Origin of the sequence: Streptomyces sp. NPDC093546, assembly GCF_044765045.1 — a bacterium.
Lineage (GTDB): Bacteria > Actinomycetota > Actinomycetes > Streptomycetales > Streptomycetaceae > Streptomyces.
Genome location: NZ_JBIWJG010000004.1, coordinates 109,506 through 166,306, shown reverse-complemented (window position 1 = coordinate 166,306; position 56,801 = coordinate 109,506). Strand labels below are relative to the sequence as shown.

General features: G+C 71.8%; 46 protein-coding genes and 2 pseudogenes (2 of these 48 cut by a window edge). 25 read left to right on the top strand and 23 right to left on the bottom strand.

Going from position 1 to position 56,801, the window contains the following annotated elements; translation table 11 throughout:
• From lipA to ACIRNI_RS10420, 3 genes are all read left to right on the top strand, one after another.
• Positions 1-563 carry the 3' portion of a lipoyl synthase gene (gene lipA / locus ACIRNI_RS10430; protein ID WP_355366605.1) on the top strand. 391 nt of this gene lie to the left of the window's left edge, so only the last 563 of its 954 coding nucleotides appear in the window; the start codon falls outside the window, past its left edge; the stop codon is at positions 561-563.
• 328 nt (positions 564-891) lie between these two features.
• Positions 892-1,143: a hypothetical protein gene (locus ACIRNI_RS10425; RefSeq protein WP_403550160.1), complete on the top strand. Its 252-nt coding sequence runs from the start codon at positions 892-894 to the stop codon at positions 1,141-1,143.
• A gap of 10 nt (positions 1,144-1,153) precedes the next feature.
• Positions 1,154-1,858 carry a DUF4191 domain-containing protein gene (locus ACIRNI_RS10420; protein WP_355366611.1) on the top strand — a complete coding sequence of 235 codons (705 nt, stop codon included), beginning with the start codon at positions 1,154-1,156 and terminating at the stop codon, positions 1,856-1,858.
• A 79-nt stretch (positions 1,859-1,937) separates the two neighbouring features.
• Here the strand turns inward: ACIRNI_RS10420 and ACIRNI_RS10415 are convergent, their stop codons facing one another.
• On the bottom strand, positions 1,938-2,405 hold the full coding sequence (locus ACIRNI_RS10415; RefSeq protein ID WP_403550159.1) for an RDD family protein: 468 nt from the start codon (positions 2,403-2,405) through the stop codon (positions 1,938-1,940).
• A gap of 209 nt (positions 2,406-2,614) precedes the next feature.
• Here ACIRNI_RS10415 and glnA (ACIRNI_RS10410) point away from each other — a divergent pair, with 209 nt between their 5' ends.
• The gene (gene glnA / locus ACIRNI_RS10410) at positions 2,615-4,024 is read left to right on the top strand and encodes a type I glutamate--ammonia ligase (RefSeq protein WP_403550157.1); all 1,410 of its coding nucleotides are present in this window, start codon (positions 2,615-2,617) and stop codon (positions 4,022-4,024) included.
• Between the two features lie 119 nt (positions 4,025-4,143).
• Here the strand turns inward: glnA (ACIRNI_RS10410) and ACIRNI_RS10405 are convergent, their stop codons facing one another.
• Both ACIRNI_RS10405 and ACIRNI_RS10400 read right to left on the bottom strand, forming a co-directional pair.
• Positions 4,144-5,322: a winged helix DNA-binding domain-containing protein gene (locus tag ACIRNI_RS10405; RefSeq protein WP_403550155.1), complete on the bottom strand. Its 1,179-nt coding sequence runs from the start codon at positions 5,320-5,322 to the stop codon at positions 4,144-4,146.
• A gap of 81 nt (positions 5,323-5,403) precedes the next feature.
• On the bottom strand, positions 5,404-5,679 hold the full coding sequence (locus ACIRNI_RS10400; protein ID WP_403550153.1) for a hypothetical protein: 276 nt from the start codon (positions 5,677-5,679) through the stop codon (positions 5,404-5,406).
• Positions 5,680-5,847: 168 nt separating this feature from the next.
• Here ACIRNI_RS10400 and ACIRNI_RS10395 point away from each other — a divergent pair, with 168 nt between their 5' ends.
• The 6 genes from ACIRNI_RS10395 (at position 5,848) to ACIRNI_RS10370 (ending at position 11,814) form a co-directional block, all read left to right on the top strand.
• Positions 5,848-6,210, top strand: coding sequence for an arsenate reductase family protein (locus ACIRNI_RS10395; RefSeq protein ID WP_403550151.1), 363 nt, complete (start codon positions 5,848-5,850; stop codon positions 6,208-6,210).
• Positions 6,211-6,311: 101 nt separating this feature from the next.
• Positions 6,312-7,007 (top strand): hypothetical protein, encoded by a 696-nt coding sequence (locus ACIRNI_RS10390; protein ID WP_403550149.1) that lies wholly within the window; start codon positions 6,312-6,314, stop codon positions 7,005-7,007.
• A 161-nt stretch (positions 7,008-7,168) separates the two neighbouring features.
• Positions 7,169-8,590 carry a hypothetical protein gene (locus ACIRNI_RS10385; protein WP_403550148.1) on the top strand — a complete coding sequence of 474 codons (1,422 nt, stop codon included), beginning with the start codon at positions 7,169-7,171 and terminating at the stop codon, positions 8,588-8,590.
• On the top strand, positions 8,587-9,771 hold the full coding sequence (locus ACIRNI_RS10380; protein ID WP_403550146.1) for an ARPP-2 domain-containing protein: 1,185 nt from the start codon (positions 8,587-8,589) through the stop codon (positions 9,769-9,771). The genes ACIRNI_RS10385 and ACIRNI_RS10380 overlap by 4 nt, the downstream gene beginning before the upstream one ends.
• A gap of 129 nt (positions 9,772-9,900) precedes the next feature.
• Positions 9,901-10,935, top strand: a complete 1,035-nt coding sequence (glnII, locus tag ACIRNI_RS10375; protein WP_403550144.1) for a glutamine synthetase — start codon at positions 9,901-9,903, stop codon at positions 10,933-10,935.
• A gap of 324 nt (positions 10,936-11,259) precedes the next feature.
• Positions 11,260-11,814 carry a winged helix-turn-helix domain-containing protein gene (locus ACIRNI_RS10370; RefSeq protein ID WP_403550142.1) on the top strand — a complete coding sequence of 185 codons (555 nt, stop codon included), beginning with the start codon at positions 11,260-11,262 and terminating at the stop codon, positions 11,812-11,814.
• On the opposite strand, the gene ACIRNI_RS10365 is transcribed toward ACIRNI_RS10370, so the two are convergent.
• On the bottom strand, positions 11,811-13,247 hold the full coding sequence (locus tag ACIRNI_RS10365; RefSeq protein ID WP_403550140.1) for a PepSY-associated TM helix domain-containing protein: 1,437 nt from the start codon (positions 13,245-13,247) through the stop codon (positions 11,811-11,813). The genes ACIRNI_RS10370 and ACIRNI_RS10365 overlap by 4 nt on opposite strands.
• 48 nt (positions 13,248-13,295) lie before the next feature.
• Complete coding sequence (locus ACIRNI_RS10360) at positions 13,296-13,922, bottom strand: hypothetical protein (protein ID WP_403550138.1); 627 nt, start codon at positions 13,920-13,922, stop codon at positions 13,296-13,298.
• A 218-nt stretch (positions 13,923-14,140) separates the two neighbouring features.
• Between ACIRNI_RS10360 and ACIRNI_RS10355 the strand changes: the two genes are divergently transcribed.
• The gene (locus ACIRNI_RS10355) at positions 14,141-15,142 is read left to right on the top strand and encodes an NAD-dependent epimerase/dehydratase family protein (protein ID WP_403550136.1); all 1,002 of its coding nucleotides are present in this window, start codon (positions 14,141-14,143) and stop codon (positions 15,140-15,142) included.
• Between the two features lie 134 nt (positions 15,143-15,276).
• The gene (locus ACIRNI_RS10350; protein WP_403550134.1) at positions 15,277-16,782 is read left to right on the top strand and encodes a DUF1996 domain-containing protein; all 1,506 of its coding nucleotides are present in this window, start codon (positions 15,277-15,279) and stop codon (positions 16,780-16,782) included.
• A 37-nt stretch (positions 16,783-16,819) separates the two neighbouring features.
• Here the strand turns inward: ACIRNI_RS10350 and ACIRNI_RS10345 are convergent, their stop codons facing one another.
• Complete coding sequence (locus tag ACIRNI_RS10345; RefSeq protein WP_403550132.1) at positions 16,820-17,272, bottom strand: hypothetical protein; 453 nt, start codon at positions 17,270-17,272, stop codon at positions 16,820-16,822.
• 201 nt (positions 17,273-17,473) lie between these two features.
• On the opposite strand from ACIRNI_RS10345, the gene ACIRNI_RS10340 reads away from it, so the two are divergent.
• The 4 genes from ACIRNI_RS10340 to ACIRNI_RS10325 are packed head-to-tail and all read left to right on the top strand — an operon-like array spanning position 17,474 to position 24,534.
• Complete coding sequence (locus ACIRNI_RS10340) at positions 17,474-20,482, top strand: alpha-N-acetylglucosaminidase (protein ID WP_403550833.1); 3,009 nt, start codon at positions 17,474-17,476, stop codon at positions 20,480-20,482.
• Positions 20,483-20,534: 52 nt separating this feature from the next.
• Positions 20,535-22,493 (top strand): hypothetical protein, encoded by a 1,959-nt coding sequence (locus ACIRNI_RS10335; RefSeq protein ID WP_403550831.1) that lies wholly within the window; start codon positions 20,535-20,537, stop codon positions 22,491-22,493.
• A 55-nt stretch (positions 22,494-22,548) separates the two neighbouring features.
• Positions 22,549-23,469: a metal-dependent hydrolase gene (locus ACIRNI_RS10330; RefSeq protein WP_403550130.1), complete on the top strand. Its 921-nt coding sequence runs from the start codon at positions 22,549-22,551 to the stop codon at positions 23,467-23,469.
• A 3-nt stretch (positions 23,470-23,472) separates the two neighbouring features.
• Entirely contained in the window at positions 23,473-24,534 is a 1,062-nt protein-coding gene (locus ACIRNI_RS10325) for a PDR/VanB family oxidoreductase (RefSeq protein WP_403550129.1), read from the top strand.
• A gap of 19 nt (positions 24,535-24,553) precedes the next feature.
• On the opposite strand, the gene ACIRNI_RS10320 is transcribed toward ACIRNI_RS10325, so the two are convergent.
• The gene (locus ACIRNI_RS10320; protein WP_403550127.1) at positions 24,554-24,874 is read right to left on the bottom strand and encodes a hypothetical protein; all 321 of its coding nucleotides are present in this window, start codon (positions 24,872-24,874) and stop codon (positions 24,554-24,556) included.
• Positions 24,875-24,936: 62 nt separating this feature from the next.
• On the opposite strand from ACIRNI_RS10320, the gene ACIRNI_RS10315 reads away from it, so the two are divergent.
• Positions 24,937-25,695: a TetR/AcrR family transcriptional regulator gene (locus ACIRNI_RS10315; protein ID WP_403550125.1), complete on the top strand. Its 759-nt coding sequence runs from the start codon at positions 24,937-24,939 to the stop codon at positions 25,693-25,695.
• Here ACIRNI_RS10315 and ACIRNI_RS10310 read toward each other — a convergent pair.
• The 8 genes from ACIRNI_RS10310 to ACIRNI_RS10275 all read right to left on the bottom strand — a co-directional run bounded on the left by ACIRNI_RS10310 (position 25,680) and on the right by ACIRNI_RS10275 (position 39,633).
• Positions 25,680-26,030, bottom strand: coding sequence for a 5-carboxymethyl-2-hydroxymuconate Delta-isomerase (locus ACIRNI_RS10310; RefSeq protein WP_403550123.1), 351 nt, complete (start codon positions 26,028-26,030; stop codon positions 25,680-25,682). The two genes, ACIRNI_RS10315 and ACIRNI_RS10310, sit on opposite strands and share 16 nt — an antisense overlap.
• 102 nt (positions 26,031-26,132) lie before the next feature.
• A complete protein-coding gene (pulA, locus tag ACIRNI_RS10305) occupies positions 26,133-31,466 on the bottom strand; it encodes a pullulanase-type alpha-1,6-glucosidase (RefSeq protein ID WP_403550829.1) in 5,334 nt (1,777 codons plus the stop codon).
• A gap of 124 nt (positions 31,467-31,590) precedes the next feature.
• On the bottom strand, positions 31,591-33,297 hold the full coding sequence (locus ACIRNI_RS10300; RefSeq protein WP_403550121.1) for a carbohydrate-binding module family 20 domain-containing protein: 1,707 nt from the start codon (positions 33,295-33,297) through the stop codon (positions 31,591-31,593).
• Between the two features lie 327 nt (positions 33,298-33,624).
• Positions 33,625-34,698 (bottom strand): LacI family DNA-binding transcriptional regulator, encoded by a 1,074-nt coding sequence (locus tag ACIRNI_RS10295; protein ID WP_403550828.1) that lies wholly within the window; start codon positions 34,696-34,698, stop codon positions 33,625-33,627.
• A complete protein-coding gene (locus ACIRNI_RS10290; RefSeq protein ID WP_403550120.1) occupies positions 34,683-36,347 on the bottom strand; it encodes a glycoside hydrolase family 13 protein in 1,665 nt (554 codons plus the stop codon). Before ACIRNI_RS10290 ends, ACIRNI_RS10295 begins: the two co-directional genes overlap by 16 nt.
• 83 nt (positions 36,348-36,430) lie before the next feature.
• Entirely contained in the window at positions 36,431-37,297 is an 867-nt protein-coding gene (locus ACIRNI_RS10285) for a sugar ABC transporter permease (protein WP_403550827.1), read from the bottom strand.
• Positions 37,298-37,311: 14 nt separating this feature from the next.
• Complete coding sequence (locus ACIRNI_RS10280) at positions 37,312-38,337, bottom strand: carbohydrate ABC transporter permease (RefSeq protein WP_403550118.1); 1,026 nt, start codon at positions 38,335-38,337, stop codon at positions 37,312-37,314.
• Positions 38,338-38,361: 24 nt separating this feature from the next.
• The gene (locus ACIRNI_RS10275) at positions 38,362-39,633 is read right to left on the bottom strand and encodes an extracellular solute-binding protein (protein ID WP_403550116.1); all 1,272 of its coding nucleotides are present in this window, start codon (positions 39,631-39,633) and stop codon (positions 38,362-38,364) included.
• 344 nt (positions 39,634-39,977) lie between these two features.
• Between ACIRNI_RS10275 and ACIRNI_RS10270 the strand changes: the two genes are divergently transcribed.
• The 3 genes from ACIRNI_RS10270 to ACIRNI_RS10260 are packed head-to-tail and all read left to right on the top strand — an operon-like array spanning position 39,978 to position 43,710.
• Positions 39,978-41,717 carry a glycoside hydrolase family 13 protein gene (locus ACIRNI_RS10270; RefSeq protein ID WP_403550114.1) on the top strand — a complete coding sequence of 580 codons (1,740 nt, stop codon included), beginning with the start codon at positions 39,978-39,980 and terminating at the stop codon, positions 41,715-41,717.
• Between the two features lie 25 nt (positions 41,718-41,742).
• Complete coding sequence (locus ACIRNI_RS10265; protein ID WP_403550112.1) at positions 41,743-42,813, top strand: LacI family DNA-binding transcriptional regulator; 1,071 nt, start codon at positions 41,743-41,745, stop codon at positions 42,811-42,813.
• Positions 42,814-42,873: 60 nt separating this feature from the next.
• A complete protein-coding gene (locus ACIRNI_RS10260; protein ID WP_403550111.1) occupies positions 42,874-43,710 on the top strand; it encodes a phosphatase PAP2 family protein in 837 nt (278 codons plus the stop codon).
• Here ACIRNI_RS10260 and ACIRNI_RS10255 read toward each other — a convergent pair.
• Positions 43,698-46,676 (bottom strand): bifunctional [glutamine synthetase] adenylyltransferase/[glutamine synthetase]-adenylyl-L-tyrosine phosphorylase, encoded by a 2,979-nt coding sequence (locus tag ACIRNI_RS10255; protein WP_403550109.1) that lies wholly within the window; start codon positions 46,674-46,676, stop codon positions 43,698-43,700. The two genes, ACIRNI_RS10260 and ACIRNI_RS10255, sit on opposite strands and share 13 nt — an antisense overlap.
• 204 nt (positions 46,677-46,880) lie before the next feature.
• On the opposite strand from ACIRNI_RS10255, the gene ACIRNI_RS10250 reads away from it, so the two are divergent.
• Positions 46,881-48,893, top strand: a complete 2,013-nt coding sequence (locus ACIRNI_RS10250; RefSeq protein ID WP_403550107.1) for a PIG-L family deacetylase — start codon at positions 46,881-46,883, stop codon at positions 48,891-48,893.
• A gap of 48 nt (positions 48,894-48,941) precedes the next feature.
• Positions 48,942-49,373: a VOC family protein gene (locus tag ACIRNI_RS10245; RefSeq protein WP_403550105.1), complete on the top strand. Its 432-nt coding sequence runs from the start codon at positions 48,942-48,944 to the stop codon at positions 49,371-49,373.
• Between the two features lies 1 nt (position 49,374).
• Here ACIRNI_RS10245 and ACIRNI_RS10240 read toward each other — a convergent pair whose 3' ends face one another.
• A complete protein-coding gene (locus tag ACIRNI_RS10240) occupies positions 49,375-49,899 on the bottom strand; it encodes a DinB family protein (protein ID WP_403550103.1) in 525 nt (174 codons plus the stop codon).
• A gap of 700 nt (positions 49,900-50,599) precedes the next feature.
• On the opposite strand from ACIRNI_RS10240, the gene ACIRNI_RS10235 reads away from it, so the two are divergent.
• Positions 50,600-50,914 carry a hypothetical protein gene (locus tag ACIRNI_RS10235; RefSeq protein ID WP_403550101.1) on the top strand — a complete coding sequence of 105 codons (315 nt, stop codon included), beginning with the start codon at positions 50,600-50,602 and terminating at the stop codon, positions 50,912-50,914.
• Between the two features lie 1,042 nt (positions 50,915-51,956).
• Here the strand turns inward: ACIRNI_RS10235 and ACIRNI_RS10230 are convergent.
• The 4 genes and pseudogenes from ACIRNI_RS10230 to ACIRNI_RS10215 form a co-directional block, all read right to left on the bottom strand.
• Positions 51,957-52,472: a GNAT family N-acetyltransferase gene (locus ACIRNI_RS10230; RefSeq protein ID WP_403550099.1), complete on the bottom strand. Its 516-nt coding sequence runs from the start codon at positions 52,470-52,472 to the stop codon at positions 51,957-51,959.
• A gap of 118 nt (positions 52,473-52,590) precedes the next feature.
• A pseudogene (locus ACIRNI_RS10225) lies at positions 52,591-53,001 on the bottom strand (transposase); the annotation flags it as partial.
• Positions 53,002-53,217: 216 nt separating this feature from the next.
• Positions 53,218-54,029 (bottom strand): annotated as a pseudogene (locus ACIRNI_RS10220) (transposase).
• 83 nt (positions 54,030-54,112) lie between these two features.
• Positions 54,113-54,442: a winged helix-turn-helix transcriptional regulator gene (locus tag ACIRNI_RS10215; protein WP_403550097.1), complete on the bottom strand. Its 330-nt coding sequence runs from the start codon at positions 54,440-54,442 to the stop codon at positions 54,113-54,115.
• A gap of 182 nt (positions 54,443-54,624) precedes the next feature.
• Between ACIRNI_RS10215 and ACIRNI_RS10210 the strand changes: the two genes are divergently transcribed.
• Complete coding sequence (locus tag ACIRNI_RS10210; RefSeq protein WP_403550095.1) at positions 54,625-55,515, top strand: NAD(P)-dependent oxidoreductase; 891 nt, start codon at positions 54,625-54,627, stop codon at positions 55,513-55,515.
• Between the two features lie 439 nt (positions 55,516-55,954).
• Here ACIRNI_RS10210 and ACIRNI_RS10205 read toward each other — a convergent pair whose 3' ends face one another.
• Positions 55,955-56,137 carry a hypothetical protein gene (locus tag ACIRNI_RS10205; protein ID WP_403550093.1) on the bottom strand — a complete coding sequence of 61 codons (183 nt, stop codon included), beginning with the start codon at positions 56,135-56,137 and terminating at the stop codon, positions 55,955-55,957.
• 70 nt (positions 56,138-56,207) lie between these two features.
• On the opposite strand from ACIRNI_RS10205, the gene ACIRNI_RS10200 reads away from it, so the two are divergent.
• Positions 56,208-56,597, top strand: a complete 390-nt coding sequence (locus ACIRNI_RS10200; RefSeq protein ID WP_403550091.1) for a hypothetical protein — start codon at positions 56,208-56,210, stop codon at positions 56,595-56,597.
• 160 nt (positions 56,598-56,757) lie between these two features.
• Here the strand turns inward: ACIRNI_RS10200 and glnA (ACIRNI_RS10195) are convergent, their stop codons facing one another.
• On the bottom strand, positions 56,758-56,801 hold the 3' end of the coding sequence (glnA, locus tag ACIRNI_RS10195) for a type I glutamate--ammonia ligase (RefSeq protein ID WP_355354380.1). The gene runs 1,318 nt beyond the window's last position; the window shows 44 of its 1,362 coding nt (coding positions 1,319-1,362); its start codon lies off the right edge, out of view; the stop codon is at positions 56,758-56,760.

Sequence of the window (56,801 nt, the reverse complement as noted above, 5' to 3'; positions counted from 1 at the left end):
ACGGCGGCGCCTGGCTGTACGCGGAGACCGTGCGCCAGATCCACGCGCAGACGGCGGACCGCGCCGCCGGCCGCACCAAGGTCGAGCTGCTGATTCCCGACTTCAACGCCGTTCCCGAGCAGCTGGCCGAGGTCTTCTCCGCCCGCCCCGAGGTGCTGGCGCACAACGTCGAGACGGTGCCGCGGATCTTCAAGCGGATCCGCCCGGCGTTCCGCTACGAGCGCTCCCTCAAGGTGATCACCGAGGCCCGCGCGGCCGGCCTGGTCACCAAGTCGAACCTGATCCTCGGCATGGGCGAGACCCGCGAGGAGGTCAGCGAGGCGCTGCAGGACCTGTACGACGCCGGCTGCGAGCTCATCACCATCACCCAGTACCTGCGCCCGACGGTGCGCCACCACCCGGTGGAGCGCTGGGTGAAGCCGCACGAGTTCGTGGAGCTGAAGGAGGAGGCCGAGGAGATCGGCTTCTCGGGCGTCATGTCGGGTCCGCTGGTCCGCTCGTCGTACCGCGCCGGCCGCCTGTTCCAGCAGGCGATGGAGCGCCGGAGCGAAGCCGCCGCCTGAGCGCGTCCGCACGCCGGCGGCGTGTGAATCCGCGCACAAGCGATTACCGGCCGGTAGTGGCCGATTGGGATGCCGCTTCGCCGCGGCCCGTACGTCCCCGCAGGTCGGGGCCCGTACGGGCCGCGTCCGCGTTTCCGGGGAGGGGCGCGGCGCCGCCCGGACGGGGCGGGAACGTTTCGCCGCTGTTTGACCGGCCCGCCATGCCTTGGTAACACCAGTCTGTGATGCTGTTCGCACGCACCGCACACAGCACGCGGTCCGCGTACGGCACGCAGTGCTCACCCACGCCCACGCTCCCGACGAACCGCTTTCGAGGGGGACCCACACCATGGCCCACGAGGTACGCGAGGTACGAGCCCACGCGTTCCCGCCCGTTCCGTCGATCCAGTCCGTCACGTCCGTCGCGTCCGTCACCGGCGCCCTGCGCACGCTGGAGGCGCTGCTGCTCGGCGCGGGCCAGCGCACGGCCCGCCGCAACGCCTGGACGTCGGTCCTGGAGGACCGCCGCCGGGCCCGCGACCGGGTCGAGGCCGAGCACGTACTGGAGGCGGTGTCGGGCCGCACTTCCTCCGCCACGTAAACTTCACAGCATGGCGAGGAAGGCAAACTCAGACAGCGCTGACGCCGCTGCGAACCCCGGGCGACTGAAGCAGATCGCCCTGACGTACAAGATGACCCGAAAGGCCGATCCGAAGGTCGGGCTTGTCGTCGCGGGCGTGGGGATCGTCGTCTTCGGCGTCCTCCTCGCGATCGGCTTCCTGATCGGCCACCCGATCTACCTCGGGATCCTCGGCTTCCTGCTGGCCTTCCTCGCGATGGCGATCGTCTTCGGGCGGCGCGCCGAGCGGGCGGCCTTCGGGCAGATGGAGGGCCAGCCGGGTGCGGCGGCCGCCGTCCTGCAGAACGTGGGCCGCGGCTGGTCGACCACCCCGGCGGTGGCGATGAACCGCAACCAGGACGTGGTCCACCGGGCGGTCGGCAAGGCCGGCATCGTCCTGGTCGGCGAGGGCAACCCGAACCGGCTGCGGCCGCTGCTGGCGGCCGAGAAGAAGCGGATGGCCCGTGTCGTGGACGTCCCGGTGCACGACGTCATCGTCGGCACCGGCGAGGGCCAGGTGCCGCTGAAGAAGCTGCGCGTGACCCTGCTGAAGCTGCCGCGGGTGCTCTCGGGCCCGCAGGTGACGCAGGCCAACGACCGGCTGCGCGCGCTGGGCGACCTGATGAGCAACATGCCGCTGCCGAAGGGCCCGATGCCCAAGGGCATGCGGATGCCGCGCGGCGGCCGGATGCGCTAGCGCTGGTCTTTCGGATACGACGAAGGGCGCCCCACCACGGCGGTGGGGCGCCCTTCGTCGTATCCGGTGTGCTCGGGGCTCAGGTCCGGACCTGCACGGCGCGGGAGAACCGGTCGTGCAGTCCGCGCCCGTCGCGGTCCCAGATCAGCGCGGGGATCGCGAGGCAGAGCAGCATGCTGCGCAGCCACACGCGCAGGAAGCCGAGCCGCTCGCCCTCGACGGAGATGACGCGCAGCCCGAGGAGGCGCTTGCCCGGGGTGCTGCCGACGGTACCGACGGTGAGCATGTTGAGGACGAAGAGCACCGCGATGGCCCAGTTGCCGGCCCTGGTCTGGTCACCGGGCGCGATCAGCCCGTATGCGATCACGAGGCACAGGGTCCAGTCGATGAAGAGGGCCCCGAAGCGCCGCCCGAGCGGGGCGATGGAGCCCGGCCCCTCCTGCGGCAGGCCGAGCCGCTCACCCCGGTAGCCGAAGTCCGCGCCCATCTCCTCGGCGGCCGCCCGCGGTCCGGAGAGCCACGATCCGATTGCTTGCCTGTTGTCCACGCGACCACGGTACTGTGCCCGCTTTCGATCACTTCGACCCGGGTCCTTGATGTGTTACGCGCCCGCGCGCTGGTTAACTTTCCCGAAACAAATGGGTCATGCCCGAGAAATCCCGGGTCCCTAGGGTCAGAACCAGCGTGTGCCACCGCACTGGCCTCACGACCGAGCTGCAACCCCGCCCCTCCCTGGGTGGGAGTAGGAGGAGTTGGATGTTCCAGAACGCCGACGAAGCCAAGAAGTTCATCAAGGACAACGACGTCAAGATGGTCGACGTCCGGTTCTGCGACCTTCCGGGTGTGATGCAGCACTTCACGATCCCGGCGACGGCGTTCGACCCGGCCGAGGAGCTCGCCTTCGACGGCTCGTCGATCCGCGGCTTCCAGGCCATCCACGAGTCGGACATGGCGCTGCGCGCCGACCTGTCCACCGCGCGGGTGGACCCCTTCCGCCGTGACAAGACGCTGAACATCAACTTCTTCATCCACGACCCGATCACGGGCGAGCAGTACAGCCGCGACCCGCGCAACATCGCCAAGAAGGCCGAGGCGTACCTGGCCTCCACCGGCATCGCGGACACCGCGTTCTTCGGCCCGGAGGCGGAGTTCTACGTCTTCGACTCGGTCCGCTTCGAGACCTCGGCGAACCAGGGCTTCTACCACATCGACTCGGAGGCCGGCGCCTGGAACACCGGTGCCCTCGAGGACAACCGCGGCTACAAGGTCCGCTACAAGGGCGGCTACTTCCCGGCCCCGCCGGTCGACCACTTCGCCGACCTGCGCGCCGAGATCTCCCTGGAGCTGGAGAAGTCCGGCCTCCAGGTCGAGCGCCAGCACCACGAGGTCGGCACCGCCGGCCAGGCCGAGATCAACTACAAGTTCAACACGCTGCTGGCCGCCGCCGACGACCTGATGCTCTTCAAGTACATCGTGAAGAACGTCGCCTGGCGCAACGGCAAGACCGCGACCTTCATGCCGAAGCCGATCTTCGGTGACAACGGCTCCGGCATGCACGTCCACCAGTCCCTGTGGCAGGGCGGCGAGCCGCTCTTCTACGACGAGCAGGGCTACGCGGGCCTCTCGGACACCGCCCGCTACTACATCGGCGGCATCCTCAAGCACGCCCCGTCGCTGCTGGCCTTCACCAACCCGACGGTGAACTCCTACCACCGCCTGGTCCCGGGCTTCGAGGCCCCGGTGAACCTCGTCTACTCGCAGCGCAACCGCTCCGCCGCGATGCGCATCCCGATCACGGGCTCCAACCCGAAGGCCAAGCGCGTCGAGTTCCGCGCCCCGGACCCGTCGTCCAACCCGTACCTGGCCTTCTCGGCCCTGCTGCTCGCGGGCCTCGACGGCATCAAGAACAAGATCGAGCCGGCCGAGCCGATCGACAAGGACCTCTACGAGCTCGCCCCCGAGGAGCACGCGGGCGTCCCGCAGGTCCCGACCGACCTCGCGTCCGTGCTGAACGCGCTGGAGGAGGACAACGAGTACCTCCAGGCGGGTGGCGTCTTCACGTCCGACCTGATCGAGACGTGGATCGACTACAAGCGCACGAAGGAGATCGCCCCGATCCAGCTGCGTCCGCACCCGCACGAGTTCGAGCTGTACTTCGACATCTAAGCCGGTCTCCCGGCCGCGGATCCCACGCGAAGGCCGCCACCCCGCTCCGGGGTGGCGGCCTTCGCCGTGAGTTCCGCGAGGACTCGTGACCACCCGGCGAGAGTCGCGTGAGCCCGGGCTCACGCGGACAGCGCGCGCTCCAACGGTGTGCGGAAGCGGGGGCTGACCCGCGTGCCGTTCAGCCAGGTGTGGAGGCGGGACGCTTCCGCCTCGATGGCGGAGGCCGCCTCGGTGCCCGGGTCCGTGAGGAGGCGCCAGACCGGTTCGCCGTCCGGGCGTTGGGCCCAGGCGCCGATCACGCGGCCGTTCCACCAGACGGTGGGACCGATGTTGCCGCTGCGGTCGAAGAGCTCGGGGCGGTGGGCGGGGTCGAGGTACCAGTCGCGGTGCCGCCAGCCCATGGGGGTGGGGTCGAGCGCCGGGAGGAAGGCCGCCCAGGGGGCCGGGGCTTCGGTGGGGGACGTGTCGTCGGGCAGGACGTGGCCGGTCGTGCCGTCGTCGAGGTCGACCTCGACCGCCTGGACGGCCTGGAGGGCCTTGCGGACGTCCGTGACCTTCCAGCCCGTCCACCACGTGAGGTCCGCCTCCGTCGCCGGGCCGTACGCCTCCAGCCACCGGCGGGCGAGCGCGGCCCGGGCCTCGGCGGGCGGGAGGTCCGGCAGCGCGGGGGCGATCGCCCAGCGGAACTGGCTGGAAGTCCAGGAGCCCAGCGGGCGGGCGCGGACGACGCGGTTCTCGGTGCCGAGCAGCCGCAGCAGGCGCGTGGAGACGCTCTGCTTCGTCTCGTACGCGGTGCCGGGGGCGTACACGAACCGCTCCCGCAGCCGGGGCTCTTCGGCGGCCAGTTCGGCGGCGGTGGCCTCGCCGCGGCGGGCCAGGGCGGCGAGGGTGGACTCCTCGACGTCCGCCAGCCAGGCCTCGTCGAGGGAGCTGCCGGCCGTGAGCTGCTTGACGAGCGTGGCCCTTTCGCGGGCGGCGACCGCGTGCGTGGTGGACGACTGGACGACGGGCGCCAGCTCCGTGGGCACCACGAAGACGGTGTGGCGCATGCCGTGCATACGGACCAGGGTGCGGTCCTCGTACAGCGCCCGCCCCATGGCGGCCACCGGGCCGGCCGGATCGGCCAGCCGGGCGCCCACCGCCAGGTACACCGTGGCCGGGTCGGTGCCGTGCAGGGCGGTGAGCGAGCGCGCCACCTCCTCGGCCGTGGCCGCGCGGGCGGCGGGCGCCAGGTGGTGGCGCACGGCGAGGCGCCGGCGCCGCTCCTCGGCGGTCATACGGGGGCGGGTGCTCGTCATACGGGTGGACCTCCGATCAGGCGGGGGCAGGGGCCCGCCGCCCCCGGAGGGGCGGCGGGCGACGGGCGGCGGATCGGCGGCTCAGCGGCCGGAACGGATCAGGGTCCGCACCATGCGGCAGGTGGCCTCGGACGGCGCGTGCATGCCGAGGCGCTCCGCCGTGCCGCGTATCGTGTCGTCGTCGGCCTTGGACGGGTGGTAGACGCCCGAGTCGAGCAGGGCGATCGCCAGGCGCATGGCCTTGAGGCGGCGGTTGTGCGAGACGTACCACTCGCGGGGCCGGCCCGCCGGCAGTGGCTTCTTCTGCAGAGGTTTCCAGGGTTCGAGGGGCAGTGTCCGGACCGTGGCGACAGCCATCGGCGACCTCCTGGTACGGGGTGTGGGGGCCCTCCCCCGGGCCCTCACGAACTACCTGAATTTTACCGGCCACCACTGACAATCGGCCCTGGCCGGCAGGGCTTCGCGGGGGGCTTCGCAGGGGGCTTCGCCAGGGCTTTCGGCGGTCCGGCGGGTACGGTGACGGGCATGGAGATCTGGATCAATCCCGCCTGTTCCAAGTGCCGCGGCGCCCTGAAGCTGCTCGACGAGGAGGGCGCCGAGTACACCGTCCGCCGCTACCTGGAGGACGTGCCCTCCGCGGACGAGATCCGCGACGTACTGGACCGGCTCGGCCTGGAGCCGTGGGACATCACCCGTACCCAGGAGGCCGCCGCCAAGGAGCTCGGCCTGAAGGAGTGGCCGCGTGACGCCGGTGCGCGTGAGCGCTGGATCACGGCGCTGGTGGAGCACCCGAAGCTGATTCAGCGTCCGATCATCACGGCCGACGACGGCACGGCGGTGGTGGGCCGGACCGACGAGGCGGTGCGGGACGCGATCCGCCGTTCCTGAAAGGCGGTTGAGCAGATTCCGCTTGCTACTCGTACGTAGGGGCACACACGGAACCGATCCGGCCGCCGCTTCCCCGTGCGGCCGGGGACAGGAGCCCCCACGTGTCACGCGGAAAGACCCTCAGCGGGAAGAAGAAGCTCGCCCTCCTCATCGGCGCGGTCGCGATGGCCGGCGGTACGGCGGTGGTGATGACCGGGACCAGCCAGGCGTCCGTCGCCTGTGACGGGCTCGCGACCGCGCTGAGCAACAACGAGAAGTTCATCGCCGGTCAGCGCGCCAATCCTGACGCCCAGTCGGAGGCGCGCATCGCCAACCGGCTGGCCGTGATCGAGGAGATCAAACGCAAGCAGGCCGCCTCGGGATGCGAGGTGGGCCAGGGCAGCGCCGCCGGCAAGGGTGGTGCGGGTGGCGCCGGTGGCGCCCAGGCGGGCGGCCAGGCTCCGGGCGCCGGTGCCAACGCCGGTACGGGAGCCGGGGCGGAAGCGGGGGCCGGTGCCAACGCCGGAGCCGGAGCCGCAGCCGGGCAGCAGGGCGGCGGCGGTGCCGTCGGCGAGGTCGTCTGCGCCGGGTCCACGGTGACCCTGTCCGGCGAGGGCGGCGCCCCCGCCGCCTCCAGCAACCAGTTCCCGATCGGCACCAAGCTCAAGGTGACCAACCTCGACAACGACAAGTCCACCACCGTCGAGGTCACCGCCCCCTCCGGCAGCTGCGCCCTGCTGAACAACGCCGCGTTCGAGCAGGTCCGCGAGCCCGGCAAGTTCCTGATCCGCAAGGCCCGGATCGAACGCGTGGGCTGACAAAACCCAGAGCCGCGACTCCGCCCGTGGTGTTACCTTGCGGAGGCCGGCCGCGGGACTCCGGCGCGACTTCCGGGACTTGCCTATGAAGCGATGATTCAGCTGTTCGCGCCCTCATTCCCCGGCCGGCACCGGCTTTTCGTACGCATCGGGGGGAGACGATGGCGGAGACCTTCTCCGACCTCATCGCGGCCGAGGACGTGCTGCTCTTCGTCAACGCCGCCGTGACGGCGACGGGCCAGCGCGAGTTCCGCTCGGACGCGCAGGAGCAGCGCCTGTCGCTGTCCTTCCTCCACGAGTACGTACGGGTCAACTACCGGCGCCTCTACGCCGCCACCCTCGCCCTCGACGTCAACGACCACAACGCCGCGCTCATCATCGAGGCGCTGCTCCGCACGGCGGCCGACGCGGGCGACGCGGTGGACAAGCGCGCCGAGGGGCGGCTGATCGCGGCCCGGCTCGCCATGCTCCCTCCCCCGCGCGTCTACCGCCTCTTCCGCGCCCTGCGCGCCGCCCGGGTCAACAACCGCCGCACACGCGCGCTCATGCGCGACTGGCTGGCGGCCCGCCCCGACCCGGCGTACGACGCGGTGAAGTACCGCGCCGGGATGAAGACGGCCGCCCGCCACGCCCATGTCCGGCTGCCGGACGACGAGGTGGGCGCCTTCCTGTTCGAGCACCGCGGCCGGCTCCGGTACGACAACGCCTTCCTGGACGCGCACCGCCGCGCCCGGTACGAGCAGGCGGCGGTCTACGAGCTGCCGTTCACCGTCGCCGAGGGCTTCGCCGCCCGCCACGGCATCCCGCGCGAGGTCTTCCTGGAGCGGATCGCGCCCCGGATGACCCGCCTGGAGCGGCTGCGCACCCAGCGCACCGGCCCGGCGGCGGATCTCACCGGCATGCCGCTGACCCGGCTGGCGCTGTACGCGCTGTCGCTCGGCGTCGAGGAGCGGGTGGCGCGGCGCGCGGAGCTGACGGGCGCGCTGCGCGCCGCGGCGCGCCGGGCGGCGGGGCCGTACGCCGGTACGTGGGGGCGCGTCGCGGCGGTCCTCGACGACAGCTACTCCGCGTCCGGCTCCGGCGAGAAGCGGCGCCGCCCGCTCGCCGTGGCGCTGGGCTGCCACTTCCTGCTGGAGGCGCTGGCGACGACGTACACGCCCCGGTGGACCTCGGGCTCCACGGACGCCCTGCTCGTACGGCCCTGGGGTCCGACGCCGCTCGGTACGCGGATCCTCGACGCGCTGGAGGCGGAGCCGCAGCGGCTCGTGATCGTCTCGGACGGGTGGGACAACGCCCCGCCCGGTCTGGCCGGCGAGGTGCTGCGGGTCTGGCGCACCCGGCTGGACCCGGAGCGGCGTACGAGCGTGGTGCATCTGAACCCGGTGTACGACGCCGACGGCTTCGACGTGCGGCGTCTCGCGCCGAGCGTGCCGACGGCCGGGATCCGGGACGCGGAGGACCTGCCCGCCCTGGTGGAGGTGGCGCAGTTCGCGGAGGGGCGCACCGGGCTCGCGGAGCTGCGGGCGTACTTCGACCGGCGGGTGGAGCTGTTCCTGCGGGCGAGGGAGGGGACGGAAGCGTGACCCGGATCGATCTGGCGGGCCTGACCGCCCGGCCCGCGCAGGTGTGGGGCGGGATCCGCCTCGTACCGCTGGTGCGGGAGGAGCCGCTGGAGGGGCTGCGCCTGCACCGGCAGGTCCACGGCGGAGACGGCGGGTACGGCGGCTACGGCGTGGTCGATGTCGGGCCGCGCACCGAGTACGTGTCGTACATCCCGCACGGCCTCGTGGCGGACTGGTCCGGCGGCACAGGACAGCCGGGCGAGTCGGCGGCGTACGGCACCCGGCTCGGCGCGTACGACGCCGGTGGCGAGCCGCCGCCACCCTGCGTCCCCGTCCGGCGCCACCACCGCATGGTCAAGGGCGAGCGGGGCGCGAAGCGGGTCCGCTTCCTGCCGCTGCACCTCGCACTGGAGGGGTACCTGGCACTGCACTTCGGTGGCCCGTCCATCGTGTGGGACGAGTGGTCCCGGCAGGCGGTACGCCAGGGCCTGTCGCCGCGCGCGGAGGACGCGTACGCCGGACGGCAGGTGCGGGGGCTCGCCGAGGCGCTGCGCGTCTTCGAGATCCACCCGGGCCAGTGCGGGGTGATGGTGTACGCCGCGGACGCGCTCGCCGCGGCCTTCGCCGTCCCCCACCCGGACGACTACCGCGCCCTGCACCCCTCCCTCATCGAGGACCTGTACGGCGAGACGGTGTACCAGTACGCGCTGTACGGCGCGCCGGTCCCGGAGTTCACCGCGCGCATCGACGACACCGGCGGCCTGCGGACGCTCGCCGATCTGCGGGCCGCGGCGCGGGCGCAGGAGCGGGCGTGGACGGAGGCGCACGACGGGCTCATGGCGCGGGACCTGCTGCAGACTCCGTACGCCTTCGAGCGGGTGCGGCGGATGGGGCCGTACGCGCTGTACCGCTTCCTGCCGCCGTTCCTGCGGGGCGGCGGGCAGGAGCAGCACATCGGCGAGCTGATCACCGACCACAAGGGGCGGACGGCCTACCTCAAGACGTTCCGGCTGTCGGAGAAGCAGATCCGGCGCGGCTACCTGCTGCGGCGGCTGGCGGACTGCGACTGGCACCTGGGGCGTACGGCGGAGGCGCTCGGCACCGGGTACGCCGAGCTGGTGGCCCGGATCCGCGCCGCCGGGTTCGGATCGTTGCTCGACGCGCACGCCGTCGCACGCGGCGTGAAGGCACACGAGACGTAGGGGACATCAGAGATATAACGGAAAAGCTGAGTAACACGGGGTTCACAATCGGGCAACGGCCGGGAAATCCCGTGTTGCCAAGCTGCCGGGAGCGCGACACCCGCTGCACCCGAAGGATGAGGCACCCCCGTGACCATCAAGGCCGAGTACATCTGGATCGACGGCACCGAGCCGACCGCCAAGCTTCGCTCGAAGACGAAGATTCTTCCGGCGGGCGCGGCCACCGGCGTCGCCGAGCTCCCCATCTGGGGCTTCGACGGATCCAGCACCAACCAGGCCAAGGGGCACTCCTCCGACCGCGTCCTGAAGCCGGTCTACGTCTGCCCGGACCCGATCCGCGGCGGGGAGAACATCCTGGTCCTGTGCGAGGTCCTCAACACGGACATGACCCCGCACGAGTCCAACACGCGTGCGGCGCTGGCCGAGGTCGCCGAGCGGTACGCCGCCCAGGAGCCGATCTTCGGCATCGAGCAGGAGTACACCTTCTTCGACGGCACCCGTCCGCTGGGCTTCCCGGCCGGCGGTTTCCCGGCGCCCCAGGGCGGCTACTACTGCGGTGTCGGCGCCGACGAGATCTTCGGCCGTGACGTCGTCGAGGCGCACCTGGACAACTGCCTCAAGGCGGGCCTGGGCATCTCCGGCATCAACGCCGAGGTCATGCCCGGCCAGTGGGAGTTCCAGGTCGGCCCGCTCGCGCCGCTGGTCGTCGCCGACCAGCTGTGGATCGCGCGCTGGCTGCTGTACCGCACCGCCGAGGACTTCAACGTCTCCGCCACCCTCGACCCGAAGCCGGTCAAGGGCGACTGGAACGGCGCGGGCGCGCACACCAACTTCTCGACGAAGGCGATGCGCGAGGGCTACGACGCCATCATCACCGCCTGCGAGGCGCTCGGTGAGGGCTCCAAGCCGCTGGACCACGTCAAGAACTACGGCGCGGGCATCGACGACCGCCTGACCGGTCTGCACGAGACCGCCCCGTGGGACCAGTACTCCTACGGCGTGTCCGACCGCGGCGCCTCGGTCCGCATCCCGTGGCAGGTCGAGCAGGACGGCAAGGGCTACATCGAGGACCGCCGCCCGAACGCCAACGTCGACCCGTACGTGGTGACCCGCCTGCTGGTGGACACCTGCTGCGAGGCGCTGGAGAAGGCCGGCCAGGTCTGATCCCCCATCACCCCGCATGACGGTGCGGGACTTGCACGACGCGAGGGCGTCCGCCGAATTTCGGCGGGCGCCCTCCCGCACGTACGGGGGTGTCTGCTTGAATAGCGGCATGGCCAGCCTCCGGAACACCGCCACGGGTCGCAGCGACGACCTCGAGCCGTTCTGGCCGTCCCGTCAGCACCACGACTTCGACCGGGTGTGTTGCCGCGCGAGGAACGCGTCGGCCCTCTAACGCTGGTGGAGGCCTCTCCGGGCCTCCGATTGCCTTCGGCCGTCGCGCAACGACGTACTCCCGTCCCTTCGCGCGAAAGAGCTGACCCCATCATGGCGAACACCCGTACCGCCGCCCCTGTGACCCCTCTGTCCCCGCTTCCCCTGCCGACCGGCCGACACCGGCTGCGTGCCGTCGGCCGGGACGAGGTCGTCGACGTCGTGGACACCGTCGACGTCTCCGAGCTGATCCCGCCGGGCGCCACCTGGCTGCCCGCGCCACCGCACGCCGTGCCCGTGCTGCCGGGGCAGCCGCCGATGGTCGGCTACCTCGTGCTCGTACCGGCCGAGCAGGGGCAGAACCCGCCCGGCCGGGCCGCCACGGGCGAGGGGCCCGTGGTCATCGACGCCGTCCGCCGCACCGCCCTGGTGGACGGGCGGCCGCTGGAGCTCACGTACCTGGAGTTCGAGCTGCTGGCGCACCTGGTGGCGAACCCGCACCGGGTGCACACGCGCGACCAGCTGGTGACCACCGTGTGGGGCTACGGCCACGTCGGGGACGGGCGCACCGTCGACGTGCACGTGGCCCGCCTGCGCCGCAAGCTGGGCGCCGAACACCGCCGTACGATCCAGACCGTACGGCGGGTCGGCTACAAGTACGCGCCCTAGGAGGCGCTCTGCGAGGCGCGGCGGGCCGCCAGGGCGCCCAGCGCCGCGTCGAGCACCAGGAACGCCAGCAGGCTGATGCCCAGCATCGGTACGAACCAGCCCACCAGGGCCGTCCCGGCCGCGAGCGGCAGGAGCAGCGTGGCCGCCACCTTGCGCCAGGCGCCGCGCGGCACGGGGCGGCCGAAGCTCAGCGTCCGCTCCTTGGTGGGCCTGCGCAGCCACCACATCCGGTAGCCCCACAGGATGAGGAGGATGAGGCCCACCATGAGGGCGGCCAGGGCGAGCTGGTTGGGCAGCCCCAGGAAGACGCCCATGTGGGCGTCGATACCGATGCGCGTGAGCTTGGCGAACAGCGGGTAGTCGGAGAACCGCAGTTCGTCCATGATCCGGCCGTCGGCCGGGTCGACGGCGACCGAGTCGAGGTGGGCGGGGAACTGCGTGTCGGTCTCCTTGACGACGTACCCCTTGCCGTCGGCCGGGAGGGTGACCGCGATCCGTCCGGTGACACCCTGCGCGGCGGCCGCCTCGACGGCCTTGTCGATGCCGACGTCCGCCCCGGCCGGTGCCTGCGGCTGCTGGTGGCCCGCGCCGTGGCCCTCGTGGCCGCCGCCGTCAGCAGTGGGCGCGGCGCCGTCGAGGGTGGCGGAGACGGTGGGCGTGGTGCCGCCGAGCCGGGCCTGGAGCACGTCGACGTTCTCGCCCGCGTACCGCGACCAGGTCAGGCCGGTGGCGGAGAGCAGGACGAGTCCGGTCACCGCCCACAGGCCGACCGCGCCGTGCCAGGAGAGGGTGCGGCGACGGGACTTGGGGCCGCGCTCGGGGAGGAACAGGGACCGCTTGGCGGCGCGCCGGCGGCCGATCCAGAGCAGCAGGCCGCCGAGGGCGACGACCCACATCCAGCTGGCGGCCAGCTCGCTGTAGTTCCGGCCGAGGTCGCCGAGGTGCAGGTCCGCGTGGAACTCCGAGAGCCAGGCACGCAGCGGGAGGGCGCCCGAGCTGCCGTAGCTCGGCAGGTCCCCGCGCACCTCGGCGGTGTAGGGGTCGACGAAGACGGCGAGGGACTTGCCCTCCTCGACGTCCGGGCTGCTCATCAGGACGCGGGTGGTGGCACCCTCCTCCGGCGACGGCCACACGGCCGTCACCGTCCCTTCCGGATGGGCCGTACGGGCGGCGTCGACCTGCTCCGAGAGCGGCAGGACGCGCTCGCCGGCCGGGACCCGCAGCTCGTGGTCGTAGAGGACCTTCTCGACCTGGAAGGAGAGGGCGTACAGCAGTCCGCTCACGGCGGCGAGGAGGAGGACCGGGGATATGAGCAGGCCCGCGTAGAAGTGGACACGCAGGAGGAGGGGGCGCAGGGCGCTCCACGTCGACGTGGTCTGTTTCGGACTGGTTGATTCCGGTATGGGGGTGGTGGTGCGGTCGTCAATGGCCATGACTGTCCTAGGAGTCGGCGTTGTCTGCAGGGGAAAGCGGCCCCCAGGTCAGACGTGTGCGGCTCCGGGGGCCGTGGCGCGGGGTACGGCGAGCGCGGGCGGCCCGCGCCGCGACAGGCTGTGGGCGAGGACGACGCCGTGGTGCCGGCGCGCGGGGCGCGGACGGGCGCCGCGCGGCGGGCGCGGGGCCTCGGGCAGCCGGACGAGGGCGAGGAGCAGTCGCAGCGGTGTGAAGGCGAGGGCGCCGACGGCGTGGGCGATCCGGAAGAACGCGGCCTCGCCACGGGCCAGCCACAGGGCGCAGGCGCCCGCGGCGAGCAGGTGCGCGGCCAGCATCCCGGCGGACGCGCCGCCGAGGCCGACGGCGTCGAGGCCGACGGCGTCGAGGCCGAGGGCATCGAGGAGCGAGGCGGGCTCGGGGAGAGAGGCGGGCTCGTGGCTCACGGCGCCCGGCGTCGTGCCGCCGTGGCCGTGAAGAGTTCCGTGTGCGGTGCCGTGTTCGTGGTGGTGCGGGCGGCCCGCGCCGAAGGTGACGTGCAGCGCCGCCTGGAGGCCGAGCAGGCCCGTCGCGATGAAGGCCGCTCCCCTGCGGCGGGCCGCCGCCAGCCAGGCCAGGACCGCCGTCGCGCCGAAGGCGGCGAACAGCGCGGGCAGCGGGATGTCATGCGCAGACATGGACGAATGCCCCACCGCGGCCAAGGTCACGCACACCGCCGCGAAAAGTGCGGCACGCAAGGCGCGCAACGGCGACCGGGGCTCCGTCATCGTCCGCTCATGCTGCCACCCCCGCGCCGGGGGCGGGAGCCCCGGGGTCCGCGGTTCCGTCCTCGGCGGTGTTCCTCCCGCAGCGGAACCGCTGGTCAGCGTGGGGCGTGCGGGGCAGAGTCACCGTCATGAGACTTCTGATCCTCGGTGGTACGGAATTCGCGGGGCGCGCGGTGGCGGAGTCGGCCCTCGCCCGGGGCTGGGAGGTGACGGTGTTCCACCGGGGCCGCCATGAGCCGCCCGCCGGGGTGACCGCCCTGCTCGGCGACCGCACCGCGCCCGACGGGCGCGGCCTCGCCGCCCTCGCGGACGCCGGCCCCTGGGACGTGGTCGTCGACACGTGGACGGACGCGCCCGCCGCCGTACGGGACGCGGCGCGGCTCCTCGCCGACCGGGCGGGGCGGTACGTGTACGTCTCCAGCCGCTCGGTGTACGCCTGGCCCCCGGCGCCGGGGCTGGCGGAGGACGGGCCCCTGGTGGAGGGCTCACCGGACGCGGTGGACGTGCCGTACGCCGAGGCCAAGCGGGGCGGGGAGCTGGCCGCGCTCGCGGAGTTCGGCGACGAGCGGACGCTGCTGGTCCGGGTGGGCCTGATCCTCGGGCCCGGCGAGAACGTGGGCCGGCTGCCGTGGTGGCTGGGCCGCATCGCCCGGGGCGGCCCGGTCCTGGCGCCGGGCCCGCGCAACCTGCCGCTGCAGTACATCGACGTGCGCGACCTGGCGGAGTGGACCCTGGACGCCGCGGAGGCCGGCCGCTCGGGCGCGTACAACCTGGTCTCCCCGTCCGGGCACACGACCATGGGCGGGCTGCTGGACGCCTGCGTGCGCGCCACCGGTGCGGACGCCGAGCTGCGCTGGACCGAGCCGGAGGCGATCGCCGAGGCGGGCGTCGAGCCCTGGACGCAGCTGCCGGTCTGGACGCCGCCGGGCGAGCTGCACGACGCGATGCACCGGGCCGACGTGTCGAAGGCGCTCGCGGCGGGGCTGCGGTGCCGGCCGGTGGACGAGACGGTCGCCGACACCTGGGCGTGGCTGCGCTCGCTCGGCGGCGCCGCGCCGCAGCGCCCCGACCGGGCGCAGGTGGGGCTGAGCCCGGAGCAGGAGGCCAAGGTGCTGGGGCTGGAAAGGTGAAGAAGTCGGCACGGCTGGAGTAGTACGCCCCCTTTGCGGATGTGGATTTCTACGAACCCGGGCAGGGGCTGAACGGGCCACGCGCGCCTTCCGTATGGAACGGAGCGGTTCTCCCCTCCCGGGATTGGAGTTCCATGGGACGCACACGAAAACGCTCAACACTGGCCAACCGGGCGATCGCCGCCTCGGCTGCCCTGATACTGGGCGGGGGTGGGCTGGTAGCGGCCAATTTCTACGCATCCGCGGGCGAGGGCTGGTCCAGCCCGCCGCCTCAGCAGCAGAACACCCTCAATGCCGGGCAGCAGATTTCCACCATCGACTGCCCCGAAGTCGCCAACGGCCTTCCCCAGGTGCCCGCGCAGGCACGCGGGGAGGTGGACCGGGAACTGGCCAACATGGACAGCCAGATCACCGAGGCGTATCAGCGGTTCGCCGAGGAGAAGCAACGGATCCAGCAGGATCCCCGGTTCGCCGACAATGCCATTCTCAATCCGCTCAAGGACAAGCGGCTGGCCGCCATCGAACGGATCGCCGTGGCCATCGGCCGGAGTGCGGACCGCCCCGAGGGGCTGCAGAGCATGGCGCCCTGCACCCTGCGCGCGGACGACGCCGCCACGTTCGGTGGCGGCGACAACCAAGGTCAGGACCAGGGTCAGGACCAAGGCCAGGACCAGGGTCAGAACCAGGGCCAGGACGGCCAGGGCGACGACCAGAACCAGGGACAAGGGCAGGGACAAGGACAGGGGCAGGCCGGCAACGGGCCCGTCGCCGGGGACTTCGTCGACATTCAGTCCGTCCAGCCCAACGTCCGCACCCCCCGCCAGCTGCGCGGCGCCTCCCGCGGCAGCTTCGTCACCGACTGCGGCCGCAATGAGAACGGCAAGTTCAACCCGGACAACGTCATCGTCGCGCCGGGTGTGAGCAATGGCGCCCACCATATGCACGACTACGTCGGCAACCAGGCCAACGACGCCTTCGCGAGCGACGGCGATCTCGCCCGCGGGCAGACCACCTGCCGCAACCAGGGCGACAAGTCGACCTACTTCTGGCCCGTACTGCGTCTGCAGAACGGCCAGAACGAGAACGACGCCAATGCCGACGGCGGCGGAAAGGACCAGAACGTCGGCGAGATCCTGACCCCCTCCCAGGTCACCATGAATTTCGTCGGCAACCCGGTCTCCAAGGTGTCCCCGATGCCGCGCTTCCTGCGGATCATCACCGGGGACGCGAAGGCGTTCACGAACGGTGACGCCAATGCCAACGCGTCCTGGAGCTGTACCGGATTCGAGAACCGCCAGCTCAAGGACAAGTACCCGATCTGCCCGCAGGGCAGCCAAGTGGTGCGCACCTTCAAGTTCCAGAGCTGCTGGGACGGCCAGAACACCGACAGCGCGAATCACCGTACGCACGTGGCCTTCGCCAACGAGAACGGACAGTGCCCGCAGGGTTTCCGGGCCATTCCCCAGCTCGTGCAGCGCATTGTCTACGACGTACCGCAAGGGACGGTCTTCGCGGTCGACTCGTTCCCCGAGCAGCTCCACAAGCCGATCACCGACCATGGAGATTTCATCAATGTCTTCAACAGCAGGCTGATGAGCCAGATGGTGAACTGCATCAACGGCGGTCGCCGTTGCGCCTGATCACCATCTGATCCACCAGCCCTCCCCCCCTGCGCGGTCAGCTCCCGTGGTGACCCGAGTGGGACCCTTCGTGCGACGCACCGGTCTCCACTTCACCACCGAGCCGGCCGCGCAGTGCTGTGACCACCTTCTGGTCGCCGGACACGACCCACTTGCGGCCCACCAGGTAGGCGCCGCCGTAGTCGTTCGCCGCGTTGATCCACTCGCGCTGGCCGCGGTCGGTGGCGAAGGTGGTCAGGACGTACGTGCCGTCCTTCGTCTCGCACCTCGCCTGGCGCAGTTCCTTCGCGTCCGTCGAGATCTCCGGCTCGCAGGCGGCCGCCCGAGCGAGCTGTTCCAGGGTGCCCGTCGCGGTCGGCGCCGTCGACGCCGTCGGCGGCGCCGCATCGGGCTTTCTCTCCGCCTCGCAGGCCGCGAGGGCCGGAAGGGTCAGGGACATCAGGGCGGCCGCCGCCACCCGGGCCGTACGCGTTCGTCGTTCCGTGCGCATCTGGCCATCGTGCCGGTTCGCACCCCTGTTCCGGGTGCGAACCCGAGGTAACGTGCGACCCCTCACGCACCTGATGGCTCGTCAGCACCGTGGAGGAGCGCCGTGGCCGGAGTACCGACCGGAGTGTCGAGACGTACGTTGCTGGGGACCGCCGGAGCGATCGGCGCGGGTGCCGCCCTCGCCGGGAACGGGCAGCACGCCATGGCGTACGGAACCGAGGAGGACGGGCCCGGGAGCAAGAGCGGTACGGCCGCGGCCCGCGCCGCGCTCGCGCGGCTCCTGCCGGACCACGCGGACCAGTTCCGCCTCCGCCCCCTCACGGGCGGCCCGGAACGGTTCCGCGTCACCGGGTCCCCCGGCCCGGGCCCCGGCCGCGTCGAGGTCGCGGGCACCAGTCCCGCCACCCTCCTCACCGGCGTCCACTGGTACCTGAAGTACGTCTGCGGCGCCCACATCTCCTGGTCCGGCTCCCAGCTCCGCCTGCCCCGCACGCTCCCGGCCCCGCGCGAACCGCTCGCGCACGAGGCGACCGTCCCGCACCGGTTCGCCTTCAACGACACGCACGACGGCTACACCGCCCCGTACGCCGACTGGACGCGCTGGGAGCGGCTCATCGACGTCCTCGCCCTGCACGGCTTCAACGAGGTCCTCGTCACCGTCGGCCAGGAGGCCGTCTACCACCGGCTGCTGAGGGACTTCGGCTACTCCGACGCCGAGGCCCGCGCCTGGCTCCCGGCGCCCTCGCACCAGCCCTGGTGGCTGCTGCAGAACATGAGCGCGTACGGCGGACCGCTCGACCCCGGGCTGATCGCCCGCCGCGCCGCGCTGGGCCGCCGCATCGCGGACCGGCTGCGCGAGCTCGGCATGGCCCCGGTCCTGCCCGGGTACTTCGGCACCGTCCCGGACGGCTTCGCCGCCCGCAACCCCGATGCCCGCACCGTTCCGCAGGGCGTCTGGGCGGGCCTGCGGCGCCCGGACTGGCTGGACCCGCGCACGCCCGCGTTCCGGCGCGTGGCGGCGGCCTTCTACCGCCACCAGGCGGACCTCTTCGGCGACGTACGCCACTTCAAGATGGACCTGCTGCACGAGGGCGGCTCGGCGGGCGACGTGCCCGTCCCGGACGCCGCCCGGGCCGTCGAGGCCGCCCTCCGGGAGGCCCGGCCCGGCGCGCTCTGGGTGATCCTGGGCTGGCAGTCCAACCCGCGCCGCGAGCTGCTCGACGCCCTCGACACCACCAAGGTCCTGGTCGTGGACGGACTCTCCGACCTGGAGACGGTCACCGACCGCGAGCGCGACTGGGGCGGCGCCCCGTACGCCTTCGGCACCATCCCCAACTTCGGCGGCCGCACCACGCTCGGCGCCAAGACCCACGTGTGGGCGGAGCGCTTCACCGCCTGGCGCGACAAGGCCGGCTCCGCGCTCGCCGGGACGGCGTACATGCCGGAAGCCGCCGAGCGGGACCCCGCCGCCCTGGAGCTGTTCTCGGAGCTGGCCTGGCGGCGCGAGCCCGTCGACCGGGACCGCTGGTTCGCGGCGTACGCCGACCTGCGCTACGGCGGCCGGGACGCGGACGCGCGGGAGGCGTTCGCGGTCCTGCGGGACACCGCCTACCGGATCACCAGCCGCGACGGCCGCCCCCACGACTCCGTCTTCGCCGCCCGCCCCAGCCTGGACGCCCGCTCGGGCGCCCACTACGCCACCCACTCCCCCGCCTTCGACTCCGCCGACTTCGACAGGGCCTTCGCCGCGCTGCTCGGCGTACGGGAGCCGCTGCGCCGTTCGGACGCGTACCGCCACGACCTCACCGACCTGGGGCGGCAGGTCCTCGCCAACCGCTCCTGGCACCTGATCGGACAGCTGAAAGCAGCGTTCACACGCAAAGACCCGGACACCTTCCGCGCCCTGTCCCGGCTGTGGCTGCGGCTGATGCGGCTCAGCGACGAGATGACCGGTTCACACCGCGCGTTCCTGCTGGGGCCGTGGCTCGCGGACGCGCGCCGCGAAGGGCTGGAGCGCACCGCGCGGGTGCTCGTCACCACGTGGGCCGACCGCCCCACCGCCGACGCCGGGCGCCTCGCCAACTACGCCAACCGCGACTGGTCCGGCCTCATCGCCGACGTCCACCTCCCCCAGTGGCAGGCGTACCTGGACGAACTGGAGGACGCCCTCGCCCAGGACCGCGCCCCGAATGCCTTCGACTGGTACGCGCTCGAAGAGGCCTGGACGTACGGGACGAAGACCTATCCCCTGCGGCCGCGGAACGATCCGTACGCAACGGCGCGAAGGGTCCACGACGTCCTGGCCCGCGCGCCCTATCAGGGCACGGTCACCGTCTCCGCCGAGCCCGCCGCGCTCTCCCCCGGCGGCACCGCGCTGCTCACGGCGGCCTTCCGGAACGCCAGCGGTCTGCGCGCCACCGGCCGCGTCGGCTTCACTCTCACGGGCTTCGGCGACCAGCCGCCCCTGGAGCTCCCGCCCGTCCCGCCCGCCGGCACCGGAGAGGTCTCCTGGGGCGTCACCGCCCCCGCCCGGCCCCTCGCCGCCCCCGTCGAGCCGCTCCCCTACGAGCTGCGCACGACGTACGGCCCCGAGGGTGAGGAGCCGGTCACCGCCGTCCAGCAGGGCAGCCTGTACGTCGCCGGGCCCCTCCGGGACGCGGCGTGGCGTACGTACGCCGCCAACGGCGCCGTCTTCGGGCAGCTCGGCGACCGGTACGCCGTCAACGGCGGCGGCACGGACCTGTGGAAGGCCACCGCCGAGTTCGGCGCCCTCTACAGGGAGGGCGCTCTGGCGGACGGCTCCGCCCTGACCGTACGGGTGGACTCACAGGACGCGACCGGCGCCTGGGCGCGGGCCGGGATCGTCGTCCGCGACTCCCTCGCCGCGCCGCGGTCGCCCGGCTTCCTCAACCTGGCGGTGACCCCCGCGAACGGCGTGGCGCTGACGTACGACGCGGACGGCGACGGCGCCGTCGACACCTACCGGCGGATCACCGGCGTCACGGCCCCGGTGCTGCTGCGGCTGTCCCGCGCGGGCGGCGCGTACACCGGCGCCTGCTCCACGGACGGCGGCACGACGTGGCGTACGGTCGCCACGGTGCGCGTGCCGGGCGCGGCGGCCGCGCAGGACGCGGGCCTGTTCATGACGGCCGCGAACGGCGGCAGCGGGGCGCGCGGCACGGTGGTGTTCAGCGGACTGACGGGCTGGTAGCCCGGGACGGGGAGTCACGGGCGCCAGGTGACCATCCCAGGATTCGCTCGTTCTGCTGAACGTGAGCACCCAGGAACTGGCTACCCCCGCCCCCGTCGACGTCGAACAGGCCGAGGCGGCGCTCGTCGAGCACTACCCCCGGCTCGTCCGCATCGCCTATCTGGTGCTGCCGCCCTCCCTCGGCCGCAACCGCCGCGTCCTGACCGCCCACGCGCTCGTGCAGCGCGCGCTGCCCCGCCGCCGCGGCCCCGGCGACCGGGGCGCGATGCCCGGGCAGCGGCGGACGGCGGAGGACGCGGTCGACCCGGGGTACGCGTACGTCCGCGGCCAGGTGCTGCGCCAGGCGCTGGAGGCGGGCCTGCCGCTGAGGCGCCGGGCGTGGCCCAAGCGGGCGCAGCTGCCGCCGCTGCTGCCCCAGGTGTGGGGCCTGCGGCTGTTCCCGCGCTCCGGCGGGGCCGACGAACTGGCCCTGGACCAGCGGCTCTCGGCGCTGTCCGGTCCGGGCCGCGCGGCGTACGTGCTGCGCGGGGTGGAGCGGCAGGGCGACGCGGAGGCGTGCCGGGTGCTGCAGGCCGCCGGGGTCGAGGACCCGGAGGCGGCGCTCGCCGAGGCGGACACCATCACCGCGGGCCACGCCCTCCTGGAGTCCCCCGAGTTCGACCCGTGCTCGCTCCAGGCCCGTCCGACGGACCTGATGCGGCGGCGCCAGCACACCAAGGCGGCGCTGGCGGCGCTCGCGGCCGCGGTGGTGTGCGGGGCGCTCCTGGCGCTGCCGGGCGAGGGCTGGGGGCCGGACGGCGCGGCCGCCCCGGCGTACGCCCGCAACCCCGTCTCCGAGGCGGCGCTGGACCCGGCGCATCTGCGCAGGGTCTCCCCGGCCATGTGGCAGCGCTCGGCCCGGACGGACTTCTCGGTGTGGCCCGCGCGGGGCGGGCTGGTGAACGACACCGCGCTGCTGCGGCGGGCCCTCGCCGTATGGGCGCGGCCCGGGCGCACGGTGCAGGTGTCGGCGGCGCCGGGGACGCCGCCGGGGCCGCCGATGGGCCCGCCGCAGCTGCTGTTCGCCGGGGAGGTGGACCAGGCGCGGGTGGTGCTGTTCCACGACGGCCTGCGGGTGGTGCGCTACGCGGAGCCGACGAGCGGTACGGCCGGGGCGGCGCTGGACTTCGTCCGCACGGACGGCGCCGACACGGCGTCGGCGGGTGCCCTGGTGGTGGGCCGTACGAAGGCCAACGTCCGCTACCTGACGGCGCCCTGGGTGCGGGACGTGGCGGTACGGGACCTGCTCAGGCCGTCCGAGGCCACGCGGCCGCTGGAGCGGGACGCGTACGGCGTGACCGGGCCGATGCTCAGCCCCGTCGCGCCGAGCCAGTGCCGCACGTGGGACGCCCTGGAGGTGCGCGACGGTGTGACCACGCGGATGCTGACCGACCTCGGCGAGCTCACCCCGGCCCGGCTCACCTCGGGCCCGCCGTCGGCCCCGGTGGACGTGACGGACGACGCGGCGCGCGCGGAGTGGGCGCGTACGGCCTGCCTCCTGCCGATGGTGCGCTCGCACGGCGTACGGACGGTGAACTCCTGGCGGTTCGCGCAGCAGGAGCTGCCCGCCGAGGGCGGCACCGCGCGGTGGCTGTGCACCCGCGCGGAGACCTGGCGGGGTACGGGCGGCAAGGTGCTGGCCCAGTTCCAGGCGCCGGAGGCCGCGTCGCCGTCCGAGCCGCACGCGGGCGCGGTCACGGCGGGCGCGGTCGTCGCGAAGGCCGACGACTCGCCGGCGTGCGGGGCGCGCGATCCGCACGTCCTGGCGGGCGCCCTGTGGAAGTCGCCCGCCGGGCAGTGGTACATGGTCGCGGCCGGCAGCCCCGAGGTGACGTCGATCGCCGTCTCGGGGGCGGTGACGGGAGCGTCGGACGACCGGCTGCTGGCCGTGGCGGTGGACGAGAAGCCGGCCAAGCGGGTCGAGCTCGGCGGGCGGCTCCAGGACGGTACGAGGATCAACAGCCTGCGCTGAAGAACCCCGTGCACGACCCTGTTGCCGGCGGCGTACCCATCAGTACATTGACGCCATGTCTAATACGCAGCCGGCGGCGAGGACGTCGGAGCGGATCGAGCTGAAGGCCCGGAAGGTCTCCTTCGACTGGGAGGAGACCCCGCTCCACTGGGTTCCCGGCGACCCGTTCACCACCCACACCATCAACGTGCTGCACCTGCTGCTCCCGGCCGGGGAGCGCTGGTTCATCCACGTCTACCGGCAGGTCCTGCCCTACATCCGGGACGACCGGCTGCGCGCGGACGTCATCGGGTTCATCGGCCAGGAGGCCGTGCACTCCCAGGCGCACGACGACGTGCTGCCGCACCTGAAGAAGCTGGGGCTCGACCCGACCCCGTACACCGCGCAGGTCGACTGGCTCTTCGAGAAGCTCCTCGGCGACCGGACGCTGCCGCCCGGCAAGGCGCGGCAGTGGTGGCTCATGGAGCGGGTGGCGCTGATCGCCGCGATCGAGCACTACACCGCCTTCCTCGGCGACTGGGTGCTCAACGCCGAGGAGCTGGACCGGCGCGGCGCGGACCCGGTGATGCTGGATCTGCTGCGCTGGCACGGCGCGGAGGAGGTCGAGCACCGCGCGGTCGCCTTCGAGCTGTTCCGGCACGTCGACGGCGGCTACCGGCGGCGCGTGCGCACGTGGGCGACGGCGTTCTCGGCGCTGGTCTTCCTGTGGCAGCGCGGGGTGCGGTTCTTCATGGAGAACGACCCCTCCCTGTTGGACGGGAAGGCGACGCTCGGGGACTTCGTCCGGCGCGGGCGGCAGGGCGTCCTGCCGTCGACACCGGACATGCTGCGCTCCATACCCCGCTACCTGAGCCGCGCCTACCACCCCTCCCAGGAGGGCAGTACGGCCCAGGCGGTCGCCTACCTCGCCTCCTCCCCGGGTGCCAACGCCGCCACCGCCGCCCACGCCGCCCACGCCGCCCACGGAGGTCACTGAGCCATGCCACCCCGTCTGCGTACCGTCGTCCTCGCCGCCGGAGCGGCGCTGCTGGCGAAGCGGGCCCTGCGCCGCCGTATCCAGGCGGCCCCGCTGTGGCCGCTGCCCGCCCTGGAGGAGCCCGTCTCGGGCCGGGGCCGCCGGGCGTCGACCGTGCGCCGCCGCGTGCTCGTCACGGGGCGGAGCTCGCCCGCCGAAGGGGTGGTCCAGCTGCGGCTGGAGGGCACCGGGCTGCCGCCGTGGGAGCCGGGCGCGCACCTGGACGTGGTGCTGCCGTCGGGGGTGGTGCGGCAGTACTCGCTGTGCGGCGACCCGGCCGACGCCGACACGTACACCATCGCGACCCGGCTCGTCGAGGACGGGCGGGGCGGCTCCCGGGAGGTGCACGAACAGCTGCACGAGGGCACGGAGGTCGAGATCCGGGGGCCGCGCAACCGCTTCCCGCTCGTCGCCGCGCCCGCGTACGTCTTCGTCGCCGGCGGCATCGGCATCACGCCCGTGCTGCCGATGGTGCGCGCGGCGCGGGCGGCGGGCGCGGACTGGCGGCTGCTGTACTGCGGGCGTTCGCGCGCGACGATGCCGTTCCTGGACGAGGTCGAGGAGCTGGGCAACGTCACGGTGGTGGCGGAGGACGAGGCCGGGCTGCCGGACGTGGGCGCCTTCCTGGCCGACGTGCCCGAGGAGACCCAGGTCTACTGCTGCGGCCCGGACGGGCTGATGGACGCGGTGGCCGGGGCCCTTCCCCGGGGCGCCGCCCTCCATCTGGAGCGGTTCGCGCCGGGCGGCGCCTCCGGCGCGGGCGGCGGGGCCTTCGAGGTCGAACTGCGCCGCTCCGGCCGCACGGTGGCGGTGACGGCGGACCAGTCCGTGCTCGCCGCCGTCCGCGCGGAGGTGCCGCACGTGTCGTACTCGTGCGAGCAGGGGTTCTGCGGGACCTGCCAGCAGCGGGTGCTGGAGGGCGAGGTGGACCACCGGGACGAGCTGCTGACGGACGACGAGCGGCACGACTCGATGCTGATCTGCGTCTCGCGCTGCCGCGGCGAACGACTGGTCCTGGACCTGTAGGCCCGGGGCGAAACAGGGCTTACGGCAGCAGCAGCCAGTCGGCGACCAGCGCGGCCAGCAGGCCGCCGCCGAGCAGCCAGGTGCCCAGCCGGGTACGGCCGTTGCGGCTGAGCTCGATCACGACGCCGCACAGGATCATGGCCAGTCCGTACACGCCGACCACCAGCACGGAGGTGCGGCTGGCCAGCCGCAGCACCAGGACGACCGCCATCGCCACCAGGAGGACCGAGGCGGCGGCGATCCGCAGGCGCCGCGCCTGGCGCGGGCTGAGTCCGGAGCGCGGTTCAGGGTGCGGTCCGGCGTCCGGAGCGTGCGGGGTTCCCTCGTCGGAGAGGCTCATGTCCGGCAGCGTAACGGAAGGTGTAGCGGGCACTGTTCGAAGGGACGGTTAGGCTGTTCGGCATGACGACCGGGGTACGCCGCAGGATGGGCGTCGAGGAGCGCAGACGCCAGCTGATCGGTGTGGCGCTGGAGCTGTTCAGCCGCCGTCCCCCCGAGGACGTGTCGATCGACGAGGTCGCCGCCGCCGCGGGCATTTCCCGGCCGCTGGTGTACCACTACTTCCCCGGCAAGCAGAGCCTGTACGAGGCCGCCCTGCGGCGCGCGGCGGACGAGCTGGCGGCCCGCTTCGAGGAGCCGCACGAGGGCCCGTTGGGCGCGCGGCTGCTGCGCGTGATGGGGCGGTTCTTCGGCTTCGTGGACGAGCACGGGCCGGGCTTCGCGGCGCTGATGCGCGGCGGCCCGGCCGTCCCCGCAGGCGGAGCCTGCTCAGCAAGCACAGTCTCCACGACGAACGCGATGATCGACGAGGTGCGGCAGGCCGCGTACGAGCAGATCCTCTCCCACCTGGGCGTGACCGACCCGCCCGCCCGGCTGGAGCTGGTCGTCCGGTCCTGGGTGTCGCTCGCCGAGTCGACCGCGCTGCTGTGGCTGGACGGGCGCCGCATCCCGCGCGCCGAGCTGGAGCTGCAGCTGGTGCACGACTTCGCGGCGCTGGCGGCGGTGAGCGCCGCGTACGACGACGAGATGGCGGCGCTGGTGCTCCGCATGTTCGCGGACGAGCCGGCCGACGGTCCGCTGGGCGACCTCGTCGGCCGGCTCGACGCGCTGCTGCCGAGGGCGCGGGCCCTGTCGCAGGTTCCGTCTCAGCGCCTGCGGTAGGACCGCTCGAAGTCGTGGGCCTCGGCGGAGAGGTGCACGGCGAGGTTCTCCACCGGCTTCACGTGCGCGGGCAGGAGCGCGAGGACGGCCTCCGTCAGCCGCCCCTTGACCTCGTCCGTACGGCCGGGCGCGAGCCTGATCGCGACGTGGATCACCGCGCCGTCGACGGAGCCGTCGCCCACGACCGTCTCCTCGGCGTGGCGGAAGCGCGACTTGCAGTTGGAGACGTGGGTGCTGACGGTGTCGGCCACCACCGGGTGCAGGGCGAGGGCGAAGCCCCGCCGGTCGAAGGCGTCCTCCAGGGAGGCCGAGTAGTCGACTCTGATGTGCGGCATGGGGGTGGTCACTCCTGTCTCGTGTGAGTGGTGCGCCGCTTCACGATAGGCGGGCGCCCTGCCGTCGGCAGGGCGCCCGCGGTCAATCCGTCACCGTTCGCGTCAGCTGCGGCCGAAAACCGCCACCGTGCGGGCCGGAACCGTGAAGGTGCCCGAAGTCGCCTCGTAGGACGACGACTTGACCGTGGCGTCGGCACCCCCCGCCTGGACCGGGTGGAGGGCGTAGCCCTGGCCGGCGAGCGCGGGGACCTTCTGGGCCTGCTCCTCGGGGGTGGCGTTGAAGACCACGACCAGGTCGCCCAGGCGCATGGTGATCACGCCGGGGGTCTCCTCCTTGTCGGAGAGGGGGAAGGAGAGCGCGGACTGGACCTGGTCGGCCGTGGAGAGGCCGAAGGCCTTCTCCGTCGTACGGATCTTCAGCAGGTCCCGGTAGGCGGCGGAGGCTCCGGTGATCTGCGGGCAGCCCACCGTCAGGGACGGCGACGACAGGAGCGGCTTGCCGAAGGACCACTTGTCCTTGTTGTCGGCGGCGGGCGGCAGGCCGCGCCCGAAGCCGTTGCCGGCCCGGCAGTCCCAGTTGAGGACGTTGAACCAGTCGCCGCTGTCGTACGAGTTGCGGTCCAGCGACTTCGAGCGCAGCAGGTCGGTACCGGCCTGGGAGAGCGCGGGGCCCTGGGAGAGCGCGGCGGTCGCCATGGCGAGGACCTGCATCCTGGCCCGGTCGTCGGGAGAGGTGGCCGCCGGGAGCTTGAAGGCGAGCGCGTCGTACAGGGTCTCGTTGTCGTGGGCGTCCGCGTAGGCGAGGGCGTCGCCGGGGGCGGCGGCGTAGCCGGCGGGGGCGCCGTTGTAGTCGACCTCGGAGCCCTTGACCTGCTTCCCCGAGGTGTCGGTGAAGGTGTAGGAGGCGAGGTTGCCGGTCAGGCCGACCTTGATGAGGTCCTGGTAGTGCAGGAGGCGGGCCTTCTGCTCGGCCGGGGTGCCGTTCGCCTTCGAGGTGTTGGGGTCGGTGAACAGGCCGGAGGCGAAGCCCTGGACGCCGGGGTCGGCGTCGAAGGGGCCGCCGCCGCGGACGGCGTCGCGGGCCCGGTCGGAGAAGGTCGCGATGCCGGTGCCGGCCATGTTCTTCTGGGTGGCCTGGACGAAGCGGGCGTCGTCGGCGATCTCGCCGAAGTTCCAGCCCTCCCCGTACAGGATGATCTTCTTGCCGTCGACGCCGTCCTTCTCCAGGGTCAGGGCGTCGAGGGCCTCGCGGACGGCGAGCATGTTGGCCTTGGGGTGGTGGCCCATGAGGTCGAAGCGGAAGCCGTCGACCTTGTACTCCTTCGCCCAGGTCACGACCGAGTCGACGACGAGTTTGCCCATCATCGTGTTCTCGGGCGCGGTGTTGGCGCAGCAGGTGGAGGTGGCGACGGTGCCGTCGGCCAGCAGCCGCTGGTAGTAGCCGGGCACGATCCGGTCGAGGACGGACTTCTCCGACTGGCCGCTCGCGACGGTGTGGTTGTAGACGACGTCCATGACGGTGCGCAGCCCGGCCTGGTTGAGGGACTGCACCATGCGCCGGAACTCGACCGTGCGGCGCGTGCCCTCCGGGTCGGAGGCGTAGGAGCCCTCCGGGACGGTGTAGTGCAGCGGGTCGTAGCCCCAGTTGTAGGCGTCCTTGGCGGCGGCCTTCGCCACGCACGCCTGCTGCTCGTCGGAGTCGGGCGCGTACGCCTTCAGGTCGCAGGCGGGCACGCTCTGGCCGGACTTCTTCTCGGGGATGGTGCCGATGTCGAAGACGGGCAGCAGGTGGACGTACGACGTGCCGCTGGCGGCCAGCTTCTCCAGGTGCTTCATGCCGTCGGACGCGGTGTCCGTGAAGGCGAGGTAGCCGCCGGGGTGCTTCGAGGTGCGGTCCGCGACCGAGAAGTCCCGGACGTGCAGCTCCTGGATCTGCGCGTCCCGCAGCGGGGTCGCGGCGGGCTTCTTCAGGGTGGTCCAGCCCGCCGGAGCGAGGGCCGGGTCGGCGAGGTCGGTGACCAGGCTGTGGACCGAGTCGGTGGTGAGGGCGGTGGAGTAGGGGTCGGTGACCTTGTTGGTGACGACCTTCTGGACGCTGGGCGCCCAGACCGTCACCTCGTACCGGTACGGCTTGTTCCGCCAGTTCTTGCCGCCCGTGACGGACCAGACGCCGGTCGCGGCGTCGCGCTTCATCGCCACGCGCCTGCCGTCGAGTTCGAGGGCGACGTTCTGCGCGGTGGGCGCCCAGACGGAGAGGGTGGGCGTGCCCTTGCGGAAGACCGGGCCGAGCGCCGTGGTCTGCGCCTGCGTGCCGTAGAGGGCGTCGAGGACGCCCGGGATCTGGACGCCGGTGGCGGCGAGCAGAGCGCCGTTGGGGGCGCGGTGGGTGGCGATGAGCTGGCCGCGCAGCGCGTCACGCACCCGGTCGCGGTCGCGCGGGTCGAGGGTGAAGGCGGGGTAGTCCTTGAGGTGCGGGTACTTCGCCTTCTGCGCGTCGGTGAGCGCGCCGGGGTTCAGCCGCAGCCAGCGGCCCTCGTCGGAGAGGGCGCCCTTGGTCGCGGTGATGGAGCCGTCCCGGTCGTACACCAGCTGCCGGCTGGTGCCGGGGGTGGCCTTCACCTTCCAGACGACGGTGTCGGCGTCGATCCACTGCGCCTCGGCCTTGGTGAGGTCGAGGGCGGGCGCGGCGCCCGAGGTGGGCAGGAGGTAGCCGGTGTCGCCGGTGAGGAGCCAGACCTCCTTGCCGTACGTGCCGAAGTCGAGCGACCGGTCGGCGGGGACGTCCTTCTCGTCGCCCTTGTGGACGATGTAGGAGAGGGAGGTGGCCCCGGCGGCGAGCGGTACCTCGAAGGTGAGCCCGAAGGCGTCCTTCCGCACGGGCTGGAGGGGCTTGGACCAGTCGGTGGGGGTGGCGGCGCCGGTCCAGGTGTGCAGGCCCCAGCCGTCGTAGTTCCCGTCGGGGCGGTGGTAGTGGATGACGGCCTTGCCCGGGTCCTGCGGCGGGTAGGCGCCGTCGGGCGCCTTGTCGGCCTGGCCGTCCGCGCCCTGCCTGATCCAGACCTGGCCGGTGGCGGAGAGGTCGAGGACGCGCTGCGGGCCGTCGGCGGTGCCGTTCTTCTCGACGGTGTACGGGACGGACGTCGCGCCGTCCTCGACCTTGACCCAGGCGAAGGCGCCGTACGCGTCACGGCCGGTGAAGGCGGCGGTGGTGGCGCCCGTCCTCAGCTGCCAGCCGTCGTAGTCGCCGTCCGGGCGCTGGTAGTGCACGACGGCGTAGTCGCGGTCGACGGCGCTGGGCTTGCCGGGCTTCGGCGCCTGCCCGGCGGTGGTGGTGGCGAGGGCGCTCGCGGTGCGGCCGGTGCTGTCGACGACGACGGCCTTGTAGCGCAGGGCCGTTCCCGCGGGTGCGGTGACGGTGTGGGTGACCTTGTACGGGGCGTGGTCGGCGGAGCCGAGGACCTGCCACTTCCCGGTGCCCTGCTGGGCGGCGAAGACGACGCGGTTCAGGCCGCCGCCGTCGACGTCGGCGGCGACCTCGACGGTGCCGGTGGCTCCGGCGGCCGGGGCCTTGAGCGCGATGGCGGGCTTGGTCGCGGGGGCCGGGACGGGCTTGGTCGCCTTGAGGACGACGGAGGACAGGGCGGGGACGGTCAGCTTCAGCGTCTGTCCCCCGGTGACCGTGCCGGTGCCGCCGTACACGTACCGGAAAGCGGTGGCCGGGGAGTCGGTGGTGAGCTCCACGGTCTTCGGGGCGGTGGCGTTGTTGACGGCGACGACGTACTCGGTGCGCGCCTTCGTGTCCGCGCCGGAGAAGCGGGAGAAGGCGTACACGCCCTGGCCGCTGTCGGCGTGGCGCTCGGTCTGGACGCCGTCGCGGAGCGCCGGGTGGGCCTTGGTGAGCCGGGAGAGCGCGGCGATGGAGCGGTAGAGGGAGTGGCCGGTGTCGTACGCGTCGTCGGCGTGCGTGCGGTCGGTGCCGAGCTGGTCGTCGTCGAGGTAGTCGGCGGTCTTCGACGCGAACAGCGTCTGGCGGGCGTCCTTGTCGCCGCCGGCGCCGGTGAAGCCCTGCTCGTCGCCGTAGTAGACGACGGGGTTGCCGCGGGTGAGGAACATCAGCTCGTTGGCGAGCCGGTAGCGGGCCACGAGCTCCTCGTCGCCGGCCTTGGCGTTGTCCTGCTTCAGGAAGGTGCCGAAGCGGCCCATGTCGTGGTTGCCGAGGAAGGGCACCGACTCGTAGGCGTTGGCCTTGTCGGTGGTGTAGCGGTAGTCCTGCGCGAACAGCTCGGAGAGCTTGGTCGCGGGGCCGCCCTGGGAGGCGTACCGGCGGGCGGCGTCCTGGAAGGGGAAGTCGAGGGTGGCGTCGAGCCGGCCCCGGGTGACGTAGGGGGCGGTGACGGCCGGGTCGGCGGAGTACACCTCGCCGAACATGAAGAAGTCGTCGCGGCCCTGCTTCGCGGCGTACGCGTCGAGGGCGGTGGCCCACTGGGTCCAGAACTCGGTGTTGACGTGCTTGACGGTGTCGATGCGGAAGCCGTCGATGTCGAAGTCGCGCACCCAGCGCTGGTAGATCTTCTCCATGCCCTCGACGACCTCGGGGCGCTCGGTCCACAGGTCGTCCAGGCCCGCGAAGTCGCCGTGCGTGGAGGACTCGCCGGCGAAGGTGGAGTCGCCCCGGTTGTGGTACATCGCCGGGTCGTTGAGCCAGGAGGGGACCTTGAGGTTCCGCTTCTCCTCGGGCACGACGGGCGTACGCGGGAAGGCGTCGAGGTCCGTCCTCGGGAAGCGCCGGGTACCGTCGGCGTAGTCGGCGTCGTCGAAGGGGACGCCGTCCTTCGTCAGGTACGGGAAGGCGCCCTTGGAGAGGTAGCCGTAGGACTTCTCCTTGTAGTCGACGACGTCGGCGGTGTGGTTGGTGATGACGTCGAAGAAGACCTTCATGCCCTTGGCGTGGGCCCTGTCGATGAGCGTCTCCAGGTCGGCGTTGGTGCCGAAGTGGGGGTCGACCTGGGTGAAGTCGGTGATCCAGTAGCCGTGGTAGCCGGCCGAGGCGTCCTTGCCCTCGCCCTGCACGGGCTGGTTCTTGAAGATCGGTGCCATCCAGATGGCGGTGGTGCCCAGACCCTTGATGTAGTCGAGCTTCTCCGTCAGGCCCTTGAGGTCGCCGCCCTGGTAGAAGCCCTTGTCGGCGGGGTCGTACCCGGTGGTGAGGCGTGTGCCGGTCAGGCCGCCGCGGTCGTTGCCCGGGTCGCCGTTGGCGAACCGGTCGGGCAGCACGAAGTAGAACTGCTCCCGGGTCAGGTCGTGGCGGGCGGGCTGGGCGGCGAGCGCCTGGTCCGACGGCGGCGCGGGCGGCCTGGGGGCCGCGGCGGCCGGGAGCGCGGGCACGAGCGCGGCGACCGTCGCCGCCGCGAGTGCGGCCGCGGCTGCGCGCGGCAGGGTTCTGGATCCGGTGCCGGATCCGGAGGGGAGCCGTATCAAGGGGGTTCTCCTCGGGGAGGGTTGCGGAGAAGGGGCCCCGCGCCCGGGGAAGGTCCGGGCGCGGGGCGTGAAGCGGGTGGGCTCAGGCGCGCCAGGTGTCGTTCAGGGTGACCTTCCCGGAGGCCGGGACGGTGGCCGTGCGGTTGGCGCCGCTCTCCCAGGTGACGTTCCCGGCGGCGTCCTTGCGGAGGTACTTGTACGCGAAGGAGGTGCCGGCCGGCAGGTTCACGTCGAGCTTCCAGACGGGGTACGCCGCCGGGTCGAGCTTGAGCGCGGAGGCCGGGTTCCAGCTGCCGAGGGCGGGCCGGTCGCCGGTGACGTAGATGTTCTCGCCGGGGACGGTGGTGGCGTGGACGGCGAAGGACGCGCCGCCGGTCACCGGGGTGGTGGTCCCGCCGGAGCAGGTCCGCGCACCCGCGTGCAGGGCGAGCGCCGTACCGGCGCCGAGGGTCGCCGTGAACTGTCCGGAGCCGTTGACCGTGACCGGCCGGTTGGACTGGACGTCGCAGTAGTCGCCGGCGGGCAGCGACGTCTGGAAGGTGCGGGTGAGGGCGGACGTCTCGTGGTTGAGGGCGACGTACGCCTTGTCGCCGCGGCCGAAGGCGATGGCGTCGGCGCCGTTGTCCCACCAGTTCGTGACGCCCTGACCGCGGGCCACGTTCCGGAGGGCGACCATGGAGGCGATCTCGCGCCAGGCGTGCTGGCACTTCCAGCCGTCGCTGTAGCAGGCGTTGACCTGGCCGCCGGCGGGCGGGCCGGCGTCCTTGTCGGTCCACTCGTAGCCGGAGTGGACGTCCGGGGAGCCGTACGGCCAGGCCAGCATGAAGACGTTGGCCAGCGTGTAGGCAGAGCCGGACTTGTAGCTGAGGGTGTCGCCGACGCGCTCGGTGTCGTGGTTGTCGACGAAGACGGCGGACTTGCCGGACTCCATGTAGCCCCAGGCCTCGCCGAAGTTCTTCAGGTAGGCGAGGTTCTCGCCGGTGAAGACGCGCTTGAGGTCGCGGGCGTACCGGAACTCCTGCACGTCGCCGCTGCCGAGGTACTCACTGGGCGAGACGGCCTCCCCGGCGCCGTGGATGGCCTCCTGCTTCCAGTAGACGTCCGGCCGGGTGAGCTTGGCCTTGATGGCGGTGAGGTCGGCGGCCGGCATGTGCTTGGCGGCGTCGACGCGGAAGCCGTCGACGCCGAGCGACAGCAGGTCGTTCAGATAGCCGGCGATCTTGGTGCGGACGTACTCCTCGCCGGTGTCGAGGTCGGCGAGTCCGACGAGCTCGCAGTTCTGGACGTTGCCGCGGTCCTGGTAGGTGGTGATGTGGGCCGTGCAGTCGTCCATGTCGGGGGCGGAGTACAGGCCGGGGTAGCCGTACTTGGTGTACGCCGTCCCGCCGGTGCCGGTGCCGTTCCCGGCCGCCATGTGGTTGATGACGGAGTCGGCGACGACCTTGACGCCCGCGCCGTGGCAGGCGTCGACCATGTTCTTGAAGGCGGTGCGGTCGCCGAGGCGCCCCGCGATCTTGTAGCTGACGGGCTGGTACGAGGTCCACCACTGGCCGCCCTGGATGTGCTCCTGGGGCGGCGAGACCTGGACGTAGCCGTATCCGGCGGGGCCGAGCTGCTCGGTGCAGGCCTTCGCCACGGAGGCGAAGTTCCACTCGAAGAGCACGGCGGTGACGTCCTTGGTGCCGGGCGGCGCGGCCTGCGCGGGGGTGGGGGGCGCCGTGAGGGCGACCGCGACCCCCGCCACGAGGGTGGCGAGGGCGAGCGCGGCGGCCACGGGCTTTCTGGCCATGGTGCCTCCTGGGGAAGGGAGGTGCGGATGCGACGGTGCAGCCTCGTGCGGCAACGCGCCATGCCCGCAAGGCCTATGGATATGAAGGTTCTTGCTGCAAGAAAGCAGCAACAGTTTTCGGTCGAGACCGTACGAGCCCGTCGGCGTACGGTCAACCCCTCGGACACAGTCCGGTTACACCCCGGAAATCCGCGGGTTTCCTCGCTGCAAAGTCTTTCGCAAGCAGTTGCAGCGGTGCTACTTTCAACCAGCGCTCCGGTCCGGTCGGCCGAGGGTCCCCTTCACCCCGGGGCCCCACGCGCCCGGCCGGCCGGACCGGGTAGCCCCTTACCGGCGCTGCGCGGTCGAACCCCGCACCACGAGCTCCGGCTGGAAGACGAACTCCGTGCGCTGCACCGGGTTCCCGTCGATCTCCTCCAGCAGCGCGTCGACCGCCGCCGTCGCCATCGCCTGCACGGGCTGGCGCACCGTGGTCAGCGGTGGGTCCGTGAACGCGATGAGCGGTGAGTCGTCGAACCCCACGACCGATACGTCCCCGGGCACGTCGAGCCCGCGCCCCCGTACCGCGCGGATCGCGCCGAGCGCCATCAGGTCGCTGCCGCACACGATCCCCGTACAGCCCTCGTCGAGAAGTTCGGCCGCCGCCGCATGGCCGCCCTCGACGCCGAACAGCGTGGGCCGCACGAGCAGTTCGGCGTTCTCGCGCGCCACCCCCAACAACGCGTGCAGCGCCGCCGTGAACCCTTCGGCCTTGCGGCGCGACGGCACGTACCGGGTCGGCCCGATGGCGAGGCCGATGCGCTCGTGACCGAGCTCCACCAGGTGCCGTACGGCCATGCGGGCGGCGGAGCGGTCGTCGGGCGAGACGAAGTGGGCGTCGATGTGCTCGTTGAAGCCGTTGATGAGGACGAACGGCACGCCCCGCCCGGCCAGCCGGGCGTACCGGGCCGGGTCGGCGGCGGAGTCGGCGTGCAGCCCGGACAGGAAGACGATGCCGGTGACGCCCCGCTCCTCCAGCTGCTCGACGAGCTCGTCCTCGGTGGCGCCGCCCGGCATCTGCGTACACAGCACCGGCGTGTAGCCGTGCCCGGCCAGCACCTGCTCGATGACCTGTGCGAACGCCGGGAAGATGGGGTTGGTCAGCTCGGGGATGACGAGCCCCACCAGGCCGGCGCTGCGCCGCTTGAGCCGGACGGGCCGCTCGTAGCCGAGGACGTCGAGGGCGGCGAGCACCCGGGTCCGGGTGCCGCCCGCGACGCCCGCCTTGCCGTTGAGGACCCGGCTGACGGTGGCCTCGCTGACACCGGCCTGCGCCGCGATGTCCGCGAGCCGCGGGGCGCCCCCTCCTCCGTCGCCCCGCGGCTCGCCCGACGGCACGAGGGCCGTCACACCGCCCACCAGACGGTGGTGTCGGCGGGTATGTCGGTGGTGCCGTCGACGCTGGTGCGCACCCGCTCGCTGGCGAGCAGCATCCGGCCGGGCACCTCGATCCGTATCGCCTCACCGGTGGTGTTGGCCGTGCAGACGAAGCCGTCGCGGCGGAAGACCAGCAGCCCCTCGGGCGCCTCCTGCCACTCCACCTCGTCGCCCGCGCCGAGCCCCGGCTGCTCCCGGCGCACCGCCAGCGCGGCGCGGTACAGCTCCAGCGTCGACGACGGGTCGCCGGTCTGGGCCTGGACGCTCAGGGCGGCCCAGCTCGCGGGCTGCGGGAGCCAGCTGCCGCCGCTGCCGAAGCCGTACGAGGAACCCTCGACGGTCCACGGGATGGGCACGCGGCAGCCGTCGCGGAAGCCGTCCTGGCCGGTGGCGCGGAAGAACGACGGGTCCTGGCGCACCTCGTCGGGCAGGTCGGTGACGTCCGGCAGGCCGAGCTCCTCGCCCTGGTAGAGGTAGGCGGAGCCGGGCAGCGCCAGCATCAGCAGGGTGGCGGCGCGGGCCCGGCGCAGCCCGAGCTCCCGGTCGCCGGGCGTGCGCAGCTGGGTGCCGAGGCCGGGAGGGTTGGCGAACCGGGTGGCGTGGCGGGTCACGTCGTGGTTGGACAGCACCCAGGTGGTGGGGGCGCCGACGGGGCGCATCGCGGCGAGCGAGGCGTCGATGACCTTGCGCAGCTCGGCGGCGTCCCAGTGGGTCCCGAGGTACTGGAAGTTGAAGGCCTGGTGCATCTCGTCGGGGCGCACGTAGTTCGCGGTGCGCTCGACGGTCGGGGTCCAGGCCTCGGCGACGAGCACGCGTTCCCCGTCGTACTCCTCCAGGACCTGGCGCCAGGAGCGGTAGATCTCGTGGACGCCGTCCTGGTCGAAGAAGGGCATCACGTCGTTGCCGAGCAGCTTGAGCTGGTCGTGGGAGCCGATGTCGGGCAGGCCGTCGGCCTTCACCAGCCCGTGGGCGACGTCCACGCGGAAGCCGTCGACGCCCATGTCGAGCCAGAAGCGCAGGATGGAGCGGAACTCGTCGCGTACGGCGGGGTGTTCCCAGTTGAAGTCGGGCTGCTCGGGCGCGAAGAGGTGCAGGTACCACTCGCCGTCCGCGACGCGGGTCCACGCGGGGCCGCCGAAGATGGACTCCCAGTCGTTGGGGGGCAGTTCCCCAAGAGCCCCCTTCCCCTTGCGGAAGTGGTAACGCTCGCGCAGCGGCGATCCGGGGCCCTCGCGCAGGGCGCGCTGGAACCACTCGTGCTGGTCGGAGGAGTGGTTGGGGACGAGGTCGACGATGATGCGCAGGCCGAGCTCGTGGGCCTCGCGGATCAGCGCGTCGGCGTCCAGCAGGGAGCCGAACATGGGGTCGATGGCGCGGTAGTCGGCGACGTCGTACCCGGCGTCGGCCTGCGGCGAGGCGTAGAAGGGGCTGAGCCAGACGGCGTCGACGCCGAGCTCCTTCAGGTACGGCAGCCGGCTGCGGATGCCTTCCAGGTCGCCCATGCCGTCGCCGTTGCCGTCGGCGAAGCTGCGCGGATAGACCTGGTAGATCACCGCGTCTCTCCACCAGCCCGTGTGCGTGCCGGTGGTCGTGCCGGTTGCGGAGGGGGCGGGGGCAGCAAGGTGCTGGGTCATGTCTTCCCTGGAGTCATGAGGAGTGGAGCGGTGACCGGTCCGGCGTCAGGCACGGACCGGTCACCGCAGACCGGGACGGAGGATCAGGACTTGGTGGCGCCGGCGGTCAGTCCGGAGACCAGGTGCCGCTGGACCAGGCCGAAGACGACGGCCGCGGGCGCAGCGATGAGCACGGCGGCGGCGGTCAGCGAGCCCCAGTCGGCGGTGTACTGGTTGACGAAGGTCTGCAGGCCGCCCGCGAGGGTGAGGTTCTCCTCGCCGGTCATGAACGCGGAGGCGTAGGCGACCTCGGCCCAGCCGGTGATGAAGGTGTAGAACGCCGTGACGGCGAGACCGGGCTTGGCGAGCGGCATGATGAGCCGCCAGAAGGTGCCGAAGGGCGTCAGTCCGTCGACCCGGCCCGCCTCGTCGATCTCGGCCGGGATGCCGTCGAAGTAGCCCTTCATCATCCAGGCGCAGAACGGCACGGCGACGGTCAGGTACGTGACGACCAGGCCGACCGGCTGGTTGAGCAGCCCCATCGAGGCGAGCAGGTTGTACAGCGGCACGATCAGGACCGCGACCGGGAACATCTGGGTGATCAGCAGCATCCACATCAGCGGGCGCAGGCCCGGGAAGCGGAAGCGGCTGACGGCGTAGCCGGTGGTGGCGGAGATGAAGACGCCGACGACGGTGGTGATTCCGACGACGATCAGCGAGTTGCCGAGCCACGACAGGAACTGGGTGTTGTTGATGACGTGGGTGTAGTTGCCGAGCGTGAAGTTCTTGACGAGCGAGGTGTCGAACGCGTCGGTCTTCGGCTTGAAGGAGGTGATGACCAGCCACAGCGGCGGGAAGACCGCGATGACGGTGGCGGCCAGCAGCGTCAGGTGCAGCGCGACGGAGGCCAGCGGGGAGCGCTCCTCGCGGCCGCGCACCTTGCGGGCCTTACCGGAACCGGTCTTGCGGATCTGGGTTGCGGTGCTCACCACATGTCTCCCTGCTTCTTGAGCGCACGGCGGTAGACCACCGCGAAGAGCGACAGGAGCAGCAGGATCACCACGCCCCAGGCCGCGGAGGCCGCGTAGTCGCGCGGGCTGACGACGAACGAGAGCCGGTAGGCGTACGTCACGAGGATCTCGGTGGCGTCACCGGGCCCGCCCCGGGTCAGCAGGAAGATCACCGGGAACATGTTGAAGGTCCAGATGCAGCTGAGCAGCGTGACCGTCGCGGAGACCGGCCGCAGCCCGGGCAGCGTGATGTGGCGGAACCGCTGCCAGGGGGTGGCGCCGTCCATCTCGGCGGCCTCGTACAGCTCGCCGGGGATGGCCTGGAGCCCGCCGAGCAGGGCGACCAGCATGAAGGGCACGCCGATCCAGACGTTGACGGCGATGACCGAGATCTTCGCCCAGGTCGGGTCGTTCAGCCAGGAGATGCCGTCGATGCCGCCGCCCGCGAGGAGCTTGTTGAACAGGCCGCTGCGCTCGTTGAAGAGCAGCTTCCAGGTGAAGACGGAGACGAAGGCGGGCACGGCCCACGGCAGGACCAGGGCCATGCGGTAGAAGGCGCGGCCCTTGATCTTCCGGTTGAGCAGGGTGGCGAGGGCCAGGCCCAGCGTGAAGGAGAGCGACACGCAGGCGACGGTCCACACCACGGTCCAGCCGAGCCGGTCCCAGAAGACGCCGTCGGTGAGGATCGCCTTGTAGTTGTCGAGACCCACGGACTGGTACGTCGCGGGGATGTGGTTGACGCCGATCGTGCGCTCGACGTTGGCTTCGTTCGCGTCGGTGAGCGACAGGTAGACACCGCGCACGAGCGGGTAGCCGATGATCACGCCGATCACGGCGACGACCGGAGCGACCATGCTCCAGGCGTACCAGTGAGTGGTCAGCGCCCTGCGCAGCCGGCCCGGGGCCGGGTGCCCCGGGTTCTTCTCAGTGCGGCGGCCGCGGCCGCGGGCGCTGTGGGCGCCCGCGGCGGTGGCCTCCGACTGGCTGGTCTCGACAGCCATGGGTCGGTCAGCCCTTCTCACTGCTTACTTGTAGTCCTTGAGCATCTTGCGGTAGGCGTCGCCGGTCTCCTGGGCGGCCTTCTCCGGGGCGGTCCTGCCGCCGAGGACGTTGGCCATCTGCAGGCGGATCGGCTCGAAGAGCGCGTTGCCCTGCGGGATCCAGGGGCGCTCGACGGCCTTGTCGACCGCGGGCTTGAAGAACTTGACCATCTCGTTGTTCGCGACGGACGGCTGCGTGTAGACCGACAGGCGGGTCGGCAGCAGGCTCAGCTTCTCGGTGGTCTGCTGCTGGACCTTGGCGGAGCTCATGTAGCGGGCGAACTCGTACGACGCGTCGAGGTTCTTCGACCCGGCGTAGACGGAGAGGTTCCAGCCGCCCTGCGGGGAGCCCTGCGCGGCGCTGCCGGCGGGGACGGGCGCGATGCCGAGGTTGGCCGGGTCCTTGAACTCGGCGCCGGCGCGGGTGTCGGCGATGGCCCACGGGCCGTTGAGCATCATCGCGACCTTGCCGGACTTGAAGGCGTTCTGCATGTTGTTCCAGCCGTCGGAGGCGTCGGTGATCGCCGCCTTCGAGTCGACCAGGTCCTTGATGGTCTTGTACGCCTTGACGCCCGCCGGGTCGTCGATGGTGACGGTCTTGGCCTTGGCGTCGACCATGTCGCCGCCCTCGCCGTACAGGAAGGAGAGGAACCAGTACGGGTCGTCGCCGCGGAGGTAGAGGCCGGTCTTGCCGGGCGACTTCTCGCTGATCTTCTTCGAGGCGGCCTTGAGCTCCTCGATGTTCTTCGGGACCTCGACGCCGGCGTCCTTGAGCATCTTCTTGTTGTAGAAGAGCGCCATGGTGTCGATGACCTGCGGCACGGCGTAGGTCTTGCCGTTGAACTTGGTGGACGCGGCGGCCTGCGGCAGCCAGTCGACCTCGTTCTCCACCGCGCGGGTGCCGTCCAGCGGGGCGAGGTAGCCCAGGTTGGCGAAGTCGGCGACCCAGGCGACCTCGGTGCGCATCACGTCGGGCGCCCCGGAGTTGCCGCCGGCGGCGTTCTTGAACTTGGCGTTCGCCTCGCCGAAGGGCACGCTGACGTACTTGACCTTCACCTTGGGGTGCAGCTTGGTGAAGCCCTCGGCCAGCGCCTGGTAGGTCGGCTTCTCCGCCTCGTTCGCGGTGTCCCAGAAGGTGACGGTGCCGGACAGCTCGCCCGAGCTCTTCTTGCCGCCGTCGCCCTCTCCGCCGCCGCAGGCCGCCATCGTGAGGCCGAGGGCCGCGACCAGCGCGGTGGCCGCTATGCCACGCCGCATGTGAACTCCTTCAACTGATCCCGGGAAGACGAAGGCGTACTCGCCTCCTGCCGACCGCTCCCTCGCGGCGCGCCGGGCTGGCAGGAACGTAACAGGGATGAAAACGCGCCGAAAGACCTTGCAGTAATTTTTTGCAAGCGGGGGTGATCGTTACATTCGCGTGTCCCTACAGTTGCCGATGCATCGCTTGACACGCCCGTACCGGATGGGTTGCGGACCCCTGGAAGCCTCTGCAAGCCTTTTCAGAAGTCGTTGCAGACACATTGCAGGACCGTTTCATGGCCGCTCCCACCTCGTTGCTTGTACGTAGCCCCCGTCCCGGCCCACCCGAGAGGGACCCGCACATGGCCCACGAGCTCACCTCGCCCGTCCAGGCAGCCGAGGACCTCCGCCTCGCAAGCCCTTCCCCGGCGATCCCCTCCGAGGCGGGCGCCGCCCGGCCGGGCTGGTGGCGGGACGCCGTCATCTACCAGGTGTACGTCCGCTCCTTCGCCGACAGCGACGGCGACGGCATCGGCGACCTGCGCGGCGTACGGCAGCGCCTGGAGCACCTGGTGGAGCTGGGGGCGGACGCGGTGTGGCTCACGCCGTTCTACGCCTCGCCCCAGGCGGACGGCGGGTACGACGTCGCCGACTACCGCGCCGTCGACCCCGTCTTCGGGGACCTCGCGGACGCCGACGACCTGGTGCGCCGGGCCCATGAGCTGGGGCTGCGGGTGATCGTCGACATCGTCCCGAACCACACGTCCGACCGGCACCCGTGGTTCCGCGAGGCCCTCGCGGGCGTGGGCCGCGAGCGCTACCACTTCCGCCCGGGCAAGGGCCCGGACGGCTCGCTGCCGCCCAACGACTGGGAGTCGGTCTTCGGCGGCCCGGCCTGGACGCGCGTCCCGGACGGCGCCTGGTACCTGCACCTCTTCGCGCCCGAGCAGCCCGACCTGAACTGGGACCACGACGAGGTGCGGGCCGAGTTCGAGTCGGTGCTGCGGTTCTGGCTGGACCTGGGCGTCGACGGCTTCCGGATCGACGTCGCGCACGGCATGGTCAAGGCGCCCGGCATGCCGGACATCGGCCACGGCGAGCAGGCCCGGCTGATCGGCACCCAGCAGCTGCCGTTCTTCGACCAGGACGGCGTCCACGAGATCCACCGCGGGTGGCGGCGGCTGCTCGACTCCTACGACGGCGAGCGCATCGGCGTCGCGGAGGCGTGGGCCCCGTCGGCGGAGCGCCTCGCCCTGTACGTCCGCCCCGACGAGCTGCACCAGGCGTTCAACTTCCAGTTCCTCAACTGCCCCTGGGACGCCGACTGCCTGCACCGCGTCATCGACGACTCCCTGCGCGCCACCACCTCGGTGGGCGCCACGACCACCTGGGTCCTCTCCAACCACGACGTCGTACGCCACACCACCCGGTACGGCGCGGGCGAGGCGGGCCTGCGGCGGGCGCGGGCGGCCGCGCTCCTGATGCTGGCCCTGCCCGGCTCGGTCTACCTCTACCAGGGCGAGGAGCTGGGGCTGCCCGAGGTCACGGAGCTGCCGGACGAGGTGCGGCAGGACCCGGCGTTCCTGCGCGGCGAGGGCCAGGACGGGCTGCGCGACGGCTGCCGCGTACCGATCCCGTGGACCGCCGAGGGCCCCTCGTACGGCTTCGGGCCGGGCGGCAGCTGGCTTCCGCAGCCCGCCGCCTGGGGCGGCCTGAGCGTCGCGGCACAGACCGGCGACCCCGCCTCGACGCTGGAGCTCTACCGCGCCGCCCTCGCCCTGCGCCGCACGCACCCCGCCCTCGGCGCGGGCGACGGGGTGGAGTGGCTCCCGGCGCCGCGCGGTGTGATCGCCTTCCGCCGCCGGGCCGGCGACGCGGCCTTCGTCTGCACGGTGAACCTCGGCGGCCACGCGGTGGAACTGCCCGCCCCGGGGCGGCTACTGCTCGCGAGCGCACTCCCCACGCCCGGGGAGGCGGACTTCACCGCGGCCGGGGGCAAAGTACCCGCCCCGGCGCGCGAGTTGCCGGACGGCGCCGAGCCCGCCGAGAGCGGCCGGACGGTGCTCCTCGCCCCCGATTCCTGCGTCTGGTGGGCAAGCTGACGTGCGGCCGGTACAGTCGCATCCTATGACCGCGCGGCTAGCCGACATCGCAGCCCAGGCGGGGGTCAGCGAAGCCACAGTCAGCCGCGTGCTCAACGGCAAGCCGGGTGTGGCCGCGGCCACCCGCCAGTCCGTGCTGGCCGCGCTCGACGTCCTCGGTTACGAACGGCCCGTACGGCTGCGGCAGCGCAGCGCCGGGCTCGTGGGGCTCATAACGCCCGAGCTGGAGAACCCGATCTTCCCGGCCCTCGCCCAGGTCATCGGCCAGGCCCTGACCCGCCAGGGCTACACCCCGGTCCTCGCCACCCAGACGCCCGGCGGCTCCACCGAGGACGAGCTCACCGAGATGCTCGTCGAGCGCGGCGTCTCCGGCATCATCTTCGTCTCCGGTCTGCACGCCGACACCACCGCCGACATGACGCGCTACGACCAGCTGCGCGGCAAGGGCGTCCCGTACGTCCTGATCAACGGCTTCTCGCCCAAGGTGCAGGCCCCCTTCGTCTCCCCGGACGACCGGGCCGCGATGCAGCTCGCCGTCACCCACCTCGCCTCCCTCGGGCACACCCGGATCGGCCTCGCCGTCGGCCCGAAGCGCTTCGTCCCCGTCGTACGGAAGATCGAGGGCTTCCGGCGCGGCATGCGCGAGCGCTTCGGCCTCTCCCCGGAGGAGACCGAGGAGCTCGTCCAGCACTCCCTCTACACCCTGGAGGGCGGCCAGGCCGCCGCCACCGCGCTCATCGAGCGCGGCTGCACCGCCGTGGTCTGCGCCAGCGACATGATGGCGCTCGGCGCCATCCGGGCGGCCCGGCAGCAGGGGCTGCACGTCCCCCGGGACATCTCCGTCGTCGGCTTCGACGACTCCCCCCTCATAGCGTTCACGGACCCGCCCCTGACGACCATCCGCCAGCCCGTGCAGGCGATGGGCCAGGCCGCGGTCCGCGCGCTGCTGGAGGAGGTCGGCGGCACCCCCGCCCCGCACAGCGAGTTCGTCTTCATGCCCGAGCTCGTCGTCCGGGGCTCCACCGCCTCCGGACCCCAAGGCCGGCGGGGGGCGGACCGGCGCAGCGATGGCAGCGAGGACCCGACTGGCGGATGATCGACGCAGTGGACATATCTGGCACACTCTTGGCCCATGGGTGACACAACAGTGAGAACAATGGAAGGCCGCACGACGGCCCCCTCATCACCCATCGAGGAGCAGCGCCCCCAGGCCGCGCCCCCGCGCCGGACCACCCTGGAGCGCCTGCGGGCCCCCCGCCGCCCCCGTATCTGGTTCGAGATCCTGCTGATCGCGGTCAGCTACGGCACGTACTCGGCCATCCGCAACGCCGTACCCGAGCAGAAGGCGGAGGCGCTGCGCAACGCCGACTGGATCTGGCGTGCGGAGCAAGCACTCGGCATAGCGGTCGAGAAGACGGTCAACCACGCCGTCGACTCCGTGACGTGGCTGATCGTGGGCATGAACTACTACTACGCCACGCTCCACTTCATCGTGACCATCGGCGTGCTGGTGTGGCTGTACCGCTGGCATCCGGGGCGGTACGCCGCCACCCGCCTGGTGCTGTTCTCCACCACCGGTGTCGCCCTGCTCGGCTACTACCTGTATCCGCTCGCTCCGCCGCGGCTGATGACCAGCGAGAAGTTCATCGACACCGTCCTGGTCCACCAGACCTGGGGCTCGATGGCCTCCGGCGACCTGAAGCAGATGTCGAACCAGTACGCCGCCATGCCGTCCATGCACATCGGCTGGTCGCTGTGGTGCGGCCTGACCATCTACGCCCTGGCCCGGGCGCCCTGGGCGAAGATCCTCGGGTTCCTCTACCCCGTCGCCACCCTGGTGGTCATCGTCGCCACCGCCAACCACTTCTGGCTGGACGCCGTGGGCGGCCTGATGTGCCTGGCCTTCGGCTACACGCTCGCGTACGTCTGGTACCGCAGCGCCCCGCACAACCTGCCGCGGTACGTCGCGACACCGGCGGCTCACGCCCCGTAGAAGAGCTCCTCGACCACGGCCCGCGCGCGGCGCGTCGTACGGCGGTAGTCCTCGACCATCTCGCCGACGTGCCCGGGGCCGTACCCGAGGTAGCGGGCGACGGCGGCCAGTTCGCGCCCGTCCGACGGGAAGGTGTCCCCGGCCCTGCCGCGTACCAGCATCACGCCGTTGCGGACGCGGGTGGCGAGCACCCACGCCTCGTCCAGCGTGCGGGCGTCGTGCTCGTCGAGGAGCCCGGCCTCGCGGGCGGCGGCGAGCGCGTGCCGCGTGCGGGTGGTGCGCAGCCCGGGCACCTCGCGCGCGTGCCGCATCTGGATCAGCTGCACGGTCCACTCCACGTCGGAGAGGCCGCCGCGCCCCAGCTTGGTGTGGAGGGTGGGGTCGGCGCCGCGCGGTAGCCGCTCGGTCTCCATCCGCGCCTTCAGGCGGCGGATCTCGCGCACCGCGCCCTCGTCCAGCCCGCCCGCCGGGTAGCGCAGCGGGTCGACCAGCTCGATGAAGCGGCGCCCCAGCTCGGGGTCGCCCGCCATCGGCTCGGCCCGCAGCAGGGCCTGGCTCTCCCAGCCGAGCGACCAGCGGCGGTAGTAGGCCTCGTACGACTTGAGCGTGCGCACGAGCGGCCCGCTCTTGCCCTCGGGGCGCAGGTCGGCGTCGATCAGCAGCGGCGGGTCGGCGGTCGGCAGCTGGAGCAGCCGCCGCATCTCCGCGACCACGGCGTTCGCGGCGCGGGCCGCCTCCTGCTCGTCGACGCCATCGCGCGGCTCGTGCACGAACAGCACGTCGGCGTCGGAGCCGTACGCCAGCTCGTGTCCGCCGAAGCGGCCCATGCCGATGACGGCGAACTTCGTGGGCAGGGTCTCGCCCCACTGCTCGCGGACGGCGGCGCGTAGGGCCCCGGCGAGGGTCGCGGCGTTGAGATCGGTGACCGCGTCGCCGACCCGGTCGACCAGCACGCCCGGGTCGACCTCGGCGGGCCGGTCCTCGGTGCCGTACGAGTCGATGATGTCGGCGGCGGCGGTACGGAACAGCTCCCGGCGCCGTACGCCGCGGGCCACGGCGACGGCCTGCTCGGCGGTGTCGGCGCGGCCCACCGCCGCGAGGATCTCCGGCTCCAGGTGATCGCGGCGGCGCGGCTTCAGCCCCTCCGGCGCGCCGAGGATGGCCACCGCCTCCGGGGCCCGCAGCAGCAGGTCGGGCGCCAGCCGCCCGGCCGACAGCACCCGCGCGAGGTTCTCCGCCGCCGCGCCCTCGTCACGCAGCAGCCGCAGGTACCAGGGCGTCTTGCCCAGCGCGTCGGACACCTTGCGGAAGCCGAGCAGCCCCGCGTCCGGGTCCGCCGAGTCCGCGAACCACCCCAGCAGCACGGGCAGCAGCGTCCGCTGGATCGCCGCCTTCCTGGTGACCCCGGACGACAGCGCCTCCAGGTGGCGCAGGGCCGCGACGGGATCGGCGTACCCGAGGGCCTCCAGGCGCTGCCCGGCGGCCTTGGCGCTCAGCCGTGTCTCGCCGGGCGCGAGCTGCGCGACGGCGTCCAGGAGCGGCCGGTAGAACAGCTTCTCGTGCAGCCGCCGCACCACGGCGGCGTGCCGCTTCCACTCCCGGTTCAGCTCCGCCACCGGTTCGGTCCGCATCCCCATCGACCGCCCGAGCCGCCGCTGGTCGTCCTCGCTCTCCGGCACCAGATGGGTGCGGCGGAGCCGGTACAGCTGGATGCGGTGCTCCATGGCGCGCAGGAAGCGGTACGCCTCGTCCATCTGGGCCGCGTCCACCCGCCCGACGTACCCGCCGGCGGCCAGCGCCTTCAGCGCCTCCAGGGTGGTGCCGCTGCGCAGCGTGGCGTCGCTGCGCCCGTGCACCAGCTGAAGCAGCTGGACGGCGAACTCGACGTCCCGCAGTCCGCCGGGGCCGAGCTTCAGCTCCCGATCGACCTGGGCGACAGGGATGTTGTCGACCACGCGGCGGCGCATCTTCTGCACGTCGGCGACGAAGTTCTCGCGCTCGGCGGCCTGCCACACCAGCGGGGAGACGGCGTCGATGTACGCCTCCCCCAGGCCCGGGTCGCCCGCCACCGGGCGCGCCTTCAGCAGGGCCTGGAACTCCCAGGTCTTCGCCCAGCGCTGGTAGTAGGCCAGGTGGCTGGAGAGCGTCCGCACCAGGGGGCCGTTGCGGCCCTCGGGCCGGAGGTTGGCGTCCACCGGCCAGATGGCGCCCTCGACGGTCGTCTCGGAGCAGATCCGCATCAGATGGGAGGCCAGGCGGGTCGCGGCCTGCAGGGCCTTGGCCTCGTCGCCGCCCTCCGCCGCCTCCCCGACGAAGATCACGTCCACGTCGGAGACGTAGTTGAGCTCGTTCCCGCCGCACTTCCCCATCGCGATGACGGCGAGCCGGCACGCGGCGGCGTCCTCGGGCGCGGCGGCCTCGGCGATGGCGAGCGCCCGGCGCAGTGTGGCCGTGGCGAGGTCGGCGAGCTCGGCCGCGGTCTCGGCCACGTCGATGGTGCCGCACACATCGCGGGCGGCGATGGCCAGCAGGCACCTGCGGTAGGCGACGCGCAGCGCCACCGGGTCGGCGGCCCCGGCGAGCCCGCGCTCGAACTCCTCGACCCCGGGATGCAGGTCGGCCGCCTCGTACGTCACGAGCGCCCGCCAGTCCTGCGGGTGCCGCGCCAGATGGTCCCCGAGCGCCTCGGACGCCCCCAGTACCCCCAGCAGCCGGTCCCGCAGCGGCTTGGCGCCGACCAGCGTCGCCAGCAGCTGCCCGTCCTCCTGTGCCTCGGCGAGCCGTACGAGCCCCCGCAGCGCGAGGTCGGGGTCGGCGGTCGCGCCCAGCGCGTCCAGCAGCACCGGGTTGTCGCGCACGGCCGCCAGCACCGGCAGCTCCAGCAGCCGCCCGGCGGCGGAGGGGTCGGTGAACCCGTGCCGCAGCAGCCGTGTGAAGGTACTGCTCCTGCGCCCCGGCGCCGTCATGGGTCTCCCTCCACCGCGAGTAAGGGTCGCTGACGAGCCTATCGGCCCTCGGAGCGGGCGCGGGCGCGCGCCGGGCCTCCGGCCAGCGGGAATCGGCCTCGGCCCGCGTGACGGACCGCACACCGCCCCCAATGAACCCGATCGCGGCAAACCCCCTCTTCTCCGCCGGTTCGCCCATTCCTCCGCGTACGGAAGCCCTCGCCCATGCCCCGCCGCCCCGCCGCCCGTCCCGCCCGCCGTCGTCTGTTCCTCACCGCGCCCGTCGCCGTGCTCGCCGCCATCACCGGCGGGACGCTCGCGTTCACCGCCGGTTCCTCGGGCGCGTCCGAGTGGCCGAGCCGGGGCGTGCCGGAGGCGCACGCGGTGAAGCCGGTGCGGACGGCGGGCGAGGCGGTCGTGCAGATCATGGCCCACCCGGACGACGACCTGTTCTTCATGAACCCGGACACCTCCCACTCCCTCGCCACCGGCCGCAGCCTGACGTCCGTCTACCTCACGGCCGGCGAGTCCGACGGCCGCAACGCCCGCCACCAGGACCCGCGCCCGCCCGCGGACAAGGCGGCGTACGCCGAGGCGCGCCAGAACGGCATCCGCGCCGCGTACGCCGAGATGGCGACCGGCAACCGCACCAGCCCGTGGGACCGCACCTCCATACGCACGGCCGGCGGCGGCCTCGCGGAGCTGGACACGCTGCGCGCCAAGCCGCACGTCAGCCTCGTCTGGCTCCAGCTGCGCGAGGCGGGCAGCATCACCGGCGACCGCCCGCACAGCCTGCACGGCCTGTGGGACGGCCGGATCGAGGCCCTGGAGTCGCAGCTGGCGGCCGGTTCCCCGGTGCGGGAGGACTTCTCGTACACCAAGGCCGAGACGATCGAGACCCTCACCGCCGTCCTGGAGCGCTTCCGCCCCACCTTCGTCCGGATGATGGACCCGACGCCCGGCCACAACGACCGCACCGGCAAGCTCTCGGACCACCAGGACCACATGTACGGCGCCCGTTTCGCGCAGGCGGCGCTGGCCCGGTACGCGGACTCGCCCGGGCACCCGCCCTTCGCCGTACAGAACTACCTCGGGTACGCGACGGGCGGCCTGCCGCACTCGCTCGACCCGGAGACGACCGAGGCGAAACTGCGCTCACTGCGGACGTACGCGTGGACGGACCACACCGACTACTGCGAGGACCCGGCCGGCTGCGGCGACCGCAAGGTGGCCGCGCGGCCGGCCGGGCACGGCTGGGCGCAGTCCATCCGCTACACGCGCTCGGAGTCGACGAGCTGGGTGCAGCAGGGGCCCCGGCCCGGTGAGCTGTACGCGTTCGGGGTCCTCGACGGCCGCCTCGCGGTCTGGCACCGGACGGCCGGCACCGCGTGGACGGGCCCGGTCCTCCACGAGGGCGCGGGGCTGGACGGCGGCGTGACGTCCGTCCGGCTCCCGGACGGCCGGATCGCGGTGTTCGGTACGCGTACGGACCTGGGCGGCGAGCGGCCGGAGGCGTACCGCCGCGACGTGGTGACCGCCGTGCAGACGGCGCCGGGCGGCGCGTTCGGGCCGTGGCGTTCGCTGGGTACGCCGGACCCGGACGACGCCGCGGGCACGTCGGACATCAGCGCCCCGGCGGTGCTGGTGGACGGGGCGGGCCGGGCGTCGGTGTACGTGCGCGACGCGGGCCACGGCCTGAGCATGACGTCGCAGCGGCCGGACGGGCGGTGGACGCCGTGGCGTTCGGCGGGCGGGAAGGGCGTGCACGGCAACCCGGTGGCGGTGAGCGACGCGACGGGCCGCGGCCATGTCTTCGCGGGTACGGCCACGACGGTCCTGGCCTGGACGCAGCCGGCTCCCGGCGCCCCGCTGACCGGCCCGTCGGCGACCGGCCTGCCGCCGACGACGGTGGCGCTGAGCGCCACGCCGGACGGCGCCGACGGCGTACGCCTCTGGTTCCGCGAGCCGGACTCGGGCGCGGTGCGCGCGGCCCGCTTCGCGGGTGGCGACGTGACGGTGCTCGGCGGCAGGTCAGAGGGCCGCGGGGGCTACGGCGCGGTGGCGGCGTCCGGCGACCGGCTGGCCCTGCGCGGGCGCGGCGGCGCGGTGGCGACGGGGGCGGGCGCCGAACTGCCGTCCGGCGCGGGCCTCTTCGCGGGCGCGCCGTCGGCGTCCCCGTACGGCTTCGCGGCCCTGGGCCTGGACGGCCGGCTGCGCTGGACGCCCTGGGAGCGGTGAGCGCCGGGTCCTTGCCCGGGCGTGCGGCGGCCAGTACGGTCCCGGTGCATGAACTGGACCCTCGAAGTCGTCCTCGTCCCGGTCACCGACCTGGACTCGGCCAAGGACTTCTACGGCACGAAGTGCGGCTTCACAGTGGACCTGGACACGGAGGTGGCCCCGGGCGTCCGCATCATCCAGCTGACCCCGCCCGGCTCCCGCTGCTCCCTCACACTCCAGAGCGGCATGCCGCCGGCCCCCGGCGAGAAGGCCATGACCCCCGGGTCCCTCCAGGGCCTCCAGCTGTGCGTCACGGACATCGACGCGGCACGCGCGGAGCTGGTCTCCCGCGGGGTGGAGGTGAGCCCGGTCCAGCACCTGGGCGCGGAGGGGTGGACGGAGGGCAAGGGCGAGACCTGGAACTCCTTCATGTTCTTCAAGGACCCGGACGGCAACGGCTGGACGGTCCAGCAGGCCCCGTCGGAGCTCTCGGAGCGGTAGCTCAGTAGTAGCCCTTCTGCCCGTCCAGCAGCTCCCGCATCGCGTCCAGGTGCCCGGCGTGCCGCGCGGTCTCCTCGACCATGTGGATGAGCATCCACCGCAGACTCGCCCGCCCGGACCGGAAGTCCGGGTGGCGCCCCGTCTCCTCGAGGGCGTGCGCCGCGACGATCTCGTTGGAGACCTCGCACTGCCGCTCGTACTCCTCCAGCAGCCGCGCGAGCGGCACGCCCTCGACCTTCATGTCGAGGTCCTCTTCACTCTCGTCGAACGACGGGTTGTCGGCGGCCGGTTCGCCCAGGAACAGCACCTTGAACCACGCGTGCTCCACCCACCGCAGATGCGACACGACACCGGCCACGGTCATCAGCGGCGAATGCGGCAACACGGCCCGGTGCGCGTCCGCCTCCGCCAGGCCCTCGCACTTCCACCGGACGATGGCGCGCTGCGTGTCGAGCCACCCGACGAGCTGGGTGCGCTCGTCGGCGTCGAAGGGGGGACGTACGGGCCGTACGGGAGAAGAAGTCATGGGCGCGCACGCTAGCCGGGCGGGGCGGATGCGCGCACCGGGTTTTCGCTCACGGCACGGGCGGGTTCGGCCGCGCGTAACCGGCCGGCGTCAGGCGCCCGCCGCTTCCCCGGTCACGTCGATGATGCGCGAGATCCACTTCCGTGTCTGATGCCACCGGTTGCAGTACCGGCGCGAACGCCACCACGACCGGTACACGACGGGTCGCTTGCACCACTTACACGGCTTCACACGCACCTGAGCCCCCATGACGGCGACTCTAACCGCCGCCTCCAGCCGGGGAGAACCGGTCGGCCCTGTTCTCGGCGAGCACGGCTCGCCTCTGACCTGTGCTCGGGCGGTGGTCACTGGTCGTTATTGGCAGCCCGCGGTGCTCCGTGTGACGGCCCATAGACGGCCCGGGCAGCTCAGCTCTTCGCTCCTGAAGCTGGTGCGGCTCTAGCCCGTCCTCCCGCGCGAAGGCGAGGGCGGGGGTACTCAGCGTGCCGGAGCCCCGCGTGCTGCGCCGACGGCACGCTTCCGATGAACACGGCTCCGGAGGCCCCTGCCGACCTCGCCGGACTCGCTGGTGAGGGCCGGGGCAGGGTGGCCGAGCGCCACCAAACGTCCTATCCAGCGCTCTCGGACGGAGCTGACCAAGTGGCTGCCTGAAGCGTGCGAGCTGTGGCAGGGTCGTCACCCTGAAGGGGAGGATTGACCGGTGACCGATTACCGATGCGGGTCATGCTCCTATGAGAGCGACGACCTCGATGATCTTCGACAGCACTCGGTCCAGACGGGCCACGTCTCGACCGGGCCAACCGAAGGCAAGTCCGGCAAAGGCTGGGTCGTGGCTGGGATCGGCGTCGGCCTGTTGACCGTCGCCACCACCGGGGTCCTCGGCTGGAAGTACAAATCACTCCTGTCTGTGGCTGCCGGACTGGTGGTACAGGTAGCGGAGTTGGCAACAGAGAACGAGTACCTGAAGTCTGCCAGTGGCGCAGGGAAGACGCTTAATAGCTATCGCGGCCGCTGAGTGAGGGAGCAGCGAGGCCGCATCCCCGCAGCCGGTCACTTCCAGCGCGACATCCAGCTCCGATCGGGCATTCCTAGCTGCCCCGTCCCTGTGCGTGCCACACCGCTACATAGCGGTCGACGCAGCGACTTTGACCGGGAGTCCCAACCCCAGAAACGCCAGAGGTCCTGGATCTCTCCAGGACCTCTGGTCTGTACGCGCTCGGCAGGATTCGAACCAACGACTTTCTGATCCATAGCTCTAGCCGGATCGGTCGGCAGCGGTCATCTAGCAGAATCCTTTGCCGCACGCGCACGCACGGGCCTCATTAGTTCTAGTCGACTCTCGCTCGCGGCCCTGCGCAAGTCGATGAGGTCGGTGGAGCGGGTTTGGCCGGTGGCCTGCCCGGTTTGGGGCCGAGCGTGATCAGGGGGCCGTCCGCTGGTTGGCAACTCGGGCAGGCTTTGGACCTGCCCGCAATGTGTCCGAGTGGCCCCCTGGTCTTGCTCGGCGCGGGACCCGGACCGGGGAGGTGGCTAAAGCCGTGGAGCCGACCGCCCCAGCCACAGCGGGTTTCTCCCACCATCAACCCGAGCTGCTAGGCGTGCGGCCGGCGGCCGGGTTCGAGCGGGGCGTAGACAGGAGCGCAGGCCCGGGCGACGGGCCGCGCGCGGCGCTGTGCGCGGCGGCTGCCTTGATGAAGTAGAGGAAGTCTGAGCGCAGGCCGGGGTCGTGCTGGTGAGTCTCTGGCTGCTTCTGTGGCGGCGCCTTGGACCGACGCCCGGGCGAGTGAAAGCGGGGCAAGCACCCGGTGTCGGGAGCACGGTCCCAGTAGCACCAACGCGCCGAGCGCAGGGCGGCTCCAGCAGTCGTCCATGCGTCGCGGGCGTCCCGAACCCTGATGGAGCCCACCCCAGTTCTGGGATGCTGAAGGCCGATGGAGAGGGGCCGCCGCGATGCAGTGGAAGATCCACGGGGAACGTCCGATCTACGAGAACAAGTGGGTGAACCTGTGCACTCGGCAGGTTCGAGAGCAATCGTCAAGACCTGTGGATGCGCATGGTCAGTTGGTCGCCAGCTGCCATCTGGTCTCTCCGTCGTGCCACTGGCCGGTGGGGGTGAGGCCGGCTGCGGTGGCGACGGCGGCGGATGCCTGGTGGTTCGGGTGGATGTGGGCGATGACCGTGTGCACCGAGTGCTTCCGAAGCCAGGCGATGAGCCCTTGGGTGGCTTCGGTGGCGATGCCGCGCCGCTGCCAGGGGGTGCCCACCACCCAGGCGATCTCCGCGGCGGCTCCGTGGTCGTCGGCGGTGACCGTCGCTTGGACATAGCCGGTCAGACAGGCGGCGTCGCGGAGCTGGATGACCCAGTTGCACCAGGATTCGCCGGGGCGGGGTGAGCCGGCTGTCAGACGTTCGTAGTGGGCGCGCAGGTCCTGGGCGGTGTCCGGGGTCCCGCCGATGAAGGTGTGCAGACCGGGGTCGGACAGCACTGTGGCCATTTCGCCGGCGTGCTCGACCTGCAGGGGAAGTAAGGCCAGCCGGTCGGTATGGATGGTTTCGGGCCTGAGGGGGATCACGCTGCCTCCTGGTTGGGACGTTCGACGAGTATGCCGAGCTCGAAACGGGCGCCGGCCCGGACCAGGGCGACGAGGTGAGGCGCGTTCACCGCGCGCCAGCGGTGCTGGGCGGACTCGACGAGGTCAGCCGGGTGACGGTGGCCGGCGACAGACCGGCCGCCGAGCCGAGGAACTGCTCCAGCGCGGGCACGAAATCACCGGTGGACAGACCGTGCAGGTAGAGCAGCGGCAGCACCTCGGCGATCTTCGGTGACCTGCGGCACCAGGGCGCCAGGATCGCCGAGGAGAACCGCCTGCGCTCCCCGGTCACCGCATCAACCCGCCTGTCGTTCACCCGCGGGGCCTTGGCCTCGACCGATCCGGCTGCGGTGGTGACCTTCCTCGGCTGGTGGTAGCCGTTGCGCACCACCAGTCGGCGGCCGTCCTGGTCCCGCTGATCGGCTAACTCGGCTACGTAGGAGTTGACCTCGGCCTCCAAAGCGGCGGCCAGCATCTGCCGGACGCCCTCTCGGACGATCTCGTCCAGCAGCGATGCTCCGCCGGTGTGGTGCCGTCGGTGTTGACTACCGTGAGCACGGACGTGCCTTCCCGGCCGACGCCCACGTCGGCCTTGCTCGGTGACCTATCCATCGATCACCAGGGAAGGTACGGCCTCCCGGCGATCCAAAGGTTCCGAGCATTGCTCCAGGTTCGAACCTGCAACCTTCTGATCCGTAGCTCTAAGGGCTGTCCCGCAAACGATCTCCTACGGGTTGAGGGCGCGGTGGGCTGATCGGCGGGCTCTGCTCCTCCCTGTGAGGACGAGGTTGTGCAGGCGTGCGATGCCGCGAATGGCGTGGTGGACTCCGTTGCCTTTCAGTCGGCAGTCGCGGAGGATCTTCCAGCCCTTCATGCGGGCGAAAGTGTGCTCGACACGGGCGCGGACCTTGCGGTGCGAGGCGTTGTGTTCTTCTTTCCACGCCGGCAGTTCGGTCTGGCCGCGCTCGCGGCGATGCGGGATGACCAGACCGGTGCCCCGGTAGCCGCCGTCGGCGATCACTGTGGTCCTGCCGACGGCGTCCTTGGCGCCGGACATCTCCCACGCCTTGCAGTCGTTGCGGTTGCCGGGCAGCGGGCGACCGACCACGACGACGCGTCGACTGTCGGCGTCGATCACGACCTGGTGGTTGGTGGAGTACCGATAGTTCTTGGACTGCTGGGCTACCTCGTGGCGCGGGTGGGCACCAGGGTGCCGTCCACGTTCAGCACGGTGTCCTTGGAGAACCGGCGTCGCGGCCGCAGGGACATCAGCGGGCCGAGGTGGTCGATGATCCTGTCTGCCGCAGACTTCGAGATACCGAACAGCAGGGCCAGTTGGCGCATGGTCAGATTGGTGCGCCAGTAGGCGGCTACCAGCAGCACGCAGCCCTCCAGCGGAGGGCTCCATGGCCGTCCCCGCCGTACCTCGTCGGCGCCTTCCCTGCGTAGAGCGGCAACGAGCTTGTTGAAACTGCGCGGGCTCAGCCCAGTGAGTGGGGCTATCCAGGACGACTCTGATGCCGTGATCACTCCTGTCACGACCAGGATGATCTCACTTCAAGATCACTTACGAGGCGCCCGTTGGAGCGGCAACGATCTCGACTGCCTCCTTTGCGCCCGGCTCACGGGAGGGTCTCAAGACGCTCCATGTGTTCCTCGCCCCACTGGCCGAGTGGGGCGAGAGCGGCGATGAGCGAGTGACCGAAGTCGGTCAGTGAGTACTCCACCTTCGGTGGGACCTGGTGATGGACCTCGCGGTGCACCAGGCCGCTGGCCTCCAGTTCCCGCAGCTGCAGGATCAGCATCCGCTCACTGATACCGGACACTGTCCGGCGCAACTCGCCGAAGCGCAGCGGTCCTTCGCCGAGCCAGAAAAGGATCAGCCCCTTCCATTTCCCTCCCATGACGTCGATAGCAGCGTCAAGTCCGCAGGTATAGCTCCGCCTCTTCATCAGCGCTCTCTCCCTAACAAAAATGTGGGTACCAGACATAATTGTAGGTACTTGCAGAACTGTTGGTGCGCCCACAGCATGGAGCAGGCATCGCACCGAGAGCGCGACAACTCCGTGCGGTTGCGCATTATTTGAGGCCAGTTCAGGCGCTCAGGAAGATCCGTCACAGGTAGGAGCAACGAATGACAGGGCATCACCGCACTCCCGTGACCGTCGTCGGGCTGGGCTCGATGGGCAGCGCACTGGCTGAGGCATTCATCGACGCCGGACACCCGACCACCGTCTGGAACAGGACCTCATCGAAGGCCACGCCGCTCGTGTCCAAGGGCGCCGTTCACGCGCACACGATGGATGACGCGATCACGGCGAGTCCGCTGGTCATCGCCTGCCTGACCACTTATGACAGCACCATCGAAGCCCTGGAGCCGGCCGCTGCTGCGCTCAAGGGACGGGCCCTTGTGACTCTGAACAGCGGTTCACCAGCTGGGGCCCGACAGATGGCCGAGTGGACGCTTGGATACGGCGCACGCTACCTCGACGGAGCGATCAAGAACGTGCCGTCCGCCGTGGGCGCCGAGGACACCCTCCTGTACTACGGCGGCGACAACAGCGTCTTCGACGAGTTCGCATCGACGCTGCGGGTGCTGGGTGGCGACACCGTCTACCTCGGTACCGACGCCGACCTCGCCGCCCTGTACGAGATGGCGGTGGGCGGCACGTTGCTGCCCGCGCTCGTCGGTTTCTTCCAAGGCGCGGCAGCAATGCAGGCCCGTGGACTCACAGCGGCCTCAATGGTTCGATTCAGCGTCAAATGGTTCGAGATGATCAACTCGGTACTGCCGGTCTTCGCTGAGGAGATTGACAGCGGCGACTACAGCAAGCCCGCTTCCTCCGTGAACCTTTTTTTGGCCGGGTCCGCCCATGACGAGGAACTCGGCAAGGAAGCGCACCTCGACACGGGTTGGCACAAGCCCTTCCACGACCTGCTCAAGCGAGCGGTCGAAGCCGGCCACGGCGACCACAGCATCTCTGCCCTAACAGAGATCCTCAAGAACCCTGTGCAGACCGGCTAGCCCAGGACGGCACACAGCTGGGTGCGAAGCAGGCCAATCACCCAGCTACCCGGACTCCAGGCGGACGCGCTCAACTTCGGCCGCGCTGAACATCCTGCGAGACCAGCCCCCGTATGGGCCAACGCCAGCGCCCGGACAGCCTCGCTGGCTGGCACGTATCCCGACAAACATCATCCTTGCCGCCACGCTCGGCACCTAGAACAGCTCGTTGAGACGAAGGCCGTCGCTGCCGTGCACCATCGGTTCAATTGCGGGACAGCCCTTGGATGATCTATTCCAAGGGGTCGTTGATCGTGGGCGATCAGTGAACGTAGGACGGTCTGCCTGGTGGGGACGTCGTGCCAGATCGCGGCGGTCAGCGCGGCGATGCGATGCATGAGGCGGGCGATGACACCTCGGGGGTGCGCGTCCTCGGTGCCGTTAGAAGTCAAGCTGTCCCTTAAGGCCTCGTTGATCGATTCGATGGCCTGCGCATCGTGGCGAGGGTGACCGGTCCGGCATCGCTCAGGCGGGGCGTAATGCCGACAAGCTGGCGCCACGGCGCCAGGTCGGGATGCTCCTTCAGCATGTCGTCGGTCGTCGCATAGAGTGCTGTCGCGAGGGTGTCCACGTCGTTCGTCACAGAACGATCTTGGACACCCTCGTTCTCGTCTCCGCAGGCATCCCTTGGACCACACCACCAGGAGGAACCAGTGTCATACCCGCACCTGCTCACCCCTGAGGAGAAGCTCGCCGACGCGAAGAAGCTGTTGAGCCTCCCGCGTATCGTCGTGATCTGCGGCTCCACCCGCTTCATGACCGAGATGAACGAGGCCGATCTGCGGGAGACCAAAGCCGGAAAGATCGTCGTCAAACCGGGTTGTGACATGAAGACGCCGCACGGACTTTGGTCCGATCCTGTCGAGGCCGAGGCGCTGAAAGTTCGACTCGACGATCTGCACCGGGCGAAGATCCGCCTCGCTGATGAGGTACTCGTAGTCGGCGACTACATCGGAGACAGCACCCGAGCCGAAATCGCCTACGCCCGGTCGCTGGGCAAGCCCGTGCGGTTCACGCACCCCGAAGTCGACCCTGACGCCTGACCGCCCGCTGCCACCTCGACAACCAGGGACGGCAGCCGCACCGATTCCACGCCGGACGGCCCACAGACGACCCAGGGCCGTTGAGACGGGTCCGGGTCAGCGGCTGAGTGCCGCTGACCCGGGTTTGCCGTTGCTGCTGGACACTGCGCCTGACCTGCGCTTACAGCACCGGCAGGTTCTTCCGCAGCTCGAACGCGGTGACCT

Bases quoted from the DNA above. Each gene is read 5' to 3' on its own strand.
- ACIRNI_RS10425 (WP_403550160.1), top strand. From the start codon at position 892: ATGGCCCACGAGGTACGCGAGGTACGAGCCCACGCGTTCCCGCCCGTT.
- ACIRNI_RS10420 (WP_355366611.1), top strand. From the start codon at position 1,154: ATGGCGAGGAAGGCAAACTCAGACAGCGCTGACGCCGCTGCGAACCCC.
- glnA (WP_403550157.1), top strand. From the start codon at position 2,615: ATGTTCCAGAACGCCGACGAAGCCAAGAAGTTCATCAAGGACAACGAC.
- ACIRNI_RS10405 (WP_403550155.1), bottom strand. From the start codon at position 5,322: ATGACGAGCACCCGCCCCCGTATGACCGCCGAGGAGCGGCGCCGGCGC.
- ACIRNI_RS10400 (WP_403550153.1), bottom strand. From the start codon at position 5,679: ATGGCTGTCGCCACGGTCCGGACACTGCCCCTCGAACCCTGGAAACCT.
- ACIRNI_RS10395 (WP_403550151.1), top strand. From the start codon at position 5,848: ATGGAGATCTGGATCAATCCCGCCTGTTCCAAGTGCCGCGGCGCCCTG.
- ACIRNI_RS10385 (WP_403550148.1), top strand. From the start codon at position 7,169: ATGGCGGAGACCTTCTCCGACCTCATCGCGGCCGAGGACGTGCTGCTC.
- ACIRNI_RS10370 (WP_403550142.1), top strand. From the start codon at position 11,260: ATGGCGAACACCCGTACCGCCGCCCCTGTGACCCCTCTGTCCCCGCTT.
- ACIRNI_RS10365 (WP_403550140.1), bottom strand. From the start codon at position 13,247: ATGGCCATTGACGACCGCACCACCACCCCCATACCGGAATCAACCAGT.
- ACIRNI_RS10360 (WP_403550138.1), bottom strand. From the start codon at position 13,922: ATGTCTGCGCATGACATCCCGCTGCCCGCGCTGTTCGCCGCCTTCGGC.
- ACIRNI_RS10355 (WP_403550136.1), top strand. From the start codon at position 14,141: ATGAGACTTCTGATCCTCGGTGGTACGGAATTCGCGGGGCGCGCGGTG.
- ACIRNI_RS10350 (WP_403550134.1), top strand. From the start codon at position 15,277: ATGGGACGCACACGAAAACGCTCAACACTGGCCAACCGGGCGATCGCC.
- ACIRNI_RS10345 (WP_403550132.1), bottom strand. From the start codon at position 17,272: ATGCGCACGGAACGACGAACGCGTACGGCCCGGGTGGCGGCGGCCGCC.
- ACIRNI_RS10340 (WP_403550833.1), top strand. From the start codon at position 17,474: ATGGCGTACGGAACCGAGGAGGACGGGCCCGGGAGCAAGAGCGGTACG.
- ACIRNI_RS10330 (WP_403550130.1), top strand. From the start codon at position 22,549: ATGTCTAATACGCAGCCGGCGGCGAGGACGTCGGAGCGGATCGAGCTG.
- ACIRNI_RS10325 (WP_403550129.1), top strand. From the start codon at position 23,473: ATGCCACCCCGTCTGCGTACCGTCGTCCTCGCCGCCGGAGCGGCGCTG.
- ACIRNI_RS10320 (WP_403550127.1), bottom strand. From the start codon at position 24,874: ATGAGCCTCTCCGACGAGGGAACCCCGCACGCTCCGGACGCCGGACCG.
- ACIRNI_RS10315 (WP_403550125.1), top strand. From the start codon at position 24,937: ATGACGACCGGGGTACGCCGCAGGATGGGCGTCGAGGAGCGCAGACGC.
- ACIRNI_RS10310 (WP_403550123.1), bottom strand. From the start codon at position 26,030: ATGCCGCACATCAGAGTCGACTACTCGGCCTCCCTGGAGGACGCCTTC.
- ACIRNI_RS10300 (WP_403550121.1), bottom strand. From the start codon at position 33,297: ATGGCCAGAAAGCCCGTGGCCGCCGCGCTCGCCCTCGCCACCCTCGTG.
- ACIRNI_RS10290 (WP_403550120.1), bottom strand. From the start codon at position 36,347: ATGACCCAGCACCTTGCTGCCCCCGCCCCCTCCGCAACCGGCACGACC.
- ACIRNI_RS10280 (WP_403550118.1), bottom strand. From the start codon at position 38,337: ATGGCTGTCGAGACCAGCCAGTCGGAGGCCACCGCCGCGGGCGCCCAC.
- ACIRNI_RS10275 (WP_403550116.1), bottom strand. From the start codon at position 39,633: ATGCGGCGTGGCATAGCGGCCACCGCGCTGGTCGCGGCCCTCGGCCTC.
- ACIRNI_RS10270 (WP_403550114.1), top strand. From the start codon at position 39,978: ATGGCCCACGAGCTCACCTCGCCCGTCCAGGCAGCCGAGGACCTCCGC.
- ACIRNI_RS10265 (WP_403550112.1), top strand. From the start codon at position 41,743: ATGACCGCGCGGCTAGCCGACATCGCAGCCCAGGCGGGGGTCAGCGAA.
- ACIRNI_RS10260 (WP_403550111.1), top strand. From the start codon at position 42,874: ATGGAAGGCCGCACGACGGCCCCCTCATCACCCATCGAGGAGCAGCGC.
- ACIRNI_RS10255 (WP_403550109.1), bottom strand. From the start codon at position 46,676: ATGACGGCGCCGGGGCGCAGGAGCAGTACCTTCACACGGCTGCTGCGG.
- ACIRNI_RS10250 (WP_403550107.1), top strand. From the start codon at position 46,881: ATGCCCCGCCGCCCCGCCGCCCGTCCCGCCCGCCGTCGTCTGTTCCTC.
- ACIRNI_RS10245 (WP_403550105.1), top strand. From the start codon at position 48,942: ATGAACTGGACCCTCGAAGTCGTCCTCGTCCCGGTCACCGACCTGGAC.
- ACIRNI_RS10240 (WP_403550103.1), bottom strand. From the start codon at position 49,899: ATGACTTCTTCTCCCGTACGGCCCGTACGTCCCCCCTTCGACGCCGAC.
- ACIRNI_RS10215 (WP_403550097.1), bottom strand. From the start codon at position 54,442: ATGAAGAGGCGGAGCTATACCTGCGGACTTGACGCTGCTATCGACGTC.
- ACIRNI_RS10210 (WP_403550095.1), top strand. From the start codon at position 54,625: ATGACAGGGCATCACCGCACTCCCGTGACCGTCGTCGGGCTGGGCTCG.